Origin of the sequence: Streptomyces niveiscabiei, assembly GCF_033794345.1 — a bacterium.
Classification (GTDB): Bacteria; Actinomycetota; Actinomycetes; order Streptomycetales; family Streptomycetaceae; genus Streptomyces; species Streptomyces niveiscabiei.
The window spans coordinates 1-53810 of the sequence record NZ_JARAYJ010000036.1 but is presented as its reverse complement, the minus strand read 5'-3'; the positions used below and the strand labels follow the sequence as shown (position 1 = coordinate 53810).

The following is a 53810-nucleotide window of genomic DNA, read 5'->3' as shown; positions in this document are numbered from 1 at the left end:
GAGACCGCGCGGGACGCGGCCAGCGCGCGCACCGCGTGGATCAGCATCGGCGTGCCGTTCAGCGTGCGCAGCGCCTTGGGGGCGCCGGGGCCGAGGCGGACGCCGCGGCCCGCGGCCGGAATCACCGCGGCCGTGCGGACGGCCGCCTTGGGGGGGTGTGATTCGTCAGACATGGTTCCTGTCAGGTTTGTGTGCTCGACCTACGTGGGTATGGCCTGGGAGGAGTGCCGGGTACCCCCACCTCGACCTGCCCCTTCCGTGACGAGCGGGTCGGGAGCGGGAGCCCGGGACTCTCGTACAGGTACTCGGGGTTCCTTCGGGGACCCCGGGCTCGGGGCGGTGAGGGTACGAACATGCCGCAGCGCCCGGCGACGGGAAATACGTCATCGGGCACCGCGGCATTATCGGATGGCGAGAAGACTCGGCTCAGGAAGCGAGTACCTCGTCGAGCAGGGCCTCGGCCTTGTCCTCGTTGGTGTTCTCCGCGAGGGCGAGCTCGCTCACCAGGATCTGGCGGGCCTTGGCGAGCATGCGCTTCTCACCGGCGGAGAGTCCGCGCTCGCGCTCACGACGCCACAGGTCACGGACGACTTCCGCGACCTTGATGACGTCACCGGAGGCGAGCTTCTCCAGATTTGCCTTGTAACGACGGGACCAGTTCGTGGGCTCCTCGGCGTACGGCGCGCGCAGCACCTCGAAGACTCGGTCCAGCCCGTCCTGACCGACCACATCACGTACGCCGACGAACTCCGCATTGTCCGCTGGCACACGTACCGTCAGGTCACCCTGGGCGACCTTCAGCACCAAGTAGGTCTTGTCCACGCCTTTGATCTGGCGAGTTTCGATGGCCTCGATCAGCGCGGCCCCGTGATGGGGATAGACCACGGTGTCGCCAACCTTGAACGTCATGTGACAGGTACCCCTTCCGTGGCTATCCAGGGTAACACGGAAACGACGGTTCCTGAATGGCGTTTTCGCAGGTCAGGGCATATCTCGGGGCTTGACAACAGCAACAGGAACGTGCTGGGGAAGGCGCCCGGAAGCGGGTATTCGCAGGTGGGAGCGGCTCTCCGTGGGGGGCGAAACGCGTACGTTACACGCTTCCGGAACCGCGTCAAGGCGGGCGAACGTCCCGATATGTCCCCTTCCTGGTGTGCGACTTCCGCTACTCCGTTCGGCGTGACGTGGCCGGTCTTCGACGTTTCCGGAATTGATCATCGAACGCCCGGTCCCCTCCGGGTGATCGAATTCCGGCACGCCCCGCATTCGGAGTTCGAAAATCCGGGCCGGGGTCACGAGGGGGTTATGTGAATGCGCGGGGTACGGGAAGTGGCCATAGTGACTCGCGGGTAGGGAGGGGGCGGTGGGGTCGGTGTGGCAGGTGAGGCGCTCGGGCCGTCGGGGGGTGTTAGGGGCGGGTCGGGTGTGGGGGCTGGTGAACGGGTCGATACCCTGAGGGCGCTGACTGACCCTTAGGGCGGCTTTATGAGAGTCCGCCCCTGCGTTCCAAGGAGATGCCGCCGCCGTGAGCAGCAGCCTTCGACGCGGCGCCCTCGCCGCTTCCGCCCTCGCGTTCTCGATCGCCTCGCTCGCCGGCTGCGCCGCCGGGAACAACAGCCAGACCCTGGAGATCAAGCCGGACAACGCGGCCGTCACCGTCGGCGTGATCAAGATCCAGAACGCGATCGTCGTCACGCAGCCGGAGCGCGGTGCCGAGGGGCCCGCCGCCGTCGCCGCGACCGTCTTCAACACCAGCGGTTCCGACCAGACGCTGACCGGCATCACCGTGGACGGCACCAGCGCCTCCGCCGTGCTGACGCCGGGCAAGGGCGACACGAAGAGCAAGAAGGGCAGCCTGCTCGTCCCGGCCGGCGGCTCGATCGTCATCGGCGGCGAGAACAACGCGTCCGCCGTCCTGGAGAACCCGGGCGACACCGTGAAGAACGGCAACGCCCAGAAGATCACCTTCACGTTCAGCGAGACGGGTGACGTCAGCCTCCAGGCGTTCGTCGTCCCCGCCACGAGCTACTTCAGCTCCTGGGGCCCGACCTCCGTCCCGAACCCCTCCTCCTCCGCGAGCGCCTCCGCCGGCCCCTCGGAGTCCCCGAACCCCTCCGGGTCCCCGTCGCCGGAGTCCTCCTCCGGCAGCTCCGAGTCCTCCGAGGGCCCGGCCTCCTCGGAGTCCCCCGCGGCCGGCCACTGACCGGCCCCGCACACGCCCGAGGGCGGCACCCCCTGGCTGGGGGTGCCGCCCTCGTCGTCGTAGCGAGGCTCTTTACGGCTCGAACTTGTAGCCGAGGCCGCGGACCGTCACCAGGTAGCGCGGCGCGCCCGGGTCCGGCTCGAACACCCCTCTTGACGCACCCCTTGCACCGCTACGCGGGCTGCGGGGTGCTGCGCCGGACTCCGTCCGTCGGCTCCAGGCGGCCTGGTCGGCTTACGGCTCGAACTTGTAGCCCAGCCCCCGGACCGTCACCAGGTAGCGCGGCGCGCCCGGGTCCGGCTCGATCTTGGCGCGGAGGCGCTTGACGTGGACGTCGAGGGTTTTGGTGTCGCCCACGTAGTCGGCGCCCCAGACGCGGTCGATGAGCTGCATGCGGGTGAGGACGCGGCCCGCGTTGCGCAGGAGCATCTCCAGGAGGTCGAACTCCTTCAGGGGGAGGTCGACCTTGGAGCCGGAGACCGTGACGACGTGGCGGTCGACGTCCATGCGGACCGGGCCCGCTTCGAGGGCGGCCGGGGTGACCTCCTCCGGTTCGCCTCTGCGGCGCAGGACCGCGCGGATACGGGCGACGAGCTCGCGGGAGGAGAAGGGCTTGGTGACGTAGTCGTCGGCCCCTATCTCCAGACCGACGACCTTGTCGATCTCGCTGTCCTTCGCGGTGACCATGATCACCGGGACGTTGGACCGGCCGCGCAGCTGGCGGCAGACCTCCGTGCCGGGCAGGCCCGGCAGCATCAGGTCGAGCAGGACGAGGTCGGCGCCGTTGCGCTCGAACTCGTCGAGACCGTCGGGGCCCGTGGCCGCCACGGCGACCTCGAAGCCCTCTTTGCGAAGCATGTACGACAGGGCGTCCGAGAAGGACTCCTCGTCCTCGACGACGAGCACACGGGTCACGGAAGGACCTCCGGGGCGGGAAGCGGTTCGTAAGGTGAATCTGAGGGGGCGGCCCTGTCCTCGTCGGCCTCGTCGCCGTCCAGGTCGGGGTGCTGGTGCGCCCGGTCACGGGCCGAGCCCGCCTCCGGCAGTCGCAGGGTGAACGTGGAGCCCTGTCCCTCGGAGCTCCACACCGTGACCTCCCCGCCGTGCGAGGCGGCCACGTGCTTGACGATCGCGAGACCGAGCCCCGTACCTCCCGTGGCACGGGAGCGGGCCGGGTCGACGCGGTAGAAGCGCTCGAAGACGCGCTCCTTGTCCTTCTCCGAGATGCCGATGCCCTGGTCGGTGACGGCTATCTCGATCAGGTCGCCCCCGGGCGCGGTCACCCGGCGGGCCGCTATCCCCACGCGGGTGCGGGCGGGGGAGTAGTTGACGGCGTTCTCGACGAGGTTGCCGAGCGCTGCCGCGAGCTGGCCGCGGTTCCCCCATACGTGCAGGTCGGCCGCGCCGCCCGCGGCCATCGTGATCTGTTTCGTGCCCGCCTGGTGGCGGCAGCGGTCGACGGCCTCGGCGACGAGTTCGTCGACCCGGACCGGCTCGGAGTCCTCCAGCGGGTCGTCGTTCTGCACCCGGGAGAGGTCGATGAGCTCCTGCACGAGGTTGGTGAGCCGGGTCGCCTCGATCTGCATACGGCCCGCGAAGCGCTGGACGGCCTCGGGGTCGTCCGAGGCGTCCATGACGGCCTCGGAGAGCAGGGAGAGCGCGCCGACCGGGGTCTTCAGCTCGTGGCTGACGTTCGCCACGAAGTCCCGGCGGACCGCCTCGATGCGGCGGGCCTCGGTGAGGTCCTCGACCAGCAGCAGTACCAGGCGGGAGCCGAGCGGGGCGACCCGGGCGGAGACCGCGAGGGCCTCGCCCCGGCCGGTGCCGCGCCTCGGGAGGTCCAGCTCGACCTGGCGTATCTCGCCGTCGCGGCGGGTGTCGCGGGCCATCAGGAGCATCGGCTCCACGGCCAGCTTCCCGCCCCGGACCAGACCCAGCGCGTACGCCGCCGAGCTCGCCTTCACCACGGCGTCCGCCTCGTCGAGGACGACGGCGGAGGAGCGCAGGACCGACAGCACCGTGTCGACCCCGGGCGGGAGCACCGGGTCCGTGTGCAGCGAGGTGCGGGTGGGGCGCTTCTGGTCGCGCTCGCTCCAGCGGAACGCCAGCATGGCGATCACGCCGGTGAGCACCCCGGCGATCGCTGCCGCTGCGGCGACCGCCGCGTTCACGTCCATGTCTCCAGGTTAGGCACGGGGTGCGACATCGCCACAGCCGTCGAGGGGTGACCTGCGAGACTCGTCGCCCAGAGTTCACCTTGGCGCTGGTAGTGGTTCATTTGGGATGCCGGAAACCGACGCGTCATGGGCCGAACGTGGGACTGTAGGGGCTGGAAACCGCTGTAGGAGAGGGAACGCAGATGCGTGACGCGTACCACGAGGAACTTGATTCGATCGGCGACGGTCTGGTGGAGATGGCCCGGCTGGTCGGCTCGGCCATCGGGCGCGCGACCACCGCGATCCTCGACGCCGACCTGAACCTGGCCGAGAACGTCATCGAGGGCGACAAGAAGGTCGACGAGCTCCACCACGACCTGGAGGCGAAGGCCATAGCGCTGCTCGCCCGCCAGCAGCCGGTGGCGACCGACCTGCGGATCGTCGTGACGTCCCTGCGGATGTCCGCCGACCTGGAGCGCTCCGGCGACCTCGCCCAGCACGTCGCCAAGCTGGCGCGGCTGCGCTTCCCCGAGCGTGCCGTGCCGCGCGACCTGCACGCGACCGTCCTGGAGATGGGCCAGCTCGCCCAGCGCCTGATGGCCAAGTCCGCCGAGTGCATCATCACCAAGGACGTCGACCTCGCGCTCCAGCTCGAAGCGGACGACGACGCGATGGACCTGCTGCACCGCACGCTGTTCCAGCACCTGATCGACGACCGCTGGAAGCACGGCATCGAGACCGCCGTCGACGTCACCCTGCTGGGCCGCTACTACGAGCGGTTCGCCGACCACGCGGTGGCCGTCGCCAAGCGTGTCGTCTTCCTCGTCACGGGCGAGCACGCGGACGACATCCAGCAGGACCTGCCGCCGGAGATCCAGGGATAGGGCCGGCGCTGAAAGCTTCCGTGCGCCGCTGATGCGCCCTTCACTCCGGGTCGCGGGTCGGTTGCCATGGGTGTATCCGCGTCGAGGAGGGACCCATGGCCGAATCCCCCAGCACGTCGCCCGACCCCACCCAGGAGACACCGACCGAACAGCCCGTCGAGATCAGGAACCTGATGCTGATAGGGGCCTGTGGCTGCGGGTCGGGGTGCGGGTGCGGGTGCCAGTCCGGCAGCCCGTGCCAGTGCGGCTGAGCTGTTCCTGAGGGGTCCGGCTTCGCGCCGGACCCCTCAGCCGTTTCAGCGGATCAGTCAGTAGACCAGTCAGTGGACCAGGAACGCGACCCCGGCGAACGTGGCGACGAAGGAGAACAGGAACAGGAACACCTGCGGGGTGGTCGCGTTCTCCATCGGCTCGCCCGCGTCGCGCAGCCGGAACTGGCGCCTGAACCACGGGTGGTAGACCGCCCGCAGGATCGTCAGGCTGAGGCTGATCAGGGTGAAGAAGAACAGGGCCTGGCGGCCGTCGAGGCTGCCGAAGCGCGCCTGCGCCCACAGGAACAGGGCCATGGCGCCGGGCACCGCGGCGACGATGGCGGCCCGGTGGCCCGGCTTGCGCCGGTCGGCCAGGGTCAGGCACGCGAACCCGAGGGCCGCGCCCGAGACGAGGGCGAGGACCCACCAGCCGCTCGTGGACATGCCTTGCGTCAGCATGGGGAGATCCTCGCCCTCTCGTACCGGGATTACCAGGTCAGCAGACCGACGACCGTCGTCGTGACGTCACCGGCCACGCTGACGATCTTGCCGCCGACGGTGTCGGCGAGCTTGACCGCGTCGTCGGCGTAGTTCAGGCCGACGCGGGACAGCGCGCCGCCCACGCCGAGCGTGACCAGGCCGAGGCCGAAGAGGCCGAACGCGGACTGGAACTGCTTGCTCTGCCAGTTCCAGTCGTTGCCCGCGAGCGCGAGGAACGCGCTGACCCCCTGGACGACCACCGAGGCGATGCCGACGCCGACCGCGATCGGGGCCAGCGGCGGGAAGAACAGCGAGGCGACGCCCAGGGCGACCGCGCCGCCGCCGAGGATCGTCGAGTAGTGGCCGACGACGGTCGACCACTCGCTCGCGCTGCCGACGTCCTCCGGCCAGATCCCCCAGTCGACGTACCACGGCTTGTCGCTGTCGGCGGTCTGGGACGGGTTGGTGCCGTTCGCCTCGTGGCCGCGGGCCTTGTCGGCCGCGTCCATCGCGCGCTGCTTGGCCTCGGCGGCGACCTTGGCGGTGTAGATCCGCTGGGCCTCGGAGGAGGCGGCGGCAGCGGCGGCGGCGTCCTTGCCGGCCTGGATCGCGGAGGCGCGGGCCGAGGTCGCGGACGCCTGCGCCGAGGCGGCCGAGGCGACGGCCTGGCTGGCGGAGGCGGCGGCGCGGCGCGCGGAGTAGTTCGCCGTCCGGGCCGCCGTACGGGCGACCGCCGCGGCCTGCTGCGCGGTGGCGGCGGACTTCGCGGCGTCGGCGGCCGACCGGTCCGCCGCGTCGGCGTTGGTCTTGGCCTCGGCGGCGGACTTCTGCGCGTCGGCGGCGTACCCGTCGGCCTTGTTCTTCCACGCGGTCGCCTCGGCGGCGGCCTGGCGGGCCTCGGCGGCGGCCTTGGAGGCGAGCGCCGCGTCCTCCTGGGCCTTCGCGGCGACCTTCGCGGCGTGCGCGATGGCCGCGCGGATCGCCGAGATGTGCGCGACGGAGTCCTGGTCGAGGCGGGTCACGTCGTACTGGTCGTGGGCGACGAAGTTCCGCCGCATCCGGGCCGGGCCCTCCAGCACGATCTGCGCGGCCGACTTCATGTACTGCCCGCCGTTCGCGAGCAGCTTGAAGATCTCGACCCGGTCGTCCTCCTTGATCGCCTCGGCGTGCTCGATCTGGAGGAAGCGGTGCAGGGCGACCGCGCTGCCGTCGTCCAGCGCGGCCTGCGCCTTCGCCTTGACGCTGGCCCCCGGGTTCGCGCCGAGGACGTTGAAGACCAGCACCCGGTTGTCGGCCTTGGCCGCCTCGACGGCGCCGGTCGTCAGGAAGGTGCGGACGGCGTCCGGCGCGGTGGAGGCCAGCGTGTCGGCGGCGGCCTGCGCGACGGAGACCCGGGAGATCTCGGCGACGGTGACGACGGTCTCGCGGTCGTCCTGGCCCTCGGCGAGGGCGCGGTCGGCGGAGAGCCAGTTCAGGACGTCGTACTCGGTGCCGGACAGCGCGTACTCGGCGGCCTGGCGGGTCCAGGAGCCGGAGTTGTCCAGCAGGAGCAGGGCGGCGCGGCGGCCCTTGTCGACGGCCGTGGCGGTGTCGCCGGCGGCGACGGCGGCCTCGGCGGCGGCGATCAGGTCCTTGATCTCGGACGAGGTCCGGTCGGCCTGGGTGCGCTCGCGGTTCGCCTTGGCGAGGTCGGCGGTCTCCTCCTGCGCGGCGAGGCGCGCGAGTTCGATGCCGATCGCGGTGTCGGCCTCGATGCGCGCGGTCTCGGCGGCCCGGGCGGCCTTCTCGACCTCCTGCGCCTCCTTGACCGCGTTGGTGGCGGTGTTGGCGGCCTCGACGGCGGCGTTCGCGTACTCCGTGGAGCGCTTGGCGTACTCGACGGCCTGACCGGCGTGCGCCGCCGCCTCGTCCGCCGCCGCTGCCGCCTTCTCGGCGTGCGCGGCGGCGGAGTTGGCGGCGTCGCGGGCCACGGCGGCAGCGGCTGCCGCGCGTCCGGCGAGGGTGGAGGCGGTGTTCGCTGCGGCCGTCGCGCGGGCGGCGGCGGCGTTGGCCTCGGCGGCGGCGGCCCGGGCGCGGGCGGCCTGCGCCTGGGCGACACCGGAGGACGCGGCGGCAGCGGCTGCGGCGTTCGCGGCGGCTGCGGCGTTGTTCGCGGCTGACTTGGCGGCGGCGCCCGCCGTGTCGCAGGCGGCAGCGGCGGCGCGTGCCTGGTCGGCGGCCTTCGCGGCGGTCCGCGCCTTGCTCGCCGCGTTGCGGGCGCCCTCGGCGGCGGAGCGCGCGGCTGCCGCCTTCGAGGCGTCCTTCGACGCGGCGATCGCGGCCCCGTACGCGCGGGACGCGGCGCTGCCCGCCGAGGCCGCGGCCGAGGCGGCGGCCTGCGCGGCCATGGTGGCCCGGCCGGCGGCGGCCTGGGCGACGCGGGACGCCGAGATCGCGGTGGTCGCGGCGGCTGCGGCGCCCTTCGCGGCGGAGGCGGCGGCGTTGGCGGCGCGCGCCGACTTCGCGACGTCGTCCTTGGCGGCGGCGGCCTCGTCGGCGGCCTTCAGCGCGGCGGCCTTGGCCTTCTCGGCGGCGTCCTTCGCCTTGTCGGAGGCGGCGACGGCCTGCTCGGTCTGCAACTGGGCGCGCTTGCCCTCGCGTTCGACGATCGCGACGAGCTGGTCGATCGTCGCCGCCTCCTCGTCGCGGGCGCGCGCGATGTACTGGCCGGAGACCAGGAACTGGCGGATCGCGGCCGGTGAGCCGTCGTCCAGCGCGCGCTGCGCGTACGTGGCGACCTGCGGGGAGGCGCCCGCGAGGATCTTGAAGACGGCCGAGCGCTCGTCCTCGGCCTGCGCCGTGAACTGGCCCTCGTTCAGGAAGGTGTGCAGGGCCTTGTCGTTGGCCGCGTCCAGCGCCTTCGTGCCGGCGCGCTGCACGGCCGTGCCGCTGTTGTTCATGACCGTGAGCACCGAGGCGCGCAGGTCGGAGCTGACGGCCGCCGTGTAGCCGCCGTCCAGGAAGGTCGAGACCGCGTCATCCCCCGCCGACAACGCCGTGTTGACCAAGTTCTGGACGGACCGGCCGGCATAAGGGAGACCCGCCAGCACGCCCATGCGGTTGTCCTCCGCACGGCGTGCGGGGAGGTCGGTGGTGAGGAACGCGGTGACCGCGGCCGGGGTGCCCAGCAGCGCCGCCGTGGCGGCCTCGCGGACGCTGCGCCCGCCGGTCTTGTAGGCCCACACCGCCTTGCCGCGGTCGGTGTCCGGCAGTCCGCTGTCCGCCGGGTCGTCGGCGGCGACGGCCGGCGTGGCCGTCAGCGTGAGGACCGAGGGGAGGGCCGGCAGCGCGGCGACGCCGGCGACGGCGGTGAGAATCCGGCGTCTGCTCCACAGAGAAGAGGGAGGCAAAAGGAATCATCCTTCCGGTGCTTTTTGAGTTTTCCGGCATAGGTAAAACACGTGCCATGGTGGAAAGTCAATGCCGGATTCGCATACCGGACGTGCATTGCGGCTTGTTTACCGAACTTGCACAAACGGACCTTCACATTTCTTTGAGCGTGTCATATATCACATCCGGCGGTCTGGACAGCGCTTACCTGCCGGGTCTTGGATGACATCCGCTGTGCGTACGAGTTCTTGCGGGGAGGGCTCTTCATCAGGCATGTCCTCCTCCGGAACCTGTATTCACCCGGAAATCACAGGCGTCAAAGACGGGGACATTAATGAAGGCACAAAGAACAATCTGGCGCATAGTGGGCGCCGCCACGGCGGCGGGGGCTGTGGCGTGGCTCGCGATCGGCGCATCGGGAACGGAATCCGGAGCCGCCTCTTCCGGGTCGGTTTCTTCTGTGGCGGACGAATCGCCCGGATACGCGGTCGAGAAGTACAACTATCCGCTGGCGGACAAGATCCTCGCGGAGAAGAACATCATCCTGAAGCGCGGCGACGGGCACATCACCCTCGCCGACTGCGTCACCGACACCGGCCAGCTGGAGGTGTGGGCGCACGGCAACGCCGACAAGATCTGCTTCGACGTCAAGGGGACCTCCGGCTGGCTCACGCTGGAGATCCCGGCGGTGTACGGCATCCGCGGCAACGACTACGAGACCCAGGTCGACATGACCGTCGGCACGGAGGAGAAGTCCTTCGACGTCGCGAAGAACACCTGGACGGCCGTCGGATCGAGCGCGGACGAACAGGGCCGGGACCACATCCTCGTGGAGATCAGGAGCTCGAAGTAGCCGGTGACGGCGCCTTATTACCGAACTCCCTTTCTCCAGCTCCCGCTCCTGAGGAAACCCACGCCATGACACCACCCAGACCCCTCTCCCTGCGCCTGTCCGCGCTCGCGGCGGCTCTCGTCGCCGGCCCCGTCGCGGTGTGCGCCGCGGCTCCCGTGTCCGCCGTCACCGGCACGCCCGCGACCGGCACCACGTACGCCTACACCGCCCAGATCGTCGTCGGCGACTACGCGCGCGGCTGCTCCGGTGTCCTCGTCGACACCGAGTGGCTGCTCACCGCCGCCAGCTGCTTCGCCGCCGACCCGGCCGCCTCCCTGGCCGTGCCAGCCGGGAAGCCCGCGCAGAAGACGGTCGCCACGATCGGCCGCACCGACCTCTCCGGCACCGACGGCGCCGTGCGCGAGGTCGTCGAGCTCGTGCCGCGTACGGACCGGGACGTCGTCCTGGCGCGGCTGGACAAGCCCGTCGCCGGGGTGACGCCGGCCGTCGTCTCCACCACCGCGCCGGCCGCCGGTGAGCAGCTGACCTTCGCCGGGTACGGGCGGACCAAGACCGAGTGGGTGCCGCTGAAGCTGCACACGGGCGCGCTGACCGTCGATTCCGCCGCGGCCGGCAGTGCTTCGGTCACCGGTGTCGCCGGTGCCGCCGCCTGCCAGGGCGACACCGGCGGGCCCGTCGTCCGCGGCGGCCAGCTCGTCGGGCTCAACAGCCGCTCCTTCCAGGGCGGTTGCTTCGGCATCGACGCCACCGAGACCCGTACGGGGGGTGTCGTCGCGCGCGTCGACGACATCGCGTCCTGGGTGACCTCCACGGTCGGCGCGCCGCGCGTCACCGACTTCAACTGCGACGGCGTCGAGGACATCGCGATCGCCGACCCCGGCGCCACCATCGGCGGCGACGCGGGCGCCGGCTCCGTACGGATCGTGTACGGCGGCGGCAAGGGCAACGCCGAGATCCACCAGGACCTCGACTGGGTCAACGGGGGTGCCGAGGCCGGCGACGCCTTCGGGGACGCCATCGCCACCGTCGACTACAACGCCGACGGGTGCACGGACCTGGTCGTCGGCACGCCCGGGGAGGACCTCGGGGACGCGGCCGACGCGGGCATGACCGACCTGCTCTACGGCGCGCCCGGCGGGCTCGGCACCGGCACGCTGAAGGACGCCAACTACCAGCAGGGCGCGGGCACCGGGTCCATCAAGGCGTCCGGGCCCGAGAGCGGGGACCGGATGGGGGCGGCCGTCGCCGCGTCCGTCACCAACGCCGGTGAGCCGTACATCGTCATCGGGGTGCCGGGCGAGGCGCTCGCCGGAGCCGCCAAGGCCGGTGAGGTGTTCTACCTCCAGGGCGCCACCAACGTCTCCGTCCACCAGGACAGCCTCGGCGTGCCGGGTGCGATCGAGGCCAACGACGCGTTCGGGTCGGTCGTCGCGGCCGGCTCCAACCACTTCGCCGTCGCCGCGCCCAACGAGACGATCGGGACCGACGCCAACGCCGGCAACCTCGCCGTCTTCAACCCCAACGTCCTCAACGCCGAGAAGCGGCCCACCCCGCTCTTCGGGCTCGACCAGGACCTCGACACCGTCGGCGGCGGCGCCGAGGCCGGTGACCTCTTCGGGAAGTCGCTCGCGATCGTGTCGTACCGGCCGTCCGGGGCGGCCTCGGCCACCGACTCGATCCTCGCGGTCGGGTCGCCCGGTGAGGACCTCGCCGTCGACGGCACCAACAGCGTCGACACGGGTGGGGTGCTGACCTTCCGGATCACAGCGGCCGGTACCTACACCCAGCTCAACGGCTACTCCTCCGGGACCGCCGACGACGACGTCTCCGGCACGTCCGAGTCCGGGGACCTCTTCGGCTCGACGCTGACGGCGGTCAACACGGCACCTCGCGCCGTGAGCACGGCGGCGACCCTGAAACTGGCCGTCGGCGTCCCGGGCGAGGCCATCGGTACGACCGCCAAGGCGGGCGCGGTCCAGACCTTCTCCCTCCTCGGCGCGCCGGGCGCGGGCGACCGCTGGCTGGAGGTAGGCGACGGCGACGGCATCCCCGGCACGCCGGGCGCCAACCAGCAGCTCGGCTCCAGCCTCTGGTACACGGGCACACACCTGTACGTCGGCCTCCCCTACGGCCCGTCCGCCTACGGCACCCTCTACTCCCTCCCCCTCTCCAACGTCACCGCGGGCGGCACGGTCGCCCCGGCGACGGTCTACCAGCCGGGCGCGGGCGGCCTCGCGGCCACGGGGGATCGGTTCGGGCAGTCGGCTCGGTGAGCGGGGCGGTTCCCGCAGGGTAGGTGACCTGAACACCCCTGTCCGGCTTCGGCTGGGCGGGGGTGTTCGGGGTTCGGTTGGGCGGGGTGTTCGGGTGCGGCGGGGGTGCTTACGCCTTCTTACTTCTTACGCCGCCGAGCCGCCTTCTTCTTGAGCTCGGCCTGTCCCCGCTTGGTCCAGTCGCCCTGGTGTAGGTGACACCGGGAGGTCCCCTTCATCGTCTTGTTCTGACAGGGCCCTTTGGGGGTGGGCCACTTGCACTTCCCCTGCTTCCAGTCGGCCATGGTTGCTCCCTCCTCCGGAACTTTCAGGGTGCGGGGGTTGGCGGGCGCGGGGGAGGGTGCGAATCGGACGTGCGTGCGAGGGCTGGGGCGTACACGGGTGCTTTTCGGGGCGCGGAGTGTTGCCACTGGCCCCCTCCAGCCTTCCGGCACGAGCATGAATGGGCAGTATCTGCGGTTCAGCACAGGCAAGTCCTGGCACTTCCTCCACCACCTCCTGCCCGCGCCGGCTTCCCCGTGGACGTTGCCTTCGGCGAGAAGCCACTCCCCGAGGCGGTGGACAGGGGCTACTCATCCACGGCTGTACGCCGACCTGACCGCGTACTTCGAGGTCGCCGCGCACCAGGGCTACGCGATACCGGCATGGATCGACTGACCTGGATGCTATGTACGTACGCCGTGGAACACGCCGACTTCCCGGGCGCGATGCTCGGGGCCAACCCCTCTGCTTGGCCGGCCGGTTCGACCCTTGTGGATTAACACTTGCATTAACATTGCGGCCGTGGCTCAATGGGAAGTGGTCCTTGTCGACGAGGTTGCGGCATGGTTCGAGGCGCTTGCGGAGGAGGACTGGGGCAGCGCTGAACAGGTAGAAGACGCCATCGATATGTTGGCGGCAACGGGTCCGACACTTGGCCGTCCGCTGGTCGACCGAATCAAGGGCGCCGGAAACCACCATCTGAAGGAGCTGAGGCCGGGATCGTCCGGAAGCAGCGAGATCCGCATCCTCTTCGCCTTCGATCCCGTGCGGCGGGCAGTGCTCTTGGTGGCCGGCGACAAGGCTGGAAACTGGCAGCGCTGGTACGACGTCAACATTCCGCTCGCTGAAGAGCGGTATCAGGAACATCTGGCCGATATCGACATCAGGGAGTACGAATGACTGCCGTGAGCTGGGAGGAGACCAGACGCAAGGCGCGCGAGCGGCGTGAAGCCGCCGGGTTGCCGGTGCGTTCGGCTCAGGAGAAGCAGGCGGCGATGAACAGGCTGACCGCGGAAGTTCGCGCTCACAAGCTCGCGGAGGTCAGGCAGGAGCAGGCATTGACTCAGCGTCAGGTCGCCACGTCGATGGGGGTCTCCGCACCCAGGGTGTCCGCGATCGAGCACGGCGACCTGGACCGCGCGGAAGTCGCGACCCTCCGGGCGTACGTAGAAGCGCTGGGCGGCCGACTCCGCGTGGTCGCGGACTTCGGAGACGCGGAGTACACCGTCGCCTGAAGGGCCCTCGGCAAGGAAGTGCGGTGACTCTTCGTAGGTATCGCATGCTTCGATGCTGGTCAGGATCGGTGAGGGCGTGTGCCCATCGGAGCCGAGGGCGGGGAGCCGAGGGCTTCGCTTGCGGCATTGATGAACTGTTCACGGCTGATTTCGTGTGCCGTCTGGTTGTGGGTGAGTAACTCAACCGTCTCGGATGCCTGAACCAGCAGAGCGGATAATGTGTCGGCATCGCTTTGTAGGTTTTCGAGTGCTTCGCGAGAGGCAGCTCGGCATTGCTCTGCACTCGCCAGCATCTCTGCCAGGATCGGGTCTCCGTCGAGAATCTCGCCATGCTCACGTGCATGCGTCAGAAGGTGATTCACCTGGCCAGTGCATTCTTGAAGGGACTGCGTGGCGATCTGGAGATCCGCGAAAGAGCTGGAATCGCTGTTCTCCATGGTTGTCAGACCTGCCTCTGCGGCATGGATGAATTTCGCGGAGGCAGCCACGTCTTCCTGCATGATCTCGGCTAGTTTCTCAGCCGCTTGGGCTACCTCGGGCGGCCCCAGCAGAGCGATGCGTCTGGCCCGTCCCGTCATACGGCCAGCGGCTTCTCGCAACGGTTCCAGGCTCGACTGATCGGTATCACTGGCATCGGCGGGAACCTGTGTGAGCCGTAGGCATTCATCCCATGTCTCCAGGAATCCCTCGTAAGCGGTCAGGCGCTGTTGCCGAAGCCAGTGGGAGTGCTCGACTACGGCCTGGTCCTGTACTTGCTGGATTACGGTCTGCGCATTCCGGTCAGCTCCAGCCTTGGCGCCTCGGGCCGAGACGATAGCACCTATCACGGTACCGGCCAGGCCGAATGCTGCTGCTGTCAACGCGATCGCCAACTCGTTCACAACACTCATCATCCATTGCGGAAGGCTTCGGGTAAACGTCGCAAAGGCGGAAATAGGGTTCAAGGGTACTCGCTGCCTGAGTGTTCGCCGTGCTTGTCAGTATTCTCCCTTCCGCCCCTCCAATACCGTGAGGAACATCTCCGTCGTGCTCCGGGTCTCTTTCGTGTTCATCTGGAGGGTGACCTCGACCGTTTCCCAGGTTCCCTCGGGGGACGCATGGCGGATGATGATGTCGATGCCAGGGGAGTCGGCGTCGGAGGGCGAGGGCAGCCACATCAGGACGAGTTCGCCGACGAGGCGTAGGTCGCTACCAGTGCGGGCACGCGCGTCATCGAAGGGATGCCTGGGCCGCGCGAACACCACCCACGCACCCTCGATGCCCAGCCCAACGGCGACGAGCGCCATGCTGGCCCACAGGCCTTTCCGTATCGCACGGAATACGGCCACCGTACCTGTCCACGGAGGCATACGGTCGACTCAGCCGCAGCGAAGAAAGGCCCACATGGACACCGTCAAGCACCAACGCGCCCAGCACTTCGTCGACTTGCACAAGAAGGACGGTTGCTTTCTCCTTCCCAACGCCTGGGACGTCGGCAGCGCACGCCTTCTGGAGTCCGCCGGGTTTCCGGCCGTGGCGACGACCAGTGCGGGGATCGCCTTCTCGCTGGGCAGGCCGGACCACGGTTACGGCGAGGGGCGTGTCGACCGTACGACGATGCTGGCCCGGGTCGCAGAGATGGCGGCCGGGGTCGGTGTGCCGCTCAGTGCGGACCTGGAGGACGGGTATGGGGCGTCCCCCGAACTTGTCGCTGAGACCATTGAGTTGACGATCGCGGCGGGGGCGGCGGGCGGCAACATCGAGGACTTCACCGGGGATCGGGCAACTCCCCTGTACGGCACGGCACTTGCCGTGGAACGGATCCGCGCGGCCCGGGAAGCGGTCGACGCGAGCGACATCCCCTTCGCCCTGGTCGGCCGCACCGACGTCCTCCTCACGGGCGGCACCCTCGACGAGGCGATCGGCCGTGCCAACGCGTACCTCGCGGCGGGCGCCGACTGCGCGTTCGTGCCGGGTGCGGCGGACGCGGAGAGCATCGGCGCGCTGGTCCGGGGGATCGACGGCCCGCTGAACGTCGTCATGGGGCTGACGGGCGGCAGGCTGTCGATGGCGGACCTGAGGGAGCTGGGGGTGCGGCGGGTGACGGTCGGGGGGAGCATCGTCCGCACGATGTATCGCCAACTCGTCGACGCAGCGCGGGAGTTGGCCGAGCAGGGCACCTTCACCTATGCCTCGGCGCAACTCCCGCAGGACGAGATCAACGCCCTCTACGAACGCCGGTGACGAACCCATTCCGCGGCGGCCCGAGCCATCCGTCTCGCCGGTTCGTCCTCGGCGATCGCCTGCCACACGCGGGAGTTGGCCACGGAGAACACGTCGACGGACGCGCGCCGCGCCGCCGCCCACGCCGGGAACTGTCCCCGGGCCCACAAGTCGGCGTCGTACGCGGTGTGTCCGGCGTCCATGAGGCGCGGGACCAGCACGGCGGGGTCGATCCACGCGGCCCCGACCGTGGCCTGGGACCAGCCGACCAGGTGGGCGCGGTCGCCGACGAGGAGGTCGTCCGGCGCGAGGGTGGTGTGCAACAGGGTGTCGCCCGCGAGGAGTTGGGGGTCGGCGCCGCGGACCCAGGAGCCCCACCGGTGCTCGGCGTTCCGCAGCTCCACGCCCGGGCGAGGGGTGTCGTGGACCTCCTGCAACGCCCTTGCCACGAGCGGGAGATCGGGGGAGCCGGGGGTGAGGTCGGCGGGGTGGCCGACGACGTGGTCGTAGCCGAGGAGGTCCCAACCACCGGCCCGTACCCGCCACTTGAGGCGGGGGGAGGCCATCGGGAGCCAGGGGTTCACCGCCGCTTCGCGGTTGTGCGTGTGGACCTGGAGGTAGTCGTCCGGCGCGCCCTTCACGAAGACGGCCGAGGCGGCGGTGTGCACGGTCACCGCCAGCAGACCGGTCCTCGGCTCGAACTCCCGTACCCGGCCCGTGCGTTCCTCCACCGCCCGGCGCGCGGCCGGGGGCAAGTCGTCCCAGTGGTGCACGAGCGCCTCCGCTACTGCTGTACGACCGCCTTCGGCTCGGCCCCTGCCTCAACTGCCTTGGCCTCGGCGGGGATTCGCCGCAACAGCATCCAGTACCCCGCACCGGCGACCGTACCCACCACCGCGCACACTCCCCACAGCCAGTCCGCGCCGAGGCGGTCGATGACGAGGCCGGACATGAGGGGGGCGATGAGGGCGGCGGCGGACCAGGAGAGGGTGTACATGCCCTGGTAGCGGCCTCGCCCCTGGGTGGGGGAGAAGCGGACCACCAGCCCTGTCTGGGTGGGGGCGTTGACGATCTCCGCGAGGGTCCAGACGCAGACCGTGAGGGCGAAGACGCCGACCGAGCCGGCGAAGGCGGTGAGGCCGAAGCCGTACCCGGCGAGGGCGGAGGAGATGACCAACAGCCGTACAGGGTCGCGGTGTTCGATGAAACGGGTGACCGGGATCTGGAGGACGACGATGAGGACGCCGTTCACCGCGATCGCCGTTCCGTAGTCGGCCGGCGAGAAGCCCGCCTCGCCCATCGCCACCGGCAGCCCCACGGCGCCCTGCTGGAAGATCAGCGCGACGAGGAAGGAGAGCCCGACGAGGGACATGAAGCGCCGGTCGCGTACGACGGTGGAGAGGGAGACGTCCTCCCCCGCCTCCTGGGCCTTCGGAGCCGGCCGGGACTCCGGCAGCTTGAGGAAGACGACGATCGCGCACACGAACGTCATCCCCGCCTCGATGAGGAACCCGGCGAGGTAGCTGACCTCCGCGATCAGCCCGGCGCCCGCGGAGGAGACGGCGAACCCGAGGTTGATCGCCCAGTAGTTGAGCGAGAACGCCCGCACCCGGTCCTCGGGCCGCACGATGTCCGCCATCATCGCCTGCACCGCCGGCCGCGACGCGTTGCTCGCCGCGCCGACCAGGAACGCGACCCCGGCGATGGCGACCGGGTCGGTCATGAAGCCGAGCAGCGCGACCGAGAACGCCGTCGAGAGCTGCGCGATCAGCAGCGTCGGCCGCCGCCCGAGCCGGTCGGCCATCACGCCGCCCGCGAGGGACGAGACGACGCCGCCGAGCCCGTGCAGCGAGGCGACGAGACCGGCGTACGACGCGGAGTAGCCGCGGTCGAGGGTCAGGTACAGCGCCATGAACGTCGCGACGAACGCGCCGAGGCGGTTGACCAGCGTGCTGGTCCACAGCCACCAGAACTCGCGGGGCAGGCCGGAGACGCTCTCGCGGGCGGCGCGTCTGAGGGACGCGATGGACATGGGGACCCCCGAGGTAAGTGGTGCAAGCGGTGATCGTATGTTACGAGAGGCGGCGTTCCGGGAGCCAGCCGATTAACAGATCCCGTCAATGCACCGTGCGGCGCGGTGTCCCAAACCCTTCGATTACGCTCAGACGTATGGCCGACGCACCGTACAAGCTGATCCTCCTCCGCCACGGCGAGAGCGAATGGAACGCGAAGAACCTGTTCACCGGCTGGGTGGACGTCAACCTCAACGAGAAGGGCGAGAAGGAGGCGGTCCGCGGTGGTGAACTCCTGACGGCCGCCGGTCTCCTGCCCGACGTGGTCCACACGTCCCTCCAGAAGCGCGCGATCCGTACGGCCCAGCTGGCCCTCGAATCCGCCGACCGCCACTGGATCCCCGTCCACCGCAGCTGGCGCCTCAACGAGCGCCACTACGGCGCCCTCCAGGGCAAGGACAAGGCGCAGACCCTCGCGGAGTTCGGCGAGGAGCAGTTCATGCTGTGGCGCCGCTCCTACGACACGCCGCCGCCTCCGCTCGCGGACGGCACGGAGTTCTCCCAGTCCGCCGACCCGCGCTACGCCTCCATCCCGCCGGAGCTGCGCCCCCGCACGGAGTGCCTCAAGGACGTCGTCGTCCGCATGCTCCCCTACTGGTACGACGGCATCGTCCCCGACCTCCTCGCGGGCCGCACGGTCCTCGTCGCCGCCCACGGCAACTCCCTGCGCGCCCTGGTCAAGCACCTCGACGGCATCTCGGACGCGGACATCGCGGGCCTCAACATCCCCACCGGCATCCCGCTGGCCTACGAACTCGACGCCGACTTCAAGCCGCTCACCCCGGGCGGCACGTACCTGGACCCCGAGGCGGCTGCGGCTGCGATCGAGGCGGTCAAGAACCAGGGGAAGAAGAAGTAACCACGCCTGAACTGGCCCCCTCTCTGCGGTTTCTCAGGAGGGAGGGGGCTTCCTGGCAACCAGCGGCAGCGGCCAGCTGGCGCAGGCCACGAGTGCGCTGCCGTCCTCGGTGAGGAAGAGCAGGGTGAACCGTGTCCGATTTTCAGGATCGATCAGCGCTGTGCGCACAGGCCGGCCATATTCCCTGATGAGCTGCACGGCTCGCGCCAGGCCAGAAGGTTCGAATCCGTGCATCCGCATGCGCTGAAGTCGGCGACTGAAGACTCCCGCATGCGCACCAGTGGGTTGTCCCCGCTCCTCCACCGAGTAGGGGGCGCCGCTGCGGAGGGCGGCCAGAGCCAGCACGGATGCCTCGTCATCACCGATCAACAGCGATTCCAGCACATGCCGTTCCATGGTCACCCCGTTTGGATCGTGCGGTACAGCAGCCAGCCTTCGTCCCTTCGCCGCAGGTCAAGGCCGCAGCGAGCCTCTGGATCACTTCAGCTTCCCAATCTGATGTCACGCAGCTACGTAGGCCAGGGACGGTCTGTCAGCGGCGACCAGTAGCCTGCGACGATCAGCCGTCACGCGCCTGGAGATGTCGTGGAAGCTACCACTCTCGTCAGTCCCGATCAGTTGTGGTCGGCGCAGGAGGTCTTGGTTCGTCCGAGCCCTGTGCCAGCGGCGGCAGGGGTCTACGGGTGGCACTTCGAGCAGCCGCCCCACCCCGACCTGGACGCTGGGCGCCTGCTGTACGTCGGTATAGCCCCACGGTTCATGTCGAACCGGACCAGCACGCAGAACCTTCGCAAGCGGGTGCGCTACCACTACCGAGGCAACGCGGCCGGCTCGACGCTGCGGCTCACCCTCGGATGCCTGCTCGGCCTTGAACTGCGCCGTGTGGGCAGCGGCAAGCGGATGACCTTCGGCAAGGCCGGCGAAGCCACCCTGAGCCAGTGGATGGCGGACAACGCGCGAGTGTGCTGGATTGGGCAGAGCGAACCATGGGACCTGGAGTCACAGCTCATCTCCCAGCTCGACCTCCCGCTGAACCTGGACCAGAACCGCCATAACGCGTTCCACGGTCGCCTGAAGGAGATACGAGCCCAAGCACGCCAGCGAGCACGAGAGTTGCCTATCAGCTCGTAGGCCGTCGGACGGGCGCCCTCTCTGTGGCTTCTCTGCGGGGAGGGGGCTTGTTCGCTGTGTGCCAGGGGCCGTTTCAGCTGTCCGTGTCCTTGGGGTGCCGGGTGGACGCGTAGACGAGGTGCACGGTGTGACGCGGCTCGTCGACGAGGTAGCGGACCCGGCCACCGGAGGTGACCTCGTACTCCCATTGCGGGTACTGCGTGCCGCCCAGGGTGGCGGTGGCGAGGCGGCCACGGAGCCGGTGCCGGCGGTCGGGGTCGTTCGTGGAGTCGGGGGAGCTCCGTAACGCTTCGTAACAGCGCCGAGTGTTGCCCGGGGCTTCCGTGCACAGGTCGCCCCAGCCCTTCGCCGCTTCGTTCGTGGCGAACCGCAGGCGCCATTCGGTGCCGACCGGCGGTGGCGGGACGTCGTCGCCGCGCTTGGGGCTCATGGAGCGGGTGCCTCGCCGTGGTCCTCGTCAGGAAGGGGGGTGGTGAGCTGTGCCGTCAGTTCGGGGTCCGCGAGGATCCTCGCGGTGGCGCGCCACTCGACGATGACCCGGTGCAGATTGGAGTGCACATCCAACTCGACGGCGTCACTGGTGGCGTTCACGAGGTCGACGACGAACTCACGCACCTCTTCGGCGGAGAGGTGGCGGGCCCACGGAAAGACCGCCGGCAGAGCTGCCAGGACAGCTCGGGCACCTTCGTCGCTGCTGATGAGCGCCGTGAACAGCCGGGCGGTGACGTCGGCCGTTTCCTCGCGCTGCCGGTCGTGGCGTTCGGTGGTCAGGTACAGGTCTTCGCCGTCACGGCGGGTGACGTGAACCCGCTGGGCTCGTTCGACGCTGTCGGCAACCCGCTTGGAGTTCTTCGACAGGTCGGAGAACGAAACAGTCAGGGTGGACATAACGGCAAGGTACTTCGGAATGTGTTCCGAAGTCAAGGGGTGGCGTTGAGTCGAGAGGGCGAGGTGGATCACCTGTCGTCCGCGACGGCCTCGGCTCTGGACGGGAACGCGGAGGCCAGGTAGTGGCGTAGCCGTTCGGCGTCTGCCACTGTGGCGCGTTCGCTGGACCGGCGTACGGTCACGCCCCGGCCTTCGTCCGCAGCGGGGTGCCTGGAGGTCACGGCTGGTCCGCGACTTTCCCGGCCACCGCGTCGAGGAACGACACGTCGACGCCGGTCAGGTACTGCTCGCGCTCGGCGAGGAACCGCTTGGTGTGCGGCTGCGCCTCGTGCGTCTCGAACGCGGCGCGGTCCGCGTACAGCTCGTAGAAGACGCGGACGAGGGGTTCGCCCTCGGGGATGTGCGTGACGTAGGCCAGGGTGCCCGGCTCCTGTGTCCTGATGCCCTTCAAGGTGTCGAGGACCAGTTCGTCGAAGGCGGCTGCTGCTTGCCGATCGCGGAGGGTGAAGCGTACGAGCAGGCCGAACTGGCGTTCACTCATGAGCGTTCCTCGGGTGGGCCAGGTCGGGAAGTGGTCGAACTCGCCGGCTTTGACGCCCCTGAGGAAGGCGGCGAGTTTGGCGGGGGTGGGGGTGATGGTATCGGTGGGTTTGTTGCTTTCGCGGAGCAGGATGTGGCCGTCGTGGTGGGCGAGTTCCACGCATTCTTCTGCGTCCACGCTGGAGAACTACGAGTGTGGCGTCCGCGTCCAGGTGCCACCTCCGTCATGCCGGATACTTACAGTTCCTCGCCAAGGACGGACAGGTATGTCTCACGCAGTGCGCTGAGCGCCGGGTGGTCGACGGCCAGGGGTGTGCCGTCGATCGCCGACAGGGCGCGCACGCCGATCGAGGTGTTGGTGGCGAAGGCGGCTGGCATGGCCTTGGCCTCGTCGAGGGTTAAGGCAGTGGTCTTGTACTCGGCGCGTTCCTGGAGCAGCGTGGTGGTCACGCCGGGGAGTACCGGCCCCTCCGGCCGGATGACGGTGCCGTTCTTGTCGATGAAGCCCACGTTCCACGTTCCGCCTTCGGTCACGTGCTGGTCGGGACCGAGGAAGAGTGCGTCGTCGAATCCCCTGAGCCGTGCCGTGCGGCGAGCGTGCAGCGCCCCAAAAAGGCCGCAGTGCTTGACCTCTGGAAGATCACGCTCGTACCGCACGCTCATCACGGTGAGTGGGGGCGGAGGCAACTCACCCGCAGGACGCACAGTCACCATGATCTGAGGTGTGCGTCGAACACGGTCCGGCTGTCGCGGACGAGTCGTTCCATGTGCAGGGACAGTCCGCGGATGCGGCGATCAGCGTCGACGCGCATGGAGGTGAAGTGTCCGTACGACGTCAGTGCCAGGGGGAGTAAATCCTCTGCCGTCGTGGGGTGTTCGTTCAGGTTCGGCATGCCGTTCAGCATGTCAGCCGCGCACCTGCGTGGCGGGACGCTGGAGCAGGTCGAACTGGCGAGAGCGGGTGACCTACCCGCCGTGTTCCCAAGGGTTCAGCAGCAGCACGCCTGTGCGGATCAGGTGTTTGGTGTTTCTGCTGACCAGGGTCCAGTTGTTCGCGAGGGCTGTGGCAGCGATCAGGGCGTCGGGTGGGTCGATGGTGGTGCCGGTGGTTTTGAGGTGTTTGTGGAGGGTGAGGTAGGCGAGTGCTTCCCTCTCTCCTACGGGGGCGATGCGGTCGCGGTACTCGTGGCGGATGCCGGTGAGGGCCTGTTGGAAGGCGGACCTACGGACGGGGTCCGGGGTTGCCGCGACGCCTGCCTCGATCTCCGCGACGGTGATGACACTGAGGTGGAGGGCGGGGGACGGAGCCGAGCGTGCCCAGGCAACCACTGCGGGGGCGGGCTTCGGTCGTGTGGTGAGTTCGGCGACGACGTTCGTGTCGAGCAGGTAGATCACTCGCCGCTCGCCGCGTCGTCGTAGGAGCGTTGGCCGAACTCCAGGCCCTCGAACGGCGCCGAGGTCAGCCGTTCCAGGAATCCGTCGCTGCCGAGGGTCGCCCAGCGGTGGAGCATGTCGGGCAGGGCGTCGAGGTCGGTGTCGGCGAGTTCGGCGTCGAAGTGGGTGACCTGCTGGGCGGGAAGCGACTCCCGGATCTCCCGGATCGTCCGCAGTGGGTGGCGGGGTTCTTCGGGCTCGTGCGGCGGTGGGCTCGGGGCGGTGCTCATGGTCGGCTCCTTCGCGTCGCGGCCCGCGGACTGGTCCCACGTCCAGGGTAGGGCGGGGAAGGTGCGCGAGGGATGGGTCAGTTCAGGAAGTGGTCGAACTCGCCGGCTTTGGCGCCCGCGAGGAAGGCGGCGAGTTTGGCGGGGGTGGTGGTGATGATCTCGGTGGGGTTGTCGCTCTCGCGCATCAGGATGTGGCCGTCGTGGTGGGCGACCTCGACGCAGGCTTCCCCTCCGTCTCCGGAGAACGACGACTTCTGCCACTGGATGGATGCGCTCATGCTGGTGCGTCTCACAGTTCTCGTGCGATGTGGTGGATGAGCTGCCGCGACTCTTCCGGGCTGAGCGATTCGCGCTCGGCGAGGTCGAGCAGCTTCGCGTACCTCTTGAGGTCGGCCTCCGAGTCCAGGTAGCGGCCTCCGAACGGGCTGTCGATCTGGACTGTATCCAACTGCGGAACGACCCCGTACGCGTATACGACGGGCTGTGTGACCTCGATGAACTCCTCGCACGTGAACGGGATGACGCGCACGATGAGTGAGGGGCGGTGAGACGCCTCCACGAGGTGTTCGAGCTGTTCCCGGACCACCTTCCGGCCGCCGTATCGCATACGGAGAGCAGCTTCGTGGATGATCGCGGTGAACGGTGGCGGATCGTCCCGGTCGAGGATCGCGGCACGCCTGAGCCGGTGCTCGACGCGCGTTTCGATCTCGTCGGCGGGTCGTTTCACCAGAGACGCGGAGAACAGGGCGCGAGCGTAGTTCTCGGTCTGGAGCAGGCCGGGGAGGGTGATGGTCTGCAACGTACGCAGCTTGGTCGAGTGGTGCTCCAGCTCCGCGATGTCCAAGAAACCCGGGGCAAGAATGCCTCGGTACTCGTCCCACCAGAACTGGCCCCGGTGCTCGCGGGCGATGGCGCAGAGTGCCTCGATCAGGAGTTCGTCGTCGCACTCGTAGAAGGACGCCAACCGTCGGATCCGCTCCTCGCTGACCCCGATCCGCCCCGCTTCCAGGTGACTGATCTTGGCCTGGTCGACGGAGAGCATCCCAGCGGCTTCCCGTGAGGCCCGGCCCGCCTTGTCGCGCAGTTTTCGCAGCTCAGCGCCGAGGCGTGCCTGACGCACGGTCGGGTTCTCCCTGGGTGGCATGAGTCCCTTCCCCTTTGCCTGATCTGCGGGTGCCGTTCACGCTCCCATGGTTCCACCCTTCTGCGTCAACCTTTGGTGAAGGATTGCCACGTGGCATAACTGCCCCCTACGGTGCTTCTCGCGCAACGGACGCCCGCGTTGGGAGACCCCGCCATGTCCTCGTCCTCCACCCCCCCTGACCGTCCGCCTCATCGCCGCCAACGGCTCCTTCGCCGCTGCTCTCCTCCGCGACCAGCTCGCTGCTCTCCTCCGTACGACCGGTCACGAGAGCCTCGTCGACTCGGCGCGGCTGTGCATGAGCGAGGTCGTTACCAACGTGTACCGGCACACCAGGACGCGGCTCGTGTACGTCAGAGCGGCGGTGACCGAGAAGAGCGTCACGGTGTTCGTGCGGGACGATCTGCCGTGTGTGCTGGCGATGCCCGAGGTGGTGGATTTCTGCGAGGGCGGGAGGGGGCTGTTTCTGCTCGACAGCCTCACCGACTCGTGGGGGACGCGGATCTATGGGGCGCCGGCGCCTTCGGGGAAGGACGTGTGGTTCCAGTTCGTGGCGGGTGGACGAGGGGTGTGCTGAACCGGCGTCGGGGACCAGGCAACGTCGGCGGCCGATCCCTCGTCTGGCAGGGGGAACAGGTAGGAACCACCCCCCGAAACGGAGCGCCCGGTGCTCGTAGGACTGCTGACCGCCGTCGTGGCGTCGATCTGTTACGGCACGGGTTCCGTGCTGCAAGCTGTCGGCTCCCGTAAGGCGGCCCGGCGCGCGGCGGCTGAGGCGGGGCAGGTCACCGCGCACGGTGGGCCCAGCCTCTCGTCCACCGCGAAGGCCGCGATGACCTGGGAGTTCATCGTCGGGACGATTCTGGACTTCGTCGGCTTCGGGCTGGGGGCGCTGGCCGCCCGGCTGCTGCCGCTGTTCCTGTCGCAGACGGTGATCAGCGCGAACCTCGTCATCACGGCCGTGCTCAGCGTCAAGCTGCTCGGGATTCGGCTGACCAGGGCGGAGTGGACGTCGATCGGGGTGGTGTGCTCGGCGCTGGTGCTGCTGGCGAGTGCGGCGGGGCCGGAGGGGAGTGGGCGTACGCCGATCGCGACGCACTGGTGGCTGCTCGCGATCTCGGTGTTGTTGATGGTGGGCGGGACGGTGCTGGTCCGGCTGCTCGGGGGGCGTGCCGCGATCCTGGCGGGCCTGCTCTCCGGGCTGGGCTTCGGCGCGCTCGGTGTGGGCGTGCGGGTGCTGAACGGGATCGACCCGTTCGACGTGGGCGCGCTGCTCGGTGACCCCGCGCTGTACGCGATCCTCGTCGCCGGGATCGGCGGCATGTACCTGCACACGGTGGCGCTCCAGATCGGCTCGGTGAACGGCGCGACGGCCGCGCTGGTCGTCGGCGAGACCGTGCTGCCCGGCATGATCGGGGTGTGGTGGCTGGGGGACGCCTCCCGGCCCGGGTTCGCCTGGCTCGCGGTGATCGGGTTCGTGCTGGCGGTCTCGGGGGCGGTGGCCGTGGCGTGGTTCGGGTCGGAGGGGGAGGCCGGGGAGGCTACGGCGGCTTCGGACGACGCCGTCGGCGGGGAGCCGGAGCTCGCGGGGGAGCGGGGGTAGCGGGGGAGCGGGGTCGGCCGGGGGTTTTAACCGGGTGCCCGCGAAGATCGGCGGACGTATGTTCTGGGTGCATGGACTGGCTCACCTGGCATGACGCGTACGACAACCCCGACTCCTACCTCTCAAGTCGCCTAGTTCTGGTGAAGGAACGCCTCCGCGAGGCCCTGGACGCCGCCCCGGAGGGCGAGTTGAGGGTGGTGAGTCTGTGCGCGGGGCAGGGGCGGGACCTGATCGAGGTGCTGGCCGAGCATCCGAGAAGGAAGGACGTGTCGGCCCGGCTCGTCGAACTGGACCCGCGTAACACCGAGTTCGCCCGGAAGCTGGCCGCAAAGGCGGGGCTCGACGGGGTCGAGGTCATCACCGGGGACGCGTCCCGCACCGACCATTACGCCGACTTCGCGCCCGCCGACGTCGTCATGGTGTGCGGGGTGCTCGGGAACGTCGTCCGCGCCGACATGGAGCGCATCGTCGACCACTGCACGGCACTGTGCCGGACCGGCGGCACGCTGGTGTGGACCCGTACGCGGCACTTCAACACGCCGCTCCAACAGTGGCTGGAGGAGCGGGAGTTCGAGCCGGTGTGGGTGTCGGGGCCGGAGGTCGAGTACGGGGTGGGGGCGCATCGGTACCGGGGAGCCGCCCGCCAACTCCCGCCAGGCGTCAGCATGTTCGACTTCGTCGGCTACGACGTGCTGGACCCACAGGAGTTGTGAGCGGCGCGTCTGCCTTAGTGAAGTGGAGTGACCCTCACGTATCGTCAACTGACCGCAGTTCAGCGGCTCTTGGTCAAGAAGATCTGGCGTTTTCGCTTTGCGGAGCGAATCTTGGTGCTAGCGTGATACGCAACAAGACGAGAGTGGCCCCACCAGAGCCCGGAGTGTTACCAGCACTCCGCTGATGGGGCCGTGACGACAACGACTTCGTAAGGAACTGTCGCCATGCGCCATTCTATCGCGCACGCCTTTTTTGCCTGCCTGCGCACCCTGCTCTCCCTCGTCCTCCCCGGGACGGGTCAACGCCGCAAGGCGGCTGCGCCCACCGCGCCCGCCCCCGAGCCCGTCATCCCGGAAAGCCCCTGGTCACGGCCCTGGACCTCGCCGTCCAAGGAAGAGGCCGCCGAGATCTTCCGGCGCCAGGCGGAGCGCCAGGCGCAGGCGAGGGCCGAGTACAACCTGCGGCGCCAGAAGGAACGCCGCCGGGTGCTGGAGTTCGCGGCGATGGGGATCGACTACCCGTACACGTACCCGGGCGCGCCGTTCGGGTTGGACGAGTTCGAGGTGGGCGCGTGAACTGCCTTACGTAGCAGGGTGGTTGCTGGGCTTCGTCAGGTGGCTGAACGCGTCGAGGTTGCGGGTCGACTCGCCGCGTGACACCCGCCACGCGTACTCCTTGCGGATCGCGGAGGCGAAGCCCAGCTCCAGCAGGGTGTTGAACGCGCCGTCCGCCGCTTCGAGGGTCTGGCCGAGGAGGCGGTCGATCTCGTCCGGGGTGACCGTGGACAGGGGCAGGCGCGCGGTGACGTAGATGTCCCCCAGGGGGTCCACCGCGTAACTCACCCCGTACAGCTTCAGGTTGCGTTCCAGCAGCCAGCGGTGGACGGCCGGTTCGTTCTCGTCGGGGTGGCGGATGACGAAGGCGTTCAGGGAGAGGGAGTGGCGGCCGACGCGGAGGGAGACCGTGGTCTTCAGCTTGCGGGTGCCGGGGAGTTCGGCGACGTACGTGCCGGGCTCGGGGGACTCCCAGGAGACGCCCGCTTCGCGGAGCGCCGTCTCGATCACCTCGTGCGGGTCAGCCATGGTGCGAGCGTACGTGCTGGACGGCGGCGGCGTAGACGTCGGCCGTGGCCGCCGCCGCTGTGTCCCAGCCGAAGCGCTGGGCGTGGCTGGCTGCGGCGCGGCCCATGCGGTGCGCCAACTCCGGTGCGTCCGCGAAGCGTTCGAGGACGCGGGCGTAGCGGGCGGGGTCGTGGCCGTCGATGAGGAAGCCGGTCTCGCCGTCGCGGACGGCGACGGGGAGACCGCCGACGGAGGCCGCCAGGATCGGCGTACCCGTCGCCTGCGCCTCTATCGCCACGAGGCCGAAGGACTCGCTGTACGAGGGGACGACGAGGACGGACGCCGCGCGGAACCAGTCCGCCAACTGCGCCTGGCCGACGGGGGGTCGGAAGCGGACGACGTCCGCGATGCCGAGGCGGGACGCGAGTTTCTGGAGGCCCTCCGGCTTCGCGAGGCCGCTGCCGCTGGGGCCGCCGACGATCGGGACGACGATCCGGGTGCGCAACTCGGGGCGGGCGTCCAGGAGTTCGGCCACCGCCTTCAGGAGGATGTCCGGCGCCTTCAGGGGCTGGATGCGGCCCGCGAAGAGGGGGACCAGGGCGTCCGGGGGGAGGCCGAGGCGTGCGCGGGCCGCGGCTCGGCCGTCGCCCGGCGTGAAGCGGTCGAGGTTGACGCCGGGGTGGACGACGGCGACCTTCGCGGGGTCGGCGTGGTAGTGGCGCACCAACTCCGCCGCTTCCTCGGCGGTGTTGGCGATCAGCCGGTCGGCGGCGTCGACGATCTGGGTCTCGCCGATGACACGTGCCGCCGGTTCGGGGGTGTCGCCGTCGGCGAGGTTCGCGTTCTTGACCTTGGCCATGGTGTGCATGGCGTGGACGAGGGGGGCGCCCCAGCGCTGGGCGGCCAGCCAGCCGACATGACCTGAGAGCCAGTAGTGGGAGTGGACGAGGTCGTAGTACCCCGGCCGGTGGCCCGCCCACGCCTGCATGACGCCGTGCGTGAAGGCGCAGAGCTGGGCGGGGAGGTCCTCCTTGTTGAGCCCCTCGTAGGGGCCCGCGTCCACATGGCGTACCAGTACCCCGGGGGCGAGGTCCACCGTGGGAGGTAGGCCACCCGTGGTAGCCCTCGTGAAGATCTCCACCTCGATGTTGATCGCCGCGAGGCGCTGGGCCAGCTCGACGATGTAGACGTTCATCCCCCCGGCGTCCCCGGTGCCGGGCTGGTGCAAGGGCGATGTGTGCACGGAGAGCATCGCGACACGGCGCGGCCTGCGGTGCGGGAGCCGCAGCCGCGGGGTCGTGGCCGGGGAGCGACGCCCGAGCCGGCTGACGTACTGGCTCACGTGGCGTTTCCTCCTTGCTGGCGGTGCTGCGGGCATGACAGAGGGAGGCTGGCGCGCCTTCCAAGGGGGCAACAGCGGAGGGGGTGAGCCGAATTCCCTTGCCGGACACTTTTCCGAATCATTACCTTTACGGCTCAACCGTGCGGCGGGGTGGCGGCGACCGCCATCCGAGCGCCGCGCGCGACGTACCGAGGAGACGCACCGTGACCGGCCCGCCCGACGAGATCTTCCCCTGTCCCTGCTGTGGGCACCTGATGTTCTGGGAGCTGGGCAACTACGACATCTGCGACGTCTGCTTCTGGGAGGAGGACGTCACGCAGCTGCGCTACCCGTGGTGCGACTTCGGTCCGAACGGCGGCCTGAACCTCATCGACGCGCAGGCGAACTACGCACGGATCGGCGCCGTGCGCGAAGACCTGCTGCGGCACGTCCGCCCGCCCAAGGACGACGAACCGCTCGACCCCGGCTTCCGGCCCGTCGACCTCGCGCGGGACGCCTTCGAGCCGGAGTTCACGCGGACTCCCGACCCGGAGAACCTCATGGACCTGTACTACTGGCGGCCCACCTACTGGCGGCGTCACCTGCGCCTACCCTCGTAACCATGACCCCCCGTCCCGTCGGTACCGTCACGCGCGGGACCACCAATCCCAATCGGCTGCGGCGTATGGACCGCTGGATCGCGGACGCGCACGGCGCGGTGCTGCGGCGGGCTGACGATCCCGTCGCTGTCGATCTGGGGTACGGGGCCGCGCCCTGGACGGCCGTCGAGCTGCTGGCCCGGTTGCGGGAGGTCGCGCCTCGCGCGCGCGTGGTGGGCGTCGAGATCGATCCCGCGCGCGTGGCCGCCGCCGAGCCGTACGCGCGCGAGGGGCTCGTTTTCCGGCACGGCGGGTTCGAGGTGCCGGTGGAGGGGCGGCCGGTGCTGGTGCGGGCCGCGAACGTGCTGCGGCAGTACGACGAGGACGCCGTCGCGGGCGTGTGGGCGCGCGTGTGCGGGCGGCTCGCGCCGGAGGGGCTGTTCGTCGAGGGGACCTGCGACGAGATCGGGCGGCGGCACGTGTGGGTCGCGCTGGGCCCGCAGGGGCCCCGGACCGTCACCTTCGCCGCCCGGCTGGCGTCCCTGGAGCGGCCGTCCGACCTCGCCGAGCGGCTGCCCAAGGCGCTGATCCACCGCAACGTGCCCGGGGAGCCCGTCCACGCGTTCCTGCGGGACTTCGACCGGGCCTGGGCCGCCGCCGCGCCGTACGCGTCGTACGGGGCGCGGCAGCGGTGGATCAGGGCGGTACGGGACCTGGCGGGGGCGTGGCCGGTCGTGGACGGGGTACGGCGCTGGCGGCAGGGCGAAGTGACCGTGGAGTGGGGGGCGTTGGCGCCCCGGTGACGTCTCGTGCGCCTTCCGGACACGATCACCCGTTCGAGTGACGCCCGGCGGGAACGCCTCGGTTGCGCCGTTCGTCACACAGGCAACGGGACACAGGCAGCGGAACGCAGGCAACGGAGGGCTCGTGGCGGCAAGGGCGTACAAACCCTGTCGTTTTCGGTCGGGGCGTGACACGATCCACCGGGCATCGGCAAGTTACTGACGGTAAATCAGTTGGGGGAAGCGGTATGGGGACGGGCAAGCGCACCCTGGTGGCCACGGCCGTGGGCGTCGTCTGCGCGGTGGTGGTGCTCGGGGCTCCGGCGACGGCGTTCGCGGCCCCGGACCCGGGACCCACGGTCACGGCGACCCCCGCGCCCAGCAAGGACCTCCAGGCCGTACGCGCCCGCCTGGACGCGCTGTACCACGACGCCGCGGTCGCCACGGACGCGTACAACGCCGCCGAGGAGGCCTCGAAGGAGCAGTCCGCGACGATCGTCGCGCTGGCCGAGCGGATCGTCGACGGCAGGGAGCGGCTCGCGAAGCTGAAGGACCGCGCGGGGGCGGCGGCCCGCGCGCAGTACCGCGGCGGCGGCCTGCCGGACGAGGCGAAGCTGATCCTCAGCGACGACCCCTCCCGGTTCCTCGACGGAGCGGACCGCGTCGCTCAGGGGCAGAAGGCGACGAAGGGGCTGCTGGAGCAGCTGACGACGGTCCAGGCGGACCTGGAGCAGTACGCGCGCGACGCCGCCGTCCAGTGGCAGAAGCTGGAGGCGGGCCGCAAGGCGAAGGCCGCCGCGCAGAAGCGCGTCGAGCAGCAGATCGCCGCCGCGAAGAAGCTGGAGGCCGAGCTCCAGAAGGAGGAGCTGGAGCGCCTCGCCGAGCTGGAGCGGCAGGCGGCCCAGCAGGCGCAGACGAAGTGGCTGGACGCGAACACGGGCGTCGTGGACGGGAGCGCGGCCGGCGCGACCACGCAGGGCGCCAAGGCCGTCGCGTACGCGCTCGCCCAGCGCGGGAAGCCGTACGAATGGGGCGCCGAGGGGCCGCTCTCGTACGACTGCTCCGGCCTCACCTCGCAGGCGTGGGCCGGCGCGGGGACGGCGATACCCCGGACCTCCCAGGAGCAGTGGCGGCAGCTGAAGCACGTCGACATCAAGGACATGCGGCCCGGAGACCTGATCGTCTACTACGCGGACGCCAGCCACATCGCGATGTACATCGGCGAGGGGCAGATGGTCCACGCGCCGAGGCCGGGGCGGACGGTGACCGTCGCGGGGGCGGGGTCGATGCCGATCCTGGGGGTGGTGCGGCCGGACGCGTAGGGGTGTGAACCGGGTTACGTGACGCAGGGCACGCGCGCTTGATCCGAAACCCCGCCGGGACGTGACGTTCGTCATTCCCGCACCTCACCCGCACTGCCCAACTGCGGTACGGAACGCGGCATATGCCATTGACGCGAGATCAACCTGGGTGCCGTACACCATTCCGCTCCGGCGCTTTCTGCCGCTAGGGTCCCGCTCGGTGGGACGAGTCCCTCGTCACCGCCGTGCCCTCGGGGGGAGGGGAAGGAACCCTAGACATGCCCGTACCCGTACCGCGGCAGAGAGCGATCCCGGCCGTGGAGTGTGGTCAGGCGGAGACCGAGTCCCGTCCGCCGACGGCTGCGCCGGGCGCCCCCGCGAGCGGCGTGCTCTCCGACGCCGCCGACGTGGCCGCCGACGCCCCCGGCGTACCCGGCTCCGCGGCCCTCACCGGCGTACCCGGTACCGGTACGGCCCCTGACGCGCCCGACGGGCCCCTTGAGACGCCGGGCGTCCCGGGCGCCCCGGCGTCGACCGGCGGAGCCCACCTCACCCTGCTCCTCATCCAGGACGACCCCGCCGCGACCCCCCTCGTCCCGGACCTCCGCGACTCCGCGGGCCAGTCGATCCGCGTCCGCGCCGCGCGCAACCTCACCGAGGCCGAGCGGCTGCTCACGGACGACGTGCACTGCATCCTCCTCGACCTCGCGCTGCCCGCCCCCGGCTGCGGCGAGGACGGCAACGAGGACGAGCTCGCCGTCCTGCGCCACGTCCTGCGCCTCGCGCCCCGGCACGCCGTCCTCGCGCTGACCGCCTCCGGCGACGCCGACCGCGCCGCCGAGGCCGTACGGGTCGGCGCGCAGGACTACCTCTTCCGGGACGAGCTGGACGGACGTCTGCTGAGCCGGGCCATCCGGTACGCCGTCGAGCGGAAACGTTCCGACGCGGCCGAGCGCAGGCTCGCGGAGGGGCGGCTGCGGGCGCAGGAGAACGCGCGCCTCGAACGCGGGCTGCTGCCCACGCCGCTGCTCGACGGCGCCTCGCTGCGGTTCGCCGCGCGCTACCGGCCGGGGCGCTCGCGCGCGCTGCTCGGCGGCGACTTCTACGACGTCGTCCGCACGCCCGACGGGATCGTCCACGCGATGATCGGGGACGTCTGCGGGCACGGGCCCGACGAGGCCGCGCTCGGGGTCGAACTCCGCATCGCCTGGCGGGCGTTGACGCTGGCCGGGCTGTGCGGGGACGAGCTGCTGGGGACGCTCCAGGAGGTGCTGGAGCACGAGCGGGACGACGAGGAGCTGTTCGCGACGCTCTGCACCGTCGACATCGACGCCGACGGGTCGCGGGCGCGGCTCTGCCTCGCCGGGCACCCGGCGCCGCTGGTCGTGCGCGACGGGCACGCCGAGTTGCTGCCGTACGCCGAGAACGGGCCCGCGATCGGGATGCTGCCGTGGAAGAGCTGGCCGCGGATGGAGGTCGAACTCGGCGCCGAGTGGAGCCTGTTGATGTACACCGACGGGTTGATCGAGGGGCGCGTCGGGGGCGGGAGCCGGGAGCGGCTCGGGCAGGACGGGATGGTCGGGATGGTGCGGCGGCTGTGGGGGGAAGGGGCGCGGGGGGAGCGGCTGCTGCGGGCGGCCGTGCGGGAGGTGCGGGAGATGAACGGGGGCGAGCTGGCGGACGACGTGGCCGTACTGCTGCTGGAGCAGGGGGAGTAGGGGGAGTGGGTCCCTGGTGGGGGACCCCCTCGTCGTACCTCCGTACTACTCCCTACCTACCACCGTTGTACGGGCCGTACGGGCCGTCGCTGCTCGAACCGCCCCTGCCGCCGCGCCCGCCCTTCCCGCCACCCGGCAGGGACCGCAGCGCGGGGCGGACGTCGACCATGTACACGATCGTCGCCACCAGGCCGATGATCGGCAGGAACGACAGGATCGGGAAGATCAGGTTCACGACGAAGGCCAGGCCCAGGATGATCATCCAGAACGGCTTCGTCTGCTTGCTGACCGCCCGATAGCCGTCCTCACGGCGGATCGCCGCGTCGAAGAGCGCGAAGCCGCTGAAGACGATCAGGGCCAGGCTCAGCAGAGCCATGAAACTGCTGAATCCTTGCATCAGCACAACGTCCACCACCCGGTTCGACTACTCGTCCCTTACGCGGTCACCGTACCCGCAACCCTCTGTCCGCTACCCCTTCAACGGGCCGGGCCCCGCGAGAGTGCCCGGCCCGTCGCGCGGGTCACTTCGCCGGCGGGGTCGTCTTCTTCGCGGCGGCCTTGCGGGGGGTGGCCTTCTTGGCGGGGGCCTTCTTCGCGGGGGCGGCCTTGGGCTCCTCGGCCTTGGCCTCGGTGGTGGTGGCGGTGGCCTTGGGCTCGGCGGCCTCGGGCTCCTCGGCGGTGTCCTCCTGGACCTCCACCGCGACCGCCAGCTCCTGGATCTCCTCCGCGGCCTCGCCGCGCCACGTCCGCACGGCCTGCTCGCCGTGCTCGGCGACCTTCTCGTACGTCTCGCGCGCCTTCACCGCGTACTCCGCGGCCACGCCGACGCCCCGCAGCGCGAGGTCCTGCGCGGACTCGCCGAGGCGCTTGAGGTCCGCGTCGAGGGTGGTGCCGAGCTTCTTGAAGTCGCCGTCCAGCGCGGTGACGAACTCGCCGACCTTGGTCTGAAGCGTCTCCTGCGCCTCCTTCGCCCGCTCGCCCGCCTTCACACCGGCCTCCTTCGCGCGGGCGCCGGCCTCCTTCGCGCGCGCCTTGGGGTCGCTCTCCCGCACGGCCTCGAACCGCGCCGGGGCCTCCGTACGCAGCTGCTCCACCAGCGCGGGGACCTTCTTGACCTCCTGGAGCGCGAGGTCGGCGGCGCCGGCCGCGAAGTACAGGGGGGTCGGGTCGCTGAGGGTCTTGCGCAGATCGTCGGTGATGGCCATGGTGGGTGTTCCTCCCGGTTTCGCGTTCGTCACGTACGTCGGCATCGGCCGAGGTGATGCTGATCCGCAGTCGGGCGGCCGGTCCCCTGGACCGGTCAGCCGGCCGCCCCCTGCGGGTCGCTGTCGTCGTCCTTCTTCTGTACGGGGCTGTCGGTGCCGTTCGGCTGTACGGGGCCGTGGGGCCCGTTCTCCTTGCGGAACGACTCGTAGATCTGGAGCAGCGCCTGCTTCTGCGGCTCGGTCAGCGTCGGGTCCGCGAGGATCACGCCCCGCGTCTCCACCTCGTCGAGATCCCGCTCGGCGTCGAGGATGCCCGCCCGGACGTACAGCGTCTCGGCGGAGATCCGCAGCGCCTTCGCGACCTGCTGCAACACCTCCGCGCTCGGCTTCCGCAACCCCCGCTCGATCTGGCTGAGGTACGGGTTCGACACCCCCGCGGCCTCCGCGAGCTGCCGCAACGACAGCCGCGCGTTCCGCCGCTGCTCGCGCAGGTACTCGCCGAGGTTCCCGACATTGAGCGATGCCATGCCCCCACCATGCACCGCCCTTGCTAACTATTGCAAGCACCCGCTTGCAAAAGTGCGCCACGTCACGGGGAACGCTTTGTAGGCTCTCCCCATGGCCAACGATCTCGGATTCGCCTGCGCATGCTGCGACGGGCACCACGGCGAGCCGCCGATGAACTACTCCGCCGCCGCTCCCTATGTCTGGGACCCGAGTTACGCCGATGCCCCCGACTGCCTGCTCTCCTCGGACCAGTGCGTCATCGAGGCGCGGCACTACTTCGTCAAGGGGCTGATCGAGATACCGGTCATCGGCGGCGACGAGGTGTTCTCCTGGGGGGTCTGGGTCTCTCTCAGCCGTGAGAACTTCTCCCGCGCGGCCGACCTGTGGGACACGCCGGGGCGCGAGTCGCAGAAGCCGTACTTCGGCTGGCTCACCACCGAGCTGCCGGTCTACTCCCCCGGCACCGTCAATCTGAAGACCCATGTCCACACCCGCCCGATCGGTGAGCGGCCCCTGGTCGAGCTCGAACCCACCGATCACCCGCTCGCCGTCGAACAGCGCACCGGCATCACCATGGACCGGGTGCGCGAGATCGCCGAGGCCGTACGGCACTGATCGTGCCGCTGCTCTCGCCGCCGGGGGAACCGGTGTGCCGGGGCCGGCGTATCCGCAGGCGCCCGTACCGAGTTGACGGCCGGTGTCTGTCCGGAACGCTGTTCAGCGGCCATGGGGGCGGCCCCGCTCCAGGTCACCCTGGGCGCAGGGGCACCGTTCCCGTGGCCATGGGGGCCGTTCACTTCAGCAGGGCCGCCCTGAACGCCTCGCGATGTTCCGCCAGCCAGCTCTGCAAGCGGTCCCAGCGTGCCCAGCCGCCGCGTTCGGTGAGGGCCTGGAGGTAGACGGGGTCGCCGGTGGTCACGCGGTGGGTGACGAAGGCGCGGCAGACGGCCGTGGCCTGTTCGACGAAGTCGGGCAGGTCGGCGCGGTCCTGGGGCGGGAGGCCGTAGCCGTCGGCGAGGATGCGCAGGCGCGTGGGCGCGTCCAGGCCGGCGGGGTAGTAGGCGGACGCCGAGGCGGGGTCGACCAGCGGTACCCAGTAGCGGGCGGTCATGGCGACGTCCCAGAGGGGGCGGCCGGGAGCGGCCAGGTCGAAGTCGATCAGGGCGGCGGCACGGCCGTCGCGGAAGACGACGTTCTCCGGGCACACGTCGTTGTGGCACAGCATCGTTCCCCCCTCCGGATCGGCGAGGTCCGAGGGCCACTCGGCGCCGGGGTCGACCGGGACGGCCGCGCTGCTCTCGTGCAGCTGCCGCAGCAGGCTCCCCACGGACGCGAGGGCGGAAGCCGTCATCGCCCGGTCCGGGAACGGCGGCAGGGCCACGTCTCCGGGGATGAAGGTGAGCCGCTCGCGGCCGTCCTCGGTGAGACCGACAGGAACCGGCGCCGCGTCGAAACCGTGCGCCCTGAGCGCGCGGAGGTACGCGTGCAAGGCGCGCGCATGGCGCGGCGCCGGACGCTCCACCAGCTCCCCCCCCGCCGGAACACCGCCCCCGCGTTCGCCATACCGCCGACCAGCGCCCCGCCCTCAGCCGTCATACCGGTCACGCTATCGCCGTACGGCCCCGCGCGGACGCGGCACTCCGGGTTCAGGACGGCTGGACCCTGTCGAAGTGGGCGACCGCCTCCATGGGGTCCGGGCCGACCAGGCGGTCCAGGCCCGCCGTCGTGATCCGGGCCCACTTCGCGGCCCGTTCCCACATGCGGAGTTCGAAGGCGCGGACCGCCGCGTCGAGGTCGTCCGTCATGAGGGACTCCGCCAGTTCGGCGCCCTCCAGCATGGCGAGGTTCGCACCCGCGCCGAGGGGTGGCATCAGGTGGGCCGCGTCCCCCAGGAGGGTTACGCCAGGAGTGTGGGGCCAGGTGTGGGAGACGGGGAGGGTGTGGATGGGGCGGTGGGTGAAGGCCGTGCCTCGGCGGAGGAGGTCGAGGAGGGCGGGGGACCAGCCGGAGAACAGGGTCAGGAGTGCCGTACGGAGGGACTCCGTGTCGGACGGGTCCAGGCGCGCATGCCAGTCCTCCGGCGCGCGGAATTTCGCGTACACCCTGACCCGGCCTCCGCTGCCCCGCTGTGCGACGAGGGAGCGGTTCGCGCCGTACGCCGCCAGGGAGCCGTCGCCGATCAGGCGGGCGAGGCCGTCGTCGGCGGGCTCTTCGCCGAGGGACGTCTCGACCGAGGTCACCCCTGTGTAGTACGGGGTGACCGGCGAGACGGCGGGCCGGGTGCGGGACCAGGCGCCGTCCGCGCCGACGACGAGGTCGTACGTCTCCTCGCGGCCGTCCGCGAAATGGACCCGCCCCGGTACTACCCGGGTACCCCTCAGGTCGTACGGGCCGCCGGTGCCCGGCTCCACCCGCGTCACCTCCCGACCCCACTGGACGTCGAGCGGCCCCAGCAGCAGGTCGCGGAGTTGGCCGCGGTCGATCTCGGGGTTGGCGAGGTCGCCCGGACGGGGACGCCAGTCGCGCAGGACCGTGCCGTCGGGGGCGAGGATGCGCATGGCCTGGGCCTCGGGGCGGGACAGTGCCGCGAACTCGTCCAGCAACCCCGCCTTCTCCAGGGCGAGTTGGCCCATCCCCGCGTGGAGGTCGAGCGAGCCGCCCGGGGGGCGCGCGTCGGGCGAGGGGTCGCGTTCGAGGATCGTGACGGCATGGTCGTACCCGTGTAGTACCCGCGCGAAAGTGAGGCCGGCGGGCCCGGCTCCGGCGACAGCGATGCGATGTCCCATGTCGATACACTGTATTTTCACGATGCGGTGTATCGCAACCGTACGATGTCGACCATGACTGTCTGGGACCGGCCCGAGCCCCCCGCCCGCCCCGTACCCCTCGACCGCGACCGCATCGTCACCGCCGCCATCGCCCTCGCCGACGAGGGCGGACTGGACGCGGTGTCGCTCCGCAAGGTCGCCGCCCGGCTGAACGCGGGGCCGATGCGGCTGTACGGCTACATCGCGACGAAGGAGGAGCTGTACGACCTGATGGTGGACGAGGTCCACGCCGAGATCGTCCCCGACGAGCCCCCCGGCGACTGGCGCGAAGCCCTGCGCGCGCTCGCCCACCGCACCCGCCGTACGACCCTCCGCCACGAATGGCTCGCCGACCTCCTCGGCGGACGCCCCACCCTGGGCCCCCACGGCCTCGCCGTGACCGAGGCGAAACTCGCCGCCCTCGACGGCCACGCGGACATCGACACCGCCCTGCGCGCGGTGGAGACGGTCAGCGCGTACGTGACCGGCGCACTCCGGCGCGAGATCGCACACCTGCGCGCCGAGCGCGCCACGGGGCTCACCGACGCCGACTGGCAGCGCGCCTCGGGCCCGCACGTGATGAACATGCTGGCCACCGGCCGTTTCCCGGCGCTGGCCAAGGCCGTCCACGACGGCACGGAGACCGACGCGGAGACGACCTTCGCGACCGGCCTCGACTGGGTCCTCGACGCGATCGCCACCCGCCTCACCCGCTGACGGCCGCCAGGATCTCGCGGATCGCCCGCGCCGGGTCCGGCAGATCGACGTCCCACAGCTCGACCGTGTTTCCCGCCACGACGGCGAGGGTACGGCCGTCCGGACCGAACGCCGGCGTCGCGTACGAGCGGGTCGGCAGGGTGCGGCGGGCACGGCCCGTGGCGAGGTCCCAGAGGTGGACCGCGCCGGGTTCGCCGGTGGCGAGGGTACGGCCGTCGGGGCTGAAGGCGGGGGAAACGGCCTGGTCACCGGCGTCGAGGGTGTGCTGGAGGCGGCCGGTGTGGACGTCCCAGGTCTTCACGGTCCCCGTGTCGCCGCTCGCGGTGGCCAGGGTCCGCCCGTCCGGGCTGAACGCGATGGACAGGAAACCGCCGACGCCGGGGTCGAAGGTGCGGCGGATGCGGCCGGTCGCGGTGTTGAGGAGGGTGAGCTGTTCGGCGCGGGAGTGGATGGTGGCGAGGGCGAGTTCGCGGCCGTCGGGGCTGAAGGCCACGCTTCTCACGGGGTGTTCGTCGCCGGTGCGGATGGTTTTCAGCGTGTCGGTCGACAGGTGCCAGATCTGTACGGTGCCCTCCCGGCCGACGGCGCCGAGTCGGGTGCCGTCGGGGCTGAAGGCCACTTCGTCCATTGGGCCGAGGCGCCGACTGTGGAGGAGGCGGCCCGTGGCGAGGTCGCGGACTTCGATCACGCCGTTGCCGACGGCTCGGGAGACGAGGGTGCGTCCGTCGGGGGTGAACCCCACGGCGGTGCCGCGGGGGTTCGGGCCGGCGCCGAGGGGCGGCGGGGTCCCGGGGGCGTTCCGGGGCCGCACCGGGGTTTCGTCCGGCGGCGCCGTGGGCATGCGGGCGCCGGTCCCCGCGTCCCAGAGCCGCGCCGAAGCCTCCTGGACCTTCCCGCGCATCAGCGAATCCGGCAGCGAGTCGTGGGAGACCGTCGCGACCGCCCGCCCACCCGGCCCGAACGCCACCCCCGCGACGTACGTCCCGGCAGGCCCGTACAGCGTGGCCCTCGGACGATTCGAGGACCAGCGCTGCACGCGCACGGCCGGGCCCCTGTTTCCGCTGGTGACCAGCGTGCCGTCCGCGCCGAGGGCGATCTCTGGCGTTCCGCGCCCGTGGTGCCCGGCGGTCAGCGTGCTCAGCGCCGCACCGGACACGGCGTCCCAGATCCGTACGGTGTCCCCCGGACCGGCGACGGCGAGGGTCCGCCCGTCCGGCGCGAACGCCGGGCGCCCGCCCGCGTCGAGAGCGCGCCGCACGGCACCGGTCGCCACGTCCCGCACCTGCACCGAACCGCCGACGGGGGAGAACGCGTACGTCCGCCCGTCCGGGCTGAAGGCGACGTCGCCGCCCCCGGTCCGGCCGCCGTGCACGGCCCGGGTCCGCCCGGTGACCGTGTCCCACACCCGTACGCCCCCGTCGACACCGGCCGCCGCGACGGTACGCCTGCCGGGCCCGAAGCCGACGGCCTGCGCGTCGCGGAGCCCGGCGAGGGGCCCGCGGAGCCGGCCGGTGCCGGTGTCCCACAGACGTACGCCCGCCGGGGAGGCGACGGCGAGAGTCCGGCCGTGGAAATCCATCCCGCGCACGGAACCACCCCCGACGGTCAGGGAGTTGACCCGCTTGCCGGTGACCGGGTCCCACAGGACGACCACCTCGGCGGACGCGACCGCGAGGACCCGCCCATCGGCGCCGAACACCATGTGCCCGGGGTCCGCACGGCCCGCGAGCATCCGTAGGAGCCGCCCACCGGACATCTCCCAGATCCGTACGGAGCCGTCGGCGCTGTGCGCGGCGAGGAGCCGCCCGTCCGGGCTGAGGGCGATGGCCTGCACGGGCCGCTCGCCATCGACGAGCCGTCGGCGCAACGGCAGTGAAGCGGCGGCGTACAGAGCCTCGGTGGCCTCCCGAGTCGCCCCGGCCCGGTACGCCCGCACGGCGAGCAACGCGGCCCGATCGGGATCGGAACCCAGCAACGCCCCCGACTGCGCGGCCAGTTGCCGCGACTCGGCAAGCCGCTGCGCCCCGACGGCACTCCGCCACTGCCCCACGGCGAGCCCGGCACCGAGGAGGGCGAGACAGAGGGCGGAGACGACGGAGACGAGGACGAGCCGGGACCGACGGCGGCCACGCTGGGCGTGGTTGAGGCTTGCGTCGAGGAAGGAGCGTTCTACGGGGGTGAGTTCGGGGAGGTCGGTGGGGGCGTGAGATGCGCGCTTGACGTTGGCCAGGGGGTCGGGGTCGGTGGTGGCGGGGCCCGTCGGCTTCCCGAGTTCGCCGTTGGCGGGATCGGCCCGCTCCCCGCGCCCGCGGCCCACGAGCCTCCCGAGCCCTCCGCCGAACGGCCCTCTGCTCTCCGTACCCCCGAAGTACTCCTGCGCCGCGGCCAGCCGACTTCCCCGGTACAACGCCCCTTCCTCGCGCCCCAGTTCCGCCCAAGCGTCCGCAGCCGCCGTCAACTCCCGCTGTGCTCGGAGCCGTTCACGGTCAGCCTCGATCCACCCCCGCAGCCGGGGCCACGCCGTGATCAGGGCCTCGTGGGCCAGCTCGACCGTGTCGCCGTCCAGCGTGAGGAGGCGTGCACGGGTCAGCGCCTCCAGAACGGGACCTGTTTCGCCGGGGAGTTCGGCGCGCTGCACAGGGCGGCGCGTGTCGGGTACGCCGTCGCCGGGCTCGATCAGACGCAGCAACACCCGTCGTGCGGTGGCCGCTTGGACCTCAGTGAAGCCGGCGTGGACCCGCTCGGCGGTCCGGGTGATCGCCCCGTCCAGGCACCCCGCCGCCTCGTACCCCGCCAGGGTCAGCGTCTTGCCCCGCCGCAACCGCCACGTCTCCAGCAATGCGTGTGACAGCAACGGCAGTCCACCCGGCGCCCCGGCGACGTCCTCGACCAGCCGGCTCGTGAGGGCGCGTTCGACGGTCAGCCCGCTCGCGGTGGCCGGCTTGACCACGGCGTCCCGCAACTCGGCCGGACTCATCGCACCGACGAGCAGATTGGCGTCCCGCAACGCCTCGGCGAGCCCCCGGTGTTCGGCGCACCGGCCGTAGAAGTCACCGCGTACGGCGAGCAACACCCGCACCCCGCTGCCGGGTCGGCGCGCGGTCAGCAACATCTCGATGAACCGGTCCCGTTCGGCGGCGTCCCGGCAGAGAGTGAACACCTCCTCGAACTGGTCGACGATCACGTACGTCTCCGGCCCGGCCGGCGTGAGGAGCCGGGCGTGCGTGCGGGCGGGATGCCCGCCCGGCGTCAGGATGCGGATCGCGGACGGACGAGGGTCCCGGGCCCGCCGCAGCGCGGGGATCAACCCGGCCCGCAGAAGGGAGGACTTACCGCTGCCGGAAGCCCCGAAGACCGCGGCGAACCGGCGACGGCTCAGCAACTCGACGAGGTCGGCGGTGAGTTGCTCGCGCCCGAAGAACAGGGCGCTGTCGTCGGGCTCGTACCGGGCGAGCCCCCGATAGGGCGGCGCGCAACCGTCGTCCGGCGGCCCCTCCGCGGCGGCCTCCCGCCAACGCGCCTCCCACCAGGCCGAGTTGCCCCCGCAGGCCCGCACATACGCCAACACCACCGGCAGCGTGGGCAACTGCTCCCCGCCCGCCGCCCGCGACAACGTGGTCACCGAGTAGCCCGCCCGCAGGGCGAGTTCACGGTAGGTGACCCCGTCCGCCTCCGCCCGCAGCTTGCGCAACTCGAACGCGAACCGCTGCACCGGCCCCGCCGCCGGATCGACCGGCACCTCTCTCCGCCCTGCCACGGCCTCAACCCCCCATTGTTCGGACCCCGTCGGGGCGCTGCCCAACAATGCGCCGCCCGCTGGACTCGGAGCATGAAACCCTCACGGTCGGCCTGGCTGGACGCACTGCGCGGCATCGCCGCACTCGTCGTGGTCTTCGACCACTCGTCGTACACGTTCCTGCCTGAAGTACGGCGGGAGTTGATGCCCGAGTTCAACACCAGCCGCTACGGCATCATGGTGTTCTTCCTGGTGAGCGGTTACCTCATCCCCGCGTCACTCGAACGCCTGGGCCGCGTACGGGAGTTCTGGATCGGACGGATCTTCCGCATCTACCCCCTGTGGGCGGTGGTCGTCGCCGCACTCCTCGCGCTGCACCTCGCGGGCGTCGCGGGGATACGCGAACTCGACGGCCAGAGCGTCTACTTGACCGCCCTCGCGCACGTCACGATGCTCCAGGAACTCCTCGGCACCCCCAGCGTCCTGCTCGTCCTGTGGACCCTCTCCTACGAGATGGCCTTCTACCTGCTGGTCGTCGCCCTCTTCACGCTCCGCCTCCACCGGCACTCGGGGACCATCGCCGTCCTCTTCGCCGCGGTGGCCGTGGTGGCGGGGGCCGCGCTGCCGGCCTCCGCGCTGTCCGGCGCGGTCGGCACGGGTCCGCTGATCGTGTGTGCCTCGCTCGCCATGGCCCTCGCGATCGGCTGCGCGAACGCCTGGGCACGCGTCCTGGGCGGCGCCCTGGGCCTCGCACTGATCGCCCTCAACGGCACCGTTCCGACGTGGGAGGGGCTCGTGATCCTCGCCGTGATGTTCCTCGGCACCACCATCTACCGTGCCGGGTACGGCAGTTGGCGTACCGCCCTGGTGGTCGTCGGCTGCGCGGTGGGGAGTTCGTACGCGTACGGCTCCGGCTCGCGCGGCTGGATCGCCGGGTTCCTGCTCGCCGTCCTCACCTTCGGCGCCGGGCTGGCGTCGCGCCGGCGCCGTACGCCTCGGGTGCTTGTCGGTCTGGGGACGGTGAGTTACTCGGTCTACCTCGTGCATCCGCTGCTGCTGGCGGTGGTCGACGGGACGGCCGGACGGCGGGGCGAGGACAGCTGGCTCCTCGAAGTGGGCTTCTGTGCCGTGCTGTTGCCGGTGTGCGTGCTGACGTACCGGTACGTCGAGGTGCCCGGGCAGGAGTGGGGGCGCGCGGTGGCGCGGCGTACCCGGTCGCGGTGAGGCGGGCCGGGCGGGGTTCAGCGGGGGCGGTGTCCGGGGTGGGGGGTGTCTGAGTACGCGCACTCATGTGCCGGTGGCCGGTCGCTGACACGCTGCCTTCATGGTGAGCGGTAGAGCTGTTCCGGCGTTCTGGCATGTCCTCCTTGTGTGGGGGGTGACGGCGTTCGTGATGCCGGTGCTCGGGGTCGGGGTGTTCATGGCCGGGTGGGGCGGGGGGAACGGGGCCGCCGCGGTGGGGCTGCTGGTGGGGGTGCCGCTGGTGGTCGGGCTGCTCGCCGTGATCGCTCCGGCGAGCCTCGTGCCGTGGTGCGGGACGAGGTCCGGCCGGTTCGGGTGGGCGGTCCTGGTCTTCGTTCTCGGTACGGCGGGCGTCCTCGCGGGCCTGGCCGCGTACAACTCCGACGTCGACCTGGGCGGCGCGGCGACGCGGATCGCGCTGACGGGCCTGCCGTACGCGGTCGCCGCCGCGTTCCTCGTACCGGACCGGTGGGTACGGCTGGGCGCGGTCATGGTGCTGGCGGCGGGGGTGGGGTACGGGGGGTACCTCGGTCCCTCTCAGGTACGAGACCGTGAACGGGCCGCCCAGATCGCCCGGTACCGCGCGCACCCCGAGGTGTTGTACCTGGGAGCTACTCCGCCGGGGATGCGGATCGCCCGCGCGGTGGTCGGGCCGTCGTACTTCGGGGTCGAGTACCACGCGGAAACGAGCGGGTACGTCGGTATGACCGTGCGCTCGCCGCTGTCACCGCGAGCGGTGTGCCCCGATCGGCCGGACGCGGGGACGAGCTGTGCGGTGGGGGCGGGCGGGGAGATTCGGCAGGTGCGGAGTCTGCCGGGGGGAGGGCGGGAGGTCACGTTGTTCCGGCGGCATGAGGGGGCTGAGGTGGAGGTGCGGAGTCAGAGCCTGGGGGAGGCGGGGTTGAGGAGGGTGCTGGATACGTTGCATCCGTTGTCGGAGGGGGAGTTGGAGGGGCTGATGCGGGAGAAGGTGATTGGGGAGGGGTGAGGGGGAGGGGGTGTGGTGGCTCTGGGGTATGGCAGGTATGAGCACCCAGAGAGCTACCCCTCGGGTACGGGGCGCCCCGCCGCCTCCCTCAACCCGTCCCGCAGCCGCGTCAGCCGGGCGATGTCCGCGTCGAGCGCGGCGATGCGGCGGTCGATGACGTTGGCGCCGGCCGCGCCGGGTTTCCTCGCCGTCGGGTCGCAGGAGCGTTGCGAGGTCGTGGCGAGGAGTGGCAGGCGGTCGGCGATGGTGTGCAGGTCCTCCACGGTCAGGCCGAGCGCGAGGAGTTCGCGGACGACGCGCAGGACGGCCAAGTCGGTGGCTGTGTAGTCGCGTTGGCCGGACGGCGTGCGGTGCGGGGGTGGGAGGAGGCCGCGTTGTTCGTAGAAGCGCAGGGCTCGGGGTGTCGCCCCCACGGCTGCCGCCGCGTCGCCGATCCGCATGTGCACGCCTCCCACTGACCTGTCGGCCCACCGACCCGCGGACTCGCGGCGTCGCCGGCTCGCGGACTTGCCGCGCCACCAACCCGCGGACTCGTACGGCCACCGGCTCGCTGACCTGCCGTGCCATCGGCCCGCAGGCTCGCACCGCCGCCGGCCCGCAGCTCCCCCGGACAGGCCCCTCACCCGCCCAGATCCGACGCCAACTCCACCACAGCCGTACCGAATTGCTGCCCATCGATCAGGTTCCGCAAAGCCTGCGGGGCCTGATCGATGCCCGAGGTCCGGGTGAGGGGGAACCGTATCTCGCCGGCCCGCAGCCACAAGGCGAACCGCCCCACCCACTCCGCCTCGACGTCGGGATGGTCGGCACCGAGGTACCCCCTCAGGGACACCCCCTTGAGGATGATCCGAAACGCATCGACCTCCACCGGCGCACTACCCCCCGCCCCCTCCTCCGCGAGCTGCCCCGACAACGCCCCCACCAGAGCGAACCGGGCCCCGTGCCGGGCCATGTCCAACGCCCCGGCGAGCTGCGCCCCACCCACGTTGTCGACCACGACATCGACACCGTCCGGCGCGACCTCGGCGAGCTGCGCGGCGAACTCCTCGTATGCCGCGCGGGAGTTGCTCCGTACGGCGCGGGCGGCGGCGAGGGTGTCGTACCCGGACCCCCCGTGCCGCGTACGGGAGTTGCCCCGCGGAGTGCCGTCGACCGCGACGCCGTCGTACCCCGACTCCCCGCGCCCCGACCCGGCGTCGCCCCGCCAGGACCCCCCGGTCACGACGGCGTCGTACCCCAGCTCCCCGACGAGCCGCTCGGCCTTCCACGCGGACCCCGTCGTGCCGATCACCCGCCCGGCCCCGAGCAGCCGGGCGATCTGCCCCGCCAGTGAACCGACCCCGCCGGCCGCGCCGGTGACGAGGACGGTGTCGCCCTCGCGGACCCCGGCGAGCCGGGTGAGCGCGCCGTACGCCGTTGCGCCGGAGGAGAGTTGGGCGACGGGGTCGGGGAAGCCGGGGTCGACGGGGGTGCACCGGTCCACGGGGACGAGTGCGTGCTCGCGCCAGCCGAGGGGGTGGGTGACGAGGTCGCCGGGGCGCAGGGGGCTGTCGTCGGGGGCGTGGAGAACCTCGCCGAGGGCCGGTCCGAACAGCGTGTCGCCGGGGCGCAGGCCAGGGACGGGCGTGTCCTGGGCGGCGCCGCCGAGGAGGGTGCGGAGGCCGCCGAAGACGAGGAAGTGGCGGTTGCGGACGAGGAGTTGGGTGCCGGTGGGTGGGGGGAGGGGGGTGTCGACGACGGTGAGGTCGCCGGGGACGGGAAGTCCCCGGGGGGTGGTGGCGAGGCGGACTTCGCGGGTGGTCGAGGGCATCAAGGGGGTCTCCTCAGGTGGCGGGCGCGGAGACGGTAAACCCTGACGCGGGGGTCAAGGGCAAGCCCCTGTAGGGGAGTTCACCCCTCGAACCGGCCCCGGGCCTCCTCGATGTCGCCCAGATACGTCTGCGTCCACCCGCACAGCAGATCGACCGTCGCCCGCAACGCCCGCCCGGGCTCGGTGAGCGTGTACTCGACGCGCGGCGGAATCGTCGGGTGGACCGTGCGCGCCACCAGGCCGTTGCGCTCCAGCATCCGCACGTTCTGGGTCAGCACCTTGTGGCTGATCCCCTCGACCTCGTCCCTCAACTCGCTGAACCGCAGGGTCCGTTCACCGAGAGCCTCGATGACCAGCAGCGCCCACTTGTTGGCCACGTCGGAGAAGATCTCCCGAGCGAGGGAGTCCGCGCGGCGGAGGTCGGCGTGCTCGGGCAGGTCCTTGAGCTCGTGCCTGGTTCCCATCGAATCCTCTGCTTCTTCGCACTCACAAAAACCGGACACCCACAAAAAGCCGGGCACCCATAGAAAGCCGAACACCCACAAAAAAGTGGGTACTTGGCGCCGGGCGGCAGGCCGGGCGAGGCTGATCGCAGGCGGTCAGGACGGCCGCCCGGACATCATCTCCAGCCGCCGATGACCCCAATCGTCCAGCGGGGCAAGGGCCTTGGAGAGGTCGTAGCCGAAGGGAGTCAGGGAGTACACGGTCTTCAGCGGCAGTACGTCGTGTACGTCCCGGTGCACCAGCCCGTCCGACTCCATCTCGCGCAGCGCCTGCGTCAGCACCTTCTCGCTGAGGCCGGGCAGTCGCCGGCGGAGTTCGCCGGGGCGGTGCGGTCCCGACTCCAGCAGCCAGAGCAGGCTCGTCTTCCACTTGCCGTCGATCACGGCGATCGCGGCGGTCACTCCGCACACGTCCGTGTCCTGGGCGCGGCTGCGCGTCATGTCCACCCCGTTCTTCTCACCAAGGAATCGAACTCATGCCCGATGTCAAGGGTCAGTCTGTCACCGTACTCGGCCTGGGGCCGATGGGCCGCGCCCTCGCCGGCGCGTTCCTCGACGCCGGTCTCCGCACGACCGTGTGGAACCGAACCCCGGGCAGGGAAGGGGAGTTGACCGCACGCGGAGCCGTCGCAGCGGCGAGTGCGGAGGAGGCGGTAGCCGCGAGCCCGCTGACCGTCGTCTGCGTGGTGAACTACGACGCCGCGGACACGTTCCTGCGGCGCGAGCCGGTCGCCGCCGCGCTCCGGGGACGTACGGTGGTGAACCTCAGCGCCGACACCCCCGGGCGGGCCCGCGAGTCCGCCGACTGGGCCTCCGTACACGGGATTTCCTACCTGGACGGCGCGATCATGACCCAGAACACGGTCGTCGGCTCGCCCGCCGGGGTCTTCCTCTACTCCGGCCCCACCGCCCTCTACGCCCAACACCGGCCCGTCCTCGAAGCGTTGAACGGCACCCACACGCACCTCGGCGACGAGATCGGCCACGCCGCCGCGTACGACATCGCCCTCCTTGACATCTTCTGGACCACGATGGCGGGTTACGCCCACGGCCTGGCCCTGGCCCGGGCGGAAGGCGTCAAGGCCGCCGACCTGGCCCCGTTCGCGGCGGGCATCTCCCACATCCTCCCCGCCCTCTTCACCCAGACGGCCGCCGAGACGGACGCGGGCGACTTCACCGGGTCCGGCACCGACAACCCGATCACCTCCGCCGCCTCCACGATGTCCCACATCGTCGAGACCTCCGAAGCCCACGGCATCGACGCGTCCTTGATGCGCGCCGCCCACTCCCTGACCGACCGGGTCATCACCCTCGGCCACGGCACGGACGGCTTCATGCGAGCGGCCGAGGTGCTGGGCAGGGGCGTACGCCCCGAGTAGTCCCGCTGTAGTACCCGCGACCGCCATCGATCCAGATCTGTGAGCCGCATCACAGCTGTCACAACCTTCGCGCACCCGGTGTCTTGAGTCCGAACCCCTTGGAGCGGAGGAGAGACGATGAACGGGAACGTCGAGGTGGTCGTGGTGGGCGGCGGGTACGCCGGGGTCATGGCGGCGAACAGGCTGATGAAGCGTGGGGACGTCGCCGTGACGCTGGTCAACCCGCGCCCGGAGTTCGTGGAACGGATCAGGCTGCACCAGTTGGCGGCGAGCACGGACGACGCGGTCGTGGAGTACGGGAAAGTGCTGAACCCCAGGGTGCGGCTGCTGGTGGACTCGGTCACCCGGATCGACGCCGCCGCAAGGGAGTTGGCGACCAGCAAGAGCGGCACCCTCCCCTACGACTACCTCGTGTACGCCGTGGGCAGCGCGAGCGCCGACCAACACACCCCCGGCGTACGGGAGTTCGCCCACCCGATCGCCACCCTGGAGGACGCGGCCGAGCTGAAGGCGCTCCTCACCGCCCACCCCGGCGCACCGGTCACCGTGGTCGGCGGCGGAGCCTCCGGCATCGAGATGGCGGCCGAACTCGCGGAACAGGGACGGAAACCGACCCTGGTCTGCGGCGGCGTCCTGAACCCCTACCTGCACCCGGAAGCCCGCCGCACGGTGACGGCCCGGCTGACGGGCCTCGGCGTGACCGTCCTGGAGGGCGCGAGCGCGATGGAGGTCACCGAGCACACCGTACGGCTCGAAGACGGTACGGAGATCCCGAGCGAACTCACCATCTGGACAGCGGGTTTCGGCGTCCCGGACCTCGCGGCGCGCAGCGGCCTGTCCACCGACGCCCTCGGCCGGCTCCTCACGGACGACACCCTGACGAGCGTGGACGACGACAGGATCGTCGCGGCCGGCGACTCGGCGGCGCCGTCGGGACAGCCGTACCGCATGGGCTGCCAGTCGGCGGTCCAACTCGGCCCGCAGGCGGCGGAGACGGTGCTGAGCAGGATCGGGGGAACCCAACCCGCCCCGGTGAAGGTGGTGTTCGCGGGCCAGTGCATCAGCCTCGGCCGCAGGACCGGCGTCTTCCAGTTCTCGCAGCGCGACGACACGGCGAAGAAGCGGCACATCGCGGGCCGCATGGGAGGCCGGGTCAAGGAGTTCGTGTGCCGTGGCACGGTGTGGCAACTCACCATGGAGGCGAAGAAGTTCAAGTCCCGCGCAGGAAAGTCCCCGGCGGGAAAGACCCCGGCAGGAAAGACTCCCGCAGGAGAGACCCCCGCCGCCCCGGCGGGACCCGCCCACCGCGACTCCGCCGCAACCGCCCACTGAAAGAGCCCCGATGACCGACCCGGCCACCGACGCCTTCGTCGCCCACCGCAACCTCCTCTTCACGGTCGCCTACGAGATGCTCGGCTCCGCCGCCGACGCCGAAGACGTCCTCCAGGAAACCTGGTTGAGATGGGTGAAGGTCGACCTGGACGAGGTGCGCGACCAGCGCGCGTACCTCGTCCGGATCACCACCCGCCAGTCCCTCAACCGCCTGCGCACCCTGTCGAGAAGAAGGGAGTCGTACGTCGGCCCCTGGCTCCCGGAGCCCCTGCTCACCGCCCCGGACGTCGCGCAGGACGCCGAACTCGCGGAGAGCATGTCGATGGCGCTGATGCTGGTCCTGGAGACCCTGTCGCCGACGGAACGCGCGGTGTTCGTGCTGCGCGAGGTCTTCGACGTGCCGTACGACGAGATCGCGGCGGCCGTCGACAAGTCCCCCGCCGCCGTACGGCAGATCGCGCACCGCGCCCGGCAGCACGTGGACGCGCGCCGCCCCCGGCAGACGGTCTCGCCGGGGGAGACGCGGGCGGCGGTGGACGCGTTCCGCGCGGCGCTCGACTCGGGCGACCCGCAAGGCCTGTTGGACGTCCTCGCGCCGGACGTCGTCCTGCTGACGGACGGCGGCGGCATCAAACAGGCCGCGCGCGTACCGGTGTTGGGCCCGGAGAAGATCGTCCGCTTCATCTTCGCCACCCAGGCGAAGAACGGCGTCCTCACCTCCCACCCGACCGTCGTCAACGGCGCTCCGGCGCTCGCGCTGCACCTGAACGGCGAGTTGGACGGCGTGATCGCGTTCCGGATCGCCGACTCCCTGATCGACGGCATGTATTACGTCCGCAACCCGGAGAAGCTGACCGGCTTCACCTCGGGCGACCCGATCGGCCTCCCGTAGGCAAGGGAGTCCGGCCCACCCCTCCGCCCCCCCGGCGCTCAGGGCGTCAGGTCCGCCGCCTGATCGGCCAGCGTGGGCACGGCGGAGGGAGCCGGCGACTCCGCCGGTGACGTCCTCGGGGACTTCTCGGTGGACGTCTCCGGAGACAGGGAGCCGTCCACGGCCGTCGTCGGCTCCACCACCGACGGCGACGGCGACACGTCCCGCCCCGACGGCTCCGGAGTCTCCGGCGCCGAAGGCCGCGGCGTCGAGTCCTCCACCGGCGGCTCCCGGTCCACCGCCGACGGACCGGGCGTGGGCGGCGTACGGTCCATGCGCGGCGGATCCACCGTCGGCGCCGGCGCCATCGGCGGCGCCTTCCGCACCGGAGGCGACGAGGACGACGACGCGAGGGGCAGCGCGATCAGCAGCGCCGCCGCACAGGTCGCCGTCGCCGCCAGCACCGTACGCGCCTTGCGCCGCCGAGACTTGCGGCGCAGCGCCGTGAACTGGCCCGGCGGGGGCGGCAGATGGGACGCCGGGGGGCGCAACAGCTCGACGAGCGGGTCATCTTGGCGCCCGTTGCCGTCGGCTCCGAAGCTGTCGTCGGCGTCAAAGCGTGTGGTCAAGGCTTCTCCTCAGATGGGCGCGGAGCAGCTCGCGGGCCGCGTGGAGGTCGGCCTTGACGGTTCCCTCCTTGCGTCCGGTCAGGGCGGACACCTGCCGGATCGGCATGTCAGCGTAGTAGTGGAGCAGGATCGGGACGCGCAGCCGCTCGGGCAGCGACTGCACGAGCAGCATGACCGACGGGTCGCCCTGCTCCTGCGCGGGCCGCAGCGCCTCCTCGGTCCGCGCCCGCCGCATCGCCCGGCGCTCCCGCTCGGTCTTGCGCCAGTGGTCCCGGACCAGGTTCGCGGCGGTGACGTACAGGAAGCCCTGCGGCTCCTCCACCTTCGTCCACCGCGACCACAGGCGGGTGAACGCCTCCGACGCGACCTCGTGCGCGGTCTCGTCGTCGTCCACGAGCCGCCGGCACCAGCCCGCGAGCCGCGGGTACAGCGCCGCGAACAGCTCCGACGCGGCCTCGTCACGCGAGCGCGCACGGGACCGGGTGAGGGATCGGGGGCGTTTCAACGCTCTCCAGGGGATGTGAGGGACAGGTCCGGGGAGGGAGCCGGGTGGGAGGACGGCGGTACTACGGGTAGGGGTTGCGTCATACCCGTACGACCCCTGGCCGCCATGCGGCACGTCATACCCGTAGTACCGGTCGCCCGGGTACGACGTGTCCACCGGCGCCCGCTCGCCTCCCACCCCGCCCCTCACCCCCGCTTCAGCTCCGCGAACACGATCACGTTGTCGGCGTATCCCTCGCCGGTACGGGTCCCCCCGCACGTGATCAGCCGCAGCTCGGGCCGCGCGGTATCGCCGTACACCTCCCGGGTGGGGAACGCCGACTTCGCGACCGTCCGTACCGCCGTGACCCGGAACACCGGCTCCCGCCCGTCGGTGAGCCGCGCGACGACCTCGTCCCCGCGCCTCAGCTCGGACAGGTGCCGGAAGACCCCGTCCCCGTACTCCCCGACGGTGACGTGCCCGAGGATCACGGACGGCCCGGTCTGCCCCGGCGAGGGCGAGTAGCGGTACCACCCCGCCCGGTCGTGCGCGACGACCGGCGGAACGGCGACCGTGCCGTCCGAGGCGAGACCGAGGGAGAGCAGCGGGGTGTCGACCCCGATCGAGGGCACCTTGAGAGCTACGGGTACGAGCCCGGCGCGCCCGCCGGCACGGGAGGAACCCGAACGCCCGTCCCCCGCGGCCTGAACCTTCCCCGGGGAACCGTCGTCCCGCGACACCCTCACCCCCTCCCCGCTCGCCCCGCACCCCACGAGCAGCGCCCCCAGCCCCACCACGGCGAACCCCCGCCTGGACAGCACGGTCACTCCCCGGTCGCCCGCCGGCGCCGTACGACGACGAAGGCGCCACCGGCGAGCAGGACGGCCCCGGCACCGGCCCCGACGAGGGCCGTGGACGACGACGACCCGGACCCCGAGGACTCACCGACACCCGTGTCGGCGGCCCCCTTCGGCACGACCGACACCTGCCCCGAGTCCGTGGCCGGCTCCTGGGCCGGCGCCCTGGTCGGGTCCACGACGCTCGGCACCGCGCTCGGCTCACTCGGCGCCTTCGTCGGGTCCACGGCGCTCGGCTCAGGGCTCGGCGCCTCGGCGACGGTCGGCACCGGCGACGGAGTGTCGGCGGACGCCACCCCCGCACCGGTCAGCACGACGACACCGGAGAGGACCAAGGCCCCCAGCACACCACGAGCAGTACGACGCATCCGTTCGCTCTCCTTCTTCGGTCCACCCGGGCGGGGTGGAATCGAGCGGAGAGACGAGACAGGGGGAGGGTCAGTTGTAAAGAGAAGGCAAAGTCGCGCCCGGCCTTGTCAGACCAGCGGCTCGTCCCTCGGCACCAGCATCACCCGGTGCAGATTGCAGCGGGGGCCCTCCTCCTCGGGTACGGCCGCCTGGTGGGCCTGGAGAGCCATGCTGACGAGACTGATCAGGAGGTCGACGTCCGAGTCGCAGTCCAGGTGGACCGTGACCCAGCGGGAGCCCGGGAGGAGGCGGATGGCCGTGGAGGCGCGCAGGTCGCGGGAGAGCCGGTGAATGGCCTGGCCGGTGAGGTGGAGGTCCACCTCGTGTGCGGAGTGGAAGTGAACGATCTCGCTGTGCGCGGAACGCAGGGCGGGGCCCGTACCGCACGCGGCTGTCACCGTCGTGAGGTCGGGCCAGCTCGCCAGTCGTTCATGGGCGCGCTCGGCCGGTGTCATGACCCCATCGTCGCTGGATAACCGCCCCGCTACCAGAGGTTGAGTGTTCCGTAACCTGCCCGTGAGGTGGAAAAGAGCGGAGGGCCACGGTCCGCTCGCGTTCCGTGGCCCAACAGTCCCTCGTCACGCACCAGTTATGGGGCGTAGTCCTCAGGTATTACCCGGGTACTACGCGTCGGTCTCGGGCCGCTCGGCGTCCGCCCAGTGCGTGTGGAACGCGCCCGGCTTGTCCACCCGCCCGTACGTGTGGGCCCCGAAGTAGTCCCGCTGCCCCTGGAGCAGCGCGGCGGGGAGGCGTTCGGCGCGCAGGGTGTCGTAG

Annotated in this window: 60 protein-coding genes and 4 pseudogenes (1 of these 64 running past the window's edge); 25 read left to right on the top strand and 39 right to left on the bottom strand. The window is 71.0% G+C overall.

Going from position 1 to position 53810, the window contains the following annotated elements:
- Together ispD and PV682_RS35135 are read right to left on the bottom strand one after the other, a co-directional pair.
- On the bottom strand, positions 1 to 173 hold the start of the coding sequence (gene ispD / locus PV682_RS35140; protein ID WP_319735806.1) for a 2-C-methyl-D-erythritol 4-phosphate cytidylyltransferase. 574 nt of this gene lie to the left of the window's left edge; 173 of the gene's 747 nt are visible here — the first part of the coding sequence; the start codon lies at positions 171 to 173; its stop codon lies beyond the left edge, outside the window.
- Positions 174 to 426: 253 nt separating this feature from the next.
- Positions 427 to 909, bottom strand: a complete 483-nt coding sequence (locus PV682_RS35135; protein ID WP_003953493.1) for a CarD family transcriptional regulator — start codon at positions 907 to 909, stop codon at positions 427 to 429.
- A gap of 616 nt (positions 910 to 1525) precedes the next feature.
- Here PV682_RS35135 and PV682_RS35130 point away from each other — a divergent pair.
- The gene (locus PV682_RS35130) at positions 1526 to 2203 is read left to right on the top strand and encodes a copper chaperone PCu(A)C (RefSeq protein ID WP_319735805.1); all 678 of its coding nucleotides are present in this window, start codon (positions 1526 to 1528) and stop codon (positions 2201 to 2203) included.
- A gap of 72 nt (positions 2204 to 2275) precedes the next feature.
- Here PV682_RS35130 and PV682_RS44570 read toward each other — a convergent pair.
- The 3 genes and pseudogenes from PV682_RS44570 to PV682_RS35120 form a co-directional block, all read right to left on the bottom strand.
- Positions 2276 to 2356 (bottom strand): annotated as a pseudogene (locus tag PV682_RS44570) (DNA-binding response regulator); the annotation flags it as partial.
- Positions 2357 to 2437: 81 nt separating this feature from the next.
- On the bottom strand, positions 2438 to 3118 hold the full coding sequence (locus PV682_RS35125; RefSeq protein WP_010358452.1) for a response regulator transcription factor: 681 nt from the start codon (positions 3116 to 3118) through the stop codon (positions 2438 to 2440).
- On the bottom strand, positions 3115 to 4380 hold the full coding sequence (locus PV682_RS35120) for a sensor histidine kinase (RefSeq protein ID WP_112475325.1): 1266 nt from the start codon (positions 4378 to 4380) through the stop codon (positions 3115 to 3117). Before PV682_RS35120 ends, PV682_RS35125 begins: the two co-directional genes overlap by 4 nt.
- Before the next feature lie 182 nt (positions 4381 to 4562).
- On the opposite strand from PV682_RS35120, the gene phoU reads away from it, so the two are divergent.
- The gene (gene phoU, locus PV682_RS35115; protein WP_319735803.1) at positions 4563 to 5243 is read left to right on the top strand and encodes a phosphate signaling complex protein PhoU; all 681 of its coding nucleotides are present in this window, start codon (positions 4563 to 4565) and stop codon (positions 5241 to 5243) included.
- Positions 5244 to 5563: 320 nt separating this feature from the next.
- On the opposite strand, the gene PV682_RS35110 is transcribed toward phoU, so the two are convergent.
- Both PV682_RS35110 and PV682_RS35105 read right to left on the bottom strand, forming a co-directional pair.
- Complete coding sequence (locus PV682_RS35110; protein WP_055724404.1) at positions 5564 to 5953, bottom strand: hypothetical protein; 390 nt, start codon at positions 5951 to 5953, stop codon at positions 5564 to 5566.
- Positions 5954 to 5982: 29 nt separating this feature from the next.
- Positions 5983 to 9363, bottom strand: coding sequence for an ALF repeat-containing protein (locus PV682_RS35105; RefSeq protein ID WP_319735802.1), 3381 nt, complete (start codon positions 9361 to 9363; stop codon positions 5983 to 5985).
- A 314-nt stretch (positions 9364 to 9677) separates the two neighbouring features.
- On the opposite strand from PV682_RS35105, the gene PV682_RS35100 reads away from it, so the two are divergent.
- The 5 genes from PV682_RS35100 to PV682_RS35080 all read left to right on the top strand — a co-directional run bounded on the left by PV682_RS35100 (position 9678) and on the right by PV682_RS35080 (position 13965).
- Positions 9678 to 10196 carry a hypothetical protein gene (locus tag PV682_RS35100; protein ID WP_319735801.1) on the top strand — a complete coding sequence of 173 codons (519 nt, stop codon included), beginning with the start codon at positions 9678 to 9680 and terminating at the stop codon, positions 10194 to 10196.
- Positions 10197 to 10261: 65 nt separating this feature from the next.
- Positions 10262 to 12469 (top strand): trypsin-like serine protease, encoded by a 2208-nt coding sequence (locus tag PV682_RS35095; protein WP_319735800.1) that lies wholly within the window; start codon positions 10262 to 10264, stop codon positions 12467 to 12469.
- A 438-nt stretch (positions 12470 to 12907) separates the two neighbouring features.
- Positions 12908 to 13126, top strand: coding sequence for a hypothetical protein (locus PV682_RS35090; protein WP_319735799.1), 219 nt, complete (start codon positions 12908 to 12910; stop codon positions 13124 to 13126).
- Between the two features lie 117 nt (positions 13127 to 13243).
- The gene (locus PV682_RS35085; protein WP_319735834.1) at positions 13244 to 13630 is read left to right on the top strand and encodes a type II toxin-antitoxin system RelE/ParE family toxin; all 387 of its coding nucleotides are present in this window, start codon (positions 13244 to 13246) and stop codon (positions 13628 to 13630) included.
- Positions 13627 to 13965 (top strand): XRE family transcriptional regulator, encoded by a 339-nt coding sequence (locus PV682_RS35080; protein ID WP_319735798.1) that lies wholly within the window; start codon positions 13627 to 13629, stop codon positions 13963 to 13965. The genes PV682_RS35085 and PV682_RS35080 overlap by 4 nt, the downstream gene beginning before the upstream one ends.
- 59 nt (positions 13966 to 14024) lie before the next feature.
- On the opposite strand, the gene PV682_RS35075 is transcribed toward PV682_RS35080, so the two are convergent.
- Both PV682_RS35075 and PV682_RS35070 read right to left on the bottom strand, forming a co-directional pair.
- Positions 14025 to 14846 carry a hypothetical protein gene (locus PV682_RS35075; RefSeq protein WP_319735797.1) on the bottom strand — a complete coding sequence of 274 codons (822 nt, stop codon included), beginning with the start codon at positions 14844 to 14846 and terminating at the stop codon, positions 14025 to 14027.
- Positions 14847 to 14942: 96 nt separating this feature from the next.
- Complete coding sequence (locus PV682_RS35070; RefSeq protein WP_319735796.1) at positions 14943 to 15251, bottom strand: hypothetical protein; 309 nt, start codon at positions 15249 to 15251, stop codon at positions 14943 to 14945.
- 97 nt (positions 15252 to 15348) lie between these two features.
- On the opposite strand from PV682_RS35070, the gene PV682_RS35065 reads away from it, so the two are divergent.
- Positions 15349 to 16188: an isocitrate lyase/PEP mutase family protein gene (locus PV682_RS35065; protein ID WP_319735795.1), complete on the top strand. Its 840-nt coding sequence runs from the start codon at positions 15349 to 15351 to the stop codon at positions 16186 to 16188.
- Here PV682_RS35065 and PV682_RS35060 read toward each other — a convergent pair.
- Both PV682_RS35060 and PV682_RS35055 read right to left on the bottom strand, forming a co-directional pair.
- Positions 16173 to 16940, bottom strand: coding sequence for an aminoglycoside phosphotransferase (locus PV682_RS35060; protein ID WP_319735793.1), 768 nt, complete (start codon positions 16938 to 16940; stop codon positions 16173 to 16175). The genes PV682_RS35065 and PV682_RS35060 overlap by 16 nt on opposite strands.
- A gap of 11 nt (positions 16941 to 16951) precedes the next feature.
- Positions 16952 to 18199 carry an MDR family MFS transporter gene (locus tag PV682_RS35055; RefSeq protein ID WP_319735792.1) on the bottom strand — a complete coding sequence of 416 codons (1248 nt, stop codon included), beginning with the start codon at positions 18197 to 18199 and terminating at the stop codon, positions 16952 to 16954.
- A 137-nt stretch (positions 18200 to 18336) separates the two neighbouring features.
- On the opposite strand from PV682_RS35055, the gene PV682_RS35050 reads away from it, so the two are divergent.
- The gene (locus PV682_RS35050; protein WP_055718791.1) at positions 18337 to 19098 is read left to right on the top strand and encodes a phosphoglyceromutase; all 762 of its coding nucleotides are present in this window, start codon (positions 18337 to 18339) and stop codon (positions 19096 to 19098) included.
- 33 nt (positions 19099 to 19131) lie between these two features.
- Here PV682_RS35050 and PV682_RS35045 read toward each other — a convergent pair whose 3' ends face one another.
- Positions 19132 to 19494 carry a hypothetical protein gene (locus PV682_RS35045; protein ID WP_319735833.1) on the bottom strand — a complete coding sequence of 121 codons (363 nt, stop codon included), beginning with the start codon at positions 19492 to 19494 and terminating at the stop codon, positions 19132 to 19134.
- 363 nt (positions 19495 to 19857) lie between these two features.
- Here PV682_RS35045 and PV682_RS35040 point away from each other — a divergent pair, with 363 nt between their 5' ends.
- Positions 19858 to 20229 carry a GIY-YIG nuclease family protein gene (locus PV682_RS35040; protein ID WP_319735791.1) on the top strand — a complete coding sequence of 124 codons (372 nt, stop codon included), beginning with the start codon at positions 19858 to 19860 and terminating at the stop codon, positions 20227 to 20229.
- Between the two features lie 73 nt (positions 20230 to 20302).
- Here the strand turns inward: PV682_RS35040 and PV682_RS35035 are convergent, their stop codons facing one another.
- The 9 genes and pseudogenes from PV682_RS35035 to PV682_RS34990 all read right to left on the bottom strand — a co-directional run bounded on the left by PV682_RS35035 (position 20303) and on the right by PV682_RS34990 (position 24465).
- The gene (locus tag PV682_RS35035) at positions 20303 to 20659 is read right to left on the bottom strand and encodes a hypothetical protein (protein WP_319735790.1); all 357 of its coding nucleotides are present in this window, start codon (positions 20657 to 20659) and stop codon (positions 20303 to 20305) included.
- The gene (locus tag PV682_RS35030) at positions 20656 to 21117 is read right to left on the bottom strand and encodes a prevent-host-death family protein (protein ID WP_319735789.1); all 462 of its coding nucleotides are present in this window, start codon (positions 21115 to 21117) and stop codon (positions 20656 to 20658) included. The genes PV682_RS35035 and PV682_RS35030 overlap by 4 nt, the downstream gene beginning before the upstream one ends.
- 68 nt (positions 21118 to 21185) lie before the next feature.
- Positions 21186 to 21338 (bottom strand): hypothetical protein, encoded by a 153-nt coding sequence (locus tag PV682_RS35025; protein WP_319735788.1) that lies wholly within the window; start codon positions 21336 to 21338, stop codon positions 21186 to 21188.
- On the bottom strand, positions 21335 to 21835 hold the full coding sequence (locus PV682_RS35020; protein WP_319735787.1) for an antibiotic biosynthesis monooxygenase: 501 nt from the start codon (positions 21833 to 21835) through the stop codon (positions 21335 to 21337). Before PV682_RS35020 ends, PV682_RS35025 begins: the two co-directional genes overlap by 4 nt.
- 59 nt (positions 21836 to 21894) lie before the next feature.
- Positions 21895 to 22550: pseudogene (locus PV682_RS35015) on the bottom strand (aminotransferase class IV).
- 73 nt (positions 22551 to 22623) lie between these two features.
- Positions 22624 to 23052, bottom strand: coding sequence for a type II toxin-antitoxin system VapC family toxin (locus PV682_RS35005; protein ID WP_319735784.1), 429 nt, complete (start codon positions 23050 to 23052; stop codon positions 22624 to 22626).
- Positions 23049 to 23321 (bottom strand): hypothetical protein, encoded by a 273-nt coding sequence (locus tag PV682_RS35000; protein ID WP_319735783.1) that lies wholly within the window; start codon positions 23319 to 23321, stop codon positions 23049 to 23051. The genes PV682_RS35005 and PV682_RS35000 overlap by 4 nt, the downstream gene beginning before the upstream one ends.
- A gap of 77 nt (positions 23322 to 23398) precedes the next feature.
- Positions 23399 to 23599, bottom strand: a complete 201-nt coding sequence (locus PV682_RS34995) for a DUF397 domain-containing protein (protein WP_319735782.1) — start codon at positions 23597 to 23599, stop codon at positions 23399 to 23401.
- A gap of 11 nt (positions 23600 to 23610) precedes the next feature.
- Entirely contained in the window at positions 23611 to 24465 is an 855-nt protein-coding gene (locus PV682_RS34990; protein ID WP_319735781.1) for a helix-turn-helix domain-containing protein, read from the bottom strand.
- A gap of 82 nt (positions 24466 to 24547) precedes the next feature.
- On the opposite strand from PV682_RS34990, the gene PV682_RS34985 reads away from it, so the two are divergent.
- The 4 genes from PV682_RS34985 to PV682_RS34970 all read left to right on the top strand — a co-directional run bounded on the left by PV682_RS34985 (position 24548) and on the right by PV682_RS34970 (position 27354).
- Positions 24548 to 25039 (top strand): ATP-binding protein, encoded by a 492-nt coding sequence (locus PV682_RS34985; protein WP_319735832.1) that lies wholly within the window; start codon positions 24548 to 24550, stop codon positions 25037 to 25039.
- A gap of 90 nt (positions 25040 to 25129) precedes the next feature.
- Positions 25130 to 26065 (top strand): DMT family protein, encoded by a 936-nt coding sequence (locus PV682_RS34980; RefSeq protein ID WP_319735780.1) that lies wholly within the window; start codon positions 25130 to 25132, stop codon positions 26063 to 26065.
- 71 nt (positions 26066 to 26136) lie between these two features.
- On the top strand, positions 26137 to 26778 hold the full coding sequence (locus PV682_RS34975; protein WP_319735779.1) for a class I SAM-dependent methyltransferase: 642 nt from the start codon (positions 26137 to 26139) through the stop codon (positions 26776 to 26778).
- A gap of 225 nt (positions 26779 to 27003) precedes the next feature.
- Positions 27004 to 27354, top strand: coding sequence for a hypothetical protein (locus PV682_RS34970; RefSeq protein ID WP_319735778.1), 351 nt, complete (start codon positions 27004 to 27006; stop codon positions 27352 to 27354).
- A gap of 6 nt (positions 27355 to 27360) precedes the next feature.
- Here PV682_RS34970 and PV682_RS34965 read toward each other — a convergent pair whose 3' ends face one another.
- On the bottom strand, positions 27361 to 27861 hold the full coding sequence (locus PV682_RS34965) for a type III secretion system chaperone family protein (RefSeq protein WP_319735777.1): 501 nt from the start codon (positions 27859 to 27861) through the stop codon (positions 27361 to 27363).
- Positions 27854 to 29182: a D-inositol-3-phosphate glycosyltransferase gene (gene mshA, locus PV682_RS34960; RefSeq protein ID WP_319735776.1), complete on the bottom strand. Its 1329-nt coding sequence runs from the start codon at positions 29180 to 29182 to the stop codon at positions 27854 to 27856. Before mshA ends, PV682_RS34965 begins: the two co-directional genes overlap by 8 nt.
- Before the next feature lie 203 nt (positions 29183 to 29385).
- Between mshA and PV682_RS34955 the strand changes: the two genes are divergently transcribed.
- The 4 genes from PV682_RS34955 to PV682_RS34940 all read left to right on the top strand — a co-directional run bounded on the left by PV682_RS34955 (position 29386) and on the right by PV682_RS34940 (position 33561).
- Complete coding sequence (locus PV682_RS34955) at positions 29386 to 29781, top strand: CPCC family cysteine-rich protein (protein ID WP_319735775.1); 396 nt, start codon at positions 29386 to 29388, stop codon at positions 29779 to 29781.
- 2 nt (positions 29782 to 29783) lie between these two features.
- Positions 29784 to 30563 (top strand): class I SAM-dependent methyltransferase, encoded by a 780-nt coding sequence (locus PV682_RS34950; RefSeq protein ID WP_319735774.1) that lies wholly within the window; start codon positions 29784 to 29786, stop codon positions 30561 to 30563.
- A 227-nt stretch (positions 30564 to 30790) separates the two neighbouring features.
- Positions 30791 to 31864, top strand: coding sequence for a C40 family peptidase (locus PV682_RS34945; protein ID WP_319735773.1), 1074 nt, complete (start codon positions 30791 to 30793; stop codon positions 31862 to 31864).
- Positions 31865 to 32121: 257 nt separating this feature from the next.
- Positions 32122 to 33561, top strand: a complete 1440-nt coding sequence (locus tag PV682_RS34940; protein WP_319735772.1) for a PP2C family protein-serine/threonine phosphatase — start codon at positions 32122 to 32124, stop codon at positions 33559 to 33561.
- A 52-nt stretch (positions 33562 to 33613) separates the two neighbouring features.
- Here the strand turns inward: PV682_RS34940 and PV682_RS34935 are convergent, their stop codons facing one another.
- From PV682_RS34935 to PV682_RS34925, 3 genes are all read right to left on the bottom strand, one after another.
- On the bottom strand, positions 33614 to 33958 hold the full coding sequence (locus PV682_RS34935) for a DUF2516 family protein (protein WP_109363341.1): 345 nt from the start codon (positions 33956 to 33958) through the stop codon (positions 33614 to 33616).
- Between the two features lie 124 nt (positions 33959 to 34082).
- A complete protein-coding gene (locus PV682_RS34930) occupies positions 34083 to 34766 on the bottom strand; it encodes a hypothetical protein (protein ID WP_319735771.1) in 684 nt (227 codons plus the stop codon).
- 95 nt (positions 34767 to 34861) lie between these two features.
- Positions 34862 to 35293, bottom strand: a complete 432-nt coding sequence (locus PV682_RS34925) for a helix-turn-helix domain-containing protein (RefSeq protein WP_319735770.1) — start codon at positions 35291 to 35293, stop codon at positions 34862 to 34864.
- A gap of 91 nt (positions 35294 to 35384) precedes the next feature.
- Here PV682_RS34925 and PV682_RS34920 point away from each other — a divergent pair, with 91 nt between their 5' ends.
- A complete protein-coding gene (locus tag PV682_RS34920) occupies positions 35385 to 35888 on the top strand; it encodes a DUF2199 domain-containing protein (protein WP_319735769.1) in 504 nt (167 codons plus the stop codon).
- A 178-nt stretch (positions 35889 to 36066) separates the two neighbouring features.
- Here the strand turns inward: PV682_RS34920 and PV682_RS34915 are convergent.
- Positions 36067 to 36869 (bottom strand): annotated as a pseudogene (locus tag PV682_RS34915) (phosphotransferase).
- A 50-nt stretch (positions 36870 to 36919) separates the two neighbouring features.
- Positions 36920 to 38059, bottom strand: a complete 1140-nt coding sequence (locus PV682_RS34910) for an FAD-dependent oxidoreductase (protein ID WP_319735768.1) — start codon at positions 38057 to 38059, stop codon at positions 36920 to 36922.
- A 54-nt stretch (positions 38060 to 38113) separates the two neighbouring features.
- Here PV682_RS34910 and PV682_RS34905 point away from each other — a divergent pair, with 54 nt between their 5' ends.
- The gene (locus tag PV682_RS34905) at positions 38114 to 38797 is read left to right on the top strand and encodes a TetR/AcrR family transcriptional regulator (protein WP_319735767.1); all 684 of its coding nucleotides are present in this window, start codon (positions 38114 to 38116) and stop codon (positions 38795 to 38797) included.
- Here PV682_RS34905 and PV682_RS34900 read toward each other — a convergent pair.
- Entirely contained in the window at positions 38787 to 42554 is a 3768-nt protein-coding gene (locus tag PV682_RS34900) for an nSTAND1 domain-containing NTPase (protein ID WP_319735766.1), read from the bottom strand. The two genes, PV682_RS34905 and PV682_RS34900, sit on opposite strands and share 11 nt — an antisense overlap.
- A gap of 72 nt (positions 42555 to 42626) precedes the next feature.
- Between PV682_RS34900 and PV682_RS34895 the strand changes: the two genes are divergently transcribed.
- A complete protein-coding gene (locus PV682_RS34895) occupies positions 42627 to 43757 on the top strand; it encodes an acyltransferase family protein (RefSeq protein WP_319735764.1) in 1131 nt (376 codons plus the stop codon).
- Positions 43758 to 43857: 100 nt separating this feature from the next.
- The gene (locus tag PV682_RS34890) at positions 43858 to 44763 is read left to right on the top strand and encodes a hypothetical protein (protein ID WP_319735763.1); all 906 of its coding nucleotides are present in this window, start codon (positions 43858 to 43860) and stop codon (positions 44761 to 44763) included.
- A gap of 53 nt (positions 44764 to 44816) precedes the next feature.
- On the opposite strand, the gene PV682_RS34885 is transcribed toward PV682_RS34890, so the two are convergent.
- The 4 genes from PV682_RS34885 to PV682_RS34870 form a co-directional block, all read right to left on the bottom strand.
- The gene (locus PV682_RS34885) at positions 44817 to 45203 is read right to left on the bottom strand and encodes a MerR family transcriptional regulator (RefSeq protein ID WP_319735762.1); all 387 of its coding nucleotides are present in this window, start codon (positions 45201 to 45203) and stop codon (positions 44817 to 44819) included.
- Positions 45204 to 45382: 179 nt separating this feature from the next.
- On the bottom strand, positions 45383 to 46573 hold the full coding sequence (locus PV682_RS34880; protein ID WP_319735761.1) for an MDR family NADP-dependent oxidoreductase: 1191 nt from the start codon (positions 46571 to 46573) through the stop codon (positions 45383 to 45385).
- An 80-nt stretch (positions 46574 to 46653) separates the two neighbouring features.
- The gene (locus tag PV682_RS34875) at positions 46654 to 47037 is read right to left on the bottom strand and encodes a winged helix-turn-helix transcriptional regulator (protein WP_010351149.1); all 384 of its coding nucleotides are present in this window, start codon (positions 47035 to 47037) and stop codon (positions 46654 to 46656) included.
- A 135-nt stretch (positions 47038 to 47172) separates the two neighbouring features.
- The gene (locus tag PV682_RS34870; protein ID WP_319735759.1) at positions 47173 to 47517 is read right to left on the bottom strand and encodes a winged helix-turn-helix transcriptional regulator; all 345 of its coding nucleotides are present in this window, start codon (positions 47515 to 47517) and stop codon (positions 47173 to 47175) included.
- A 35-nt stretch (positions 47518 to 47552) separates the two neighbouring features.
- On the opposite strand from PV682_RS34870, the gene PV682_RS34865 reads away from it, so the two are divergent.
- From PV682_RS34865 to PV682_RS34855, 3 genes are all read left to right on the top strand, one after another.
- A complete protein-coding gene (locus tag PV682_RS34865) occupies positions 47553 to 48455 on the top strand; it encodes an NAD(P)-dependent oxidoreductase (RefSeq protein WP_319735758.1) in 903 nt (300 codons plus the stop codon).
- Positions 48456 to 48572: 117 nt separating this feature from the next.
- Entirely contained in the window at positions 48573 to 49787 is a 1215-nt protein-coding gene (locus PV682_RS34860) for an NAD(P)/FAD-dependent oxidoreductase (protein WP_319735757.1), read from the top strand.
- Between the two features lie 10 nt (positions 49788 to 49797).
- A complete protein-coding gene (locus PV682_RS34855; protein WP_319735756.1) occupies positions 49798 to 50679 on the top strand; it encodes an RNA polymerase sigma-70 factor in 882 nt (293 codons plus the stop codon).
- A gap of 38 nt (positions 50680 to 50717) precedes the next feature.
- On the opposite strand, the gene PV682_RS34850 is transcribed toward PV682_RS34855, so the two are convergent.
- The 6 genes and pseudogenes from PV682_RS34850 to PV682_RS34825 form a co-directional block, all read right to left on the bottom strand.
- Positions 50718 to 51287: a hypothetical protein gene (locus tag PV682_RS34850; RefSeq protein WP_319735754.1), complete on the bottom strand. Its 570-nt coding sequence runs from the start codon at positions 51285 to 51287 to the stop codon at positions 50718 to 50720.
- Positions 51271 to 51792, bottom strand: a complete 522-nt coding sequence (locus tag PV682_RS34845) for an RNA polymerase sigma factor (protein ID WP_319735753.1) — start codon at positions 51790 to 51792, stop codon at positions 51271 to 51273. The genes PV682_RS34850 and PV682_RS34845 overlap by 17 nt, the downstream gene beginning before the upstream one ends.
- A 185-nt stretch (positions 51793 to 51977) precedes the next feature.
- Positions 51978 to 52598: a class F sortase gene (locus PV682_RS34840; RefSeq protein WP_319735752.1), complete on the bottom strand. Its 621-nt coding sequence runs from the start codon at positions 52596 to 52598 to the stop codon at positions 51978 to 51980.
- Complete coding sequence (locus PV682_RS34835) at positions 52595 to 52996, bottom strand: LPXTG cell wall anchor domain-containing protein (protein ID WP_319735751.1); 402 nt, start codon at positions 52994 to 52996, stop codon at positions 52595 to 52597. Before PV682_RS34835 ends, PV682_RS34840 begins: the two co-directional genes overlap by 4 nt.
- 108 nt (positions 52997 to 53104) lie before the next feature.
- Entirely contained in the window at positions 53105 to 53491 is a 387-nt protein-coding gene (locus PV682_RS34830) for a luciferase domain-containing protein (protein WP_319735750.1), read from the bottom strand.
- A 168-nt stretch (positions 53492 to 53659) separates the two neighbouring features.
- Positions 53660 to 53810 (bottom strand): annotated as a pseudogene (locus PV682_RS34825) (NADP-dependent phosphogluconate dehydrogenase); the annotation flags it as partial.

Coding starts and splice junctions, on each gene's coding strand:
- PV682_RS35120 (WP_112475325.1), bottom strand. CDS start 4,380: ATGGACGTGAACGCGGCGGTCGCCGCAGCGGCAGCGATCGCCGGGGTG.
- PV682_RS34910 (WP_319735768.1), bottom strand. CDS start 38,059: ATGGGACATCGCATCGCTGTCGCCGGAGCCGGGCCCGCCGGCCTCACT.
- PV682_RS34920 (WP_319735769.1), top strand. CDS start 35,385: ATGGCCAACGATCTCGGATTCGCCTGCGCATGCTGCGACGGGCACCAC.
- PV682_RS35030 (WP_319735789.1), bottom strand. CDS start 21,117: ATGTCCACCCTGACTGTTTCGTTCTCCGACCTGTCGAAGAACTCCAAG.
- PV682_RS34930 (WP_319735771.1), bottom strand. CDS start 34,766: ATGGCCATCACCGACGATCTGCGCAAGACCCTCAGCGACCCGACCCCC.
- PV682_RS35045 (WP_319735833.1), bottom strand. CDS start 19,494: ATGGAACGGCATGTGCTGGAATCGCTGTTGATCGGTGATGACGAGGCA.
- PV682_RS34950 (WP_319735774.1), top strand. CDS start 29,784: ATGACCCCCCGTCCCGTCGGTACCGTCACGCGCGGGACCACCAATCCC.
- PV682_RS34905 (WP_319735767.1), top strand. CDS start 38,114: ATGACTGTCTGGGACCGGCCCGAGCCCCCCGCCCGCCCCGTACCCCTC.
- PV682_RS35065 (WP_319735795.1), top strand. CDS start 15,349: ATGGACACCGTCAAGCACCAACGCGCCCAGCACTTCGTCGACTTGCAC.
- PV682_RS34945 (WP_319735773.1), top strand. CDS start 30,791: ATGGGGACGGGCAAGCGCACCCTGGTGGCCACGGCCGTGGGCGTCGTC.
- PV682_RS35110 (WP_055724404.1), bottom strand. CDS start 5,953: ATGCTGACGCAAGGCATGTCCACGAGCGGCTGGTGGGTCCTCGCCCTC.
- PV682_RS34895 (WP_319735764.1), top strand. CDS start 42,627: ATGAAACCCTCACGGTCGGCCTGGCTGGACGCACTGCGCGGCATCGCC.
- PV682_RS35135 (WP_003953493.1), bottom strand. CDS start 909: ATGACGTTCAAGGTTGGCGACACCGTGGTCTATCCCCATCACGGGGCC.
- PV682_RS34995 (WP_319735782.1), bottom strand. CDS start 23,599: ATGAGCGCATCCATCCAGTGGCAGAAGTCGTCGTTCTCCGGAGACGGA.
- PV682_RS34830 (WP_319735750.1), bottom strand. CDS start 53,491: ATGACACCGGCCGAGCGCGCCCATGAACGACTGGCGAGCTGGCCCGAC.
- PV682_RS35050 (WP_055718791.1), top strand. CDS start 18,337: ATGGCCGACGCACCGTACAAGCTGATCCTCCTCCGCCACGGCGAGAGC.
- PV682_RS34880 (WP_319735761.1), bottom strand. CDS start 46,573: ATGCCCTCGACCACCCGCGAAGTCCGCCTCGCCACCACCCCCCGGGGA.
- PV682_RS34875 (WP_010351149.1), bottom strand. CDS start 47,037: ATGGGAACCAGGCACGAGCTCAAGGACCTGCCCGAGCACGCCGACCTC.
- PV682_RS34965 (WP_319735777.1), bottom strand. CDS start 27,861: ATGGCTGACCCGCACGAGGTGATCGAGACGGCGCTCCGCGAAGCGGGC.
- PV682_RS34935 (WP_109363341.1), bottom strand. CDS start 33,958: ATGCAAGGATTCAGCAGTTTCATGGCTCTGCTGAGCCTGGCCCTGATC.
- PV682_RS35095 (WP_319735800.1), top strand. CDS start 10,262: ATGACACCACCCAGACCCCTCTCCCTGCGCCTGTCCGCGCTCGCGGCG.
- PV682_RS35000 (WP_319735783.1), bottom strand. CDS start 23,321: ATGAGCACCGCCCCGAGCCCACCGCCGCACGAGCCCGAAGAACCCCGC.
- PV682_RS35055 (WP_319735792.1), bottom strand. CDS start 18,199: ATGTCCATCGCGTCCCTCAGACGCGCCGCCCGCGAGAGCGTCTCCGGC.
- PV682_RS35040 (WP_319735791.1), top strand. CDS start 19,858: ATGTCGAACCGGACCAGCACGCAGAACCTTCGCAAGCGGGTGCGCTAC.
- phoU (WP_319735803.1), top strand. CDS start 4,563: ATGCGTGACGCGTACCACGAGGAACTTGATTCGATCGGCGACGGTCTG.
- PV682_RS34865 (WP_319735758.1), top strand. CDS start 47,553: ATGCCCGATGTCAAGGGTCAGTCTGTCACCGTACTCGGCCTGGGGCCG.
- PV682_RS35090 (WP_319735799.1), top strand. CDS start 12,908: ATGAATGGGCAGTATCTGCGGTTCAGCACAGGCAAGTCCTGGCACTTC.
- PV682_RS34940 (WP_319735772.1), top strand. CDS start 32,122: ATGCCCGTACCCGTACCGCGGCAGAGAGCGATCCCGGCCGTGGAGTGT.
- PV682_RS34975 (WP_319735779.1), top strand. CDS start 26,137: ATGGACTGGCTCACCTGGCATGACGCGTACGACAACCCCGACTCCTAC.
- PV682_RS34860 (WP_319735757.1), top strand. CDS start 48,573: ATGAACGGGAACGTCGAGGTGGTCGTGGTGGGCGGCGGGTACGCCGGG.
- PV682_RS34870 (WP_319735759.1), bottom strand. CDS start 47,517: ATGACGCGCAGCCGCGCCCAGGACACGGACGTGTGCGGAGTGACCGCC.
- PV682_RS35070 (WP_319735796.1), bottom strand. CDS start 15,251: ATGGCGCTCGTCGCCGTTGGGCTGGGCATCGAGGGTGCGTGGGTGGTG.
- PV682_RS34970 (WP_319735778.1), top strand. CDS start 27,004: ATGCGCCATTCTATCGCGCACGCCTTTTTTGCCTGCCTGCGCACCCTG.
- PV682_RS34925 (WP_319735770.1), bottom strand. CDS start 35,293: ATGGCATCGCTCAATGTCGGGAACCTCGGCGAGTACCTGCGCGAGCAG.
- PV682_RS34885 (WP_319735762.1), bottom strand. CDS start 45,203: ATGCGGATCGGCGACGCGGCGGCAGCCGTGGGGGCGACACCCCGAGCC.
- PV682_RS34835 (WP_319735751.1), bottom strand. CDS start 52,996: ATGCGTCGTACTGCTCGTGGTGTGCTGGGGGCCTTGGTCCTCTCCGGT.
- PV682_RS35080 (WP_319735798.1), top strand. CDS start 13,627: ATGACTGCCGTGAGCTGGGAGGAGACCAGACGCAAGGCGCGCGAGCGG.
- PV682_RS35100 (WP_319735801.1), top strand. CDS start 9,678: ATGAAGGCACAAAGAACAATCTGGCGCATAGTGGGCGCCGCCACGGCG.
- PV682_RS34890 (WP_319735763.1), top strand. CDS start 43,858: ATGGTGAGCGGTAGAGCTGTTCCGGCGTTCTGGCATGTCCTCCTTGTG.
- PV682_RS34855 (WP_319735756.1), top strand. CDS start 49,798: ATGACCGACCCGGCCACCGACGCCTTCGTCGCCCACCGCAACCTCCTC.
- PV682_RS34990 (WP_319735781.1), bottom strand. CDS start 24,465: ATGCCACCCAGGGAGAACCCGACCGTGCGTCAGGCACGCCTCGGCGCT.
- PV682_RS35035 (WP_319735790.1), bottom strand. CDS start 20,659: ATGAGCCCCAAGCGCGGCGACGACGTCCCGCCACCGCCGGTCGGCACC.